General features: G+C 40.4%; 44 protein-coding genes and 1 pseudogene (2 of these 45 cut by a window edge). 28 read left to right on the forward strand and 17 right to left on the reverse strand.

What is annotated here, in order from left to right; genetic code table 11:
- Positions 1-1,547, reverse strand: partial view of a phenylalanine--tRNA ligase subunit beta gene (pheT, locus tag V7L01_RS08330; RefSeq protein ID WP_335033637.1) — the 5' portion only. The gene continues 904 nt to the left of window position 1, outside the view; the window shows 1,547 of its 2,451 coding nt (coding positions 1-1,547); it begins with the start codon at positions 1,545-1,547; its stop codon lies beyond the left edge, outside the window.
- Between the two features lie 61 nt (positions 1,548-1,608).
- Between pheT and V7L01_RS08335 the strand changes: the two genes are divergently transcribed.
- Together V7L01_RS08335 and V7L01_RS08340 are read left to right on the forward strand one after the other, a co-directional pair.
- On the forward strand, positions 1,609-1,758 hold the full coding sequence (locus tag V7L01_RS08335) for a hypothetical protein (RefSeq protein ID WP_335033639.1): 150 nt from the start codon (positions 1,609-1,611) through the stop codon (positions 1,756-1,758).
- A 49-nt stretch (positions 1,759-1,807) separates the two neighbouring features.
- The gene (locus V7L01_RS08340; protein WP_335033640.1) at positions 1,808-2,476 is read left to right on the forward strand and encodes a leucine-rich repeat domain-containing protein; all 669 of its coding nucleotides are present in this window, start codon (positions 1,808-1,810) and stop codon (positions 2,474-2,476) included.
- A 212-nt stretch (positions 2,477-2,688) separates the two neighbouring features.
- On the opposite strand, the gene V7L01_RS08345 is transcribed toward V7L01_RS08340, so the two are convergent.
- Genes V7L01_RS08345 through V7L01_RS08355 form a run of 3 tightly spaced genes read right to left on the reverse strand, consistent with a single transcriptional unit; the run spans position 2,689 to position 4,717 of the window.
- Complete coding sequence (locus V7L01_RS08345) at positions 2,689-2,889, reverse strand: type II toxin-antitoxin system VapB family antitoxin (protein ID WP_322645460.1); 201 nt, start codon at positions 2,887-2,889, stop codon at positions 2,689-2,691.
- Positions 2,890-2,921: 32 nt separating this feature from the next.
- Positions 2,922-3,284, reverse strand: coding sequence for a response regulator transcription factor (locus V7L01_RS08350; RefSeq protein WP_335033644.1), 363 nt, complete (start codon positions 3,282-3,284; stop codon positions 2,922-2,924).
- A 47-nt stretch (positions 3,285-3,331) separates the two neighbouring features.
- Positions 3,332-4,717: a response regulator gene (locus V7L01_RS08355; RefSeq protein WP_335033646.1), complete on the reverse strand. Its 1,386-nt coding sequence runs from the start codon at positions 4,715-4,717 to the stop codon at positions 3,332-3,334.
- Positions 4,718-5,468: 751 nt separating this feature from the next.
- Here V7L01_RS08355 and V7L01_RS08360 point away from each other — a divergent pair.
- From V7L01_RS08360 to V7L01_RS08470, 23 genes are all read left to right on the forward strand, one after another.
- Positions 5,469-6,143, forward strand: a complete 675-nt coding sequence (locus V7L01_RS08360; RefSeq protein ID WP_322719917.1) for a vWA domain-containing protein — start codon at positions 5,469-5,471, stop codon at positions 6,141-6,143.
- A 52-nt stretch (positions 6,144-6,195) separates the two neighbouring features.
- A complete protein-coding gene (locus V7L01_RS08365) occupies positions 6,196-6,978 on the forward strand; it encodes a PP2C family serine/threonine-protein phosphatase (protein WP_335033648.1) in 783 nt (260 codons plus the stop codon).
- Positions 6,979-7,033: 55 nt separating this feature from the next.
- Complete coding sequence (locus V7L01_RS08370; RefSeq protein ID WP_335033650.1) at positions 7,034-9,202, forward strand: tetratricopeptide repeat protein; 2,169 nt, start codon at positions 7,034-7,036, stop codon at positions 9,200-9,202.
- Positions 9,203-9,889: 687 nt separating this feature from the next.
- Entirely contained in the window at positions 9,890-10,663 is a 774-nt protein-coding gene (gene rfbF / locus V7L01_RS08375) for a glucose-1-phosphate cytidylyltransferase (protein WP_335033651.1), read from the forward strand.
- Positions 10,664-10,760: 97 nt separating this feature from the next.
- A complete protein-coding gene (gene lhgO / locus V7L01_RS08380; RefSeq protein WP_335033653.1) occupies positions 10,761-11,975 on the forward strand; it encodes an L-2-hydroxyglutarate oxidase in 1,215 nt (404 codons plus the stop codon).
- A gap of 433 nt (positions 11,976-12,408) precedes the next feature.
- Positions 12,409-13,437 carry an NAD-dependent epimerase/dehydratase family protein gene (locus V7L01_RS08385; RefSeq protein WP_335033655.1) on the forward strand — a complete coding sequence of 343 codons (1,029 nt, stop codon included), beginning with the start codon at positions 12,409-12,411 and terminating at the stop codon, positions 13,435-13,437.
- Between the two features lie 207 nt (positions 13,438-13,644).
- Entirely contained in the window at positions 13,645-14,913 is a 1,269-nt protein-coding gene (locus V7L01_RS08390) for a class I SAM-dependent methyltransferase (RefSeq protein ID WP_335033657.1), read from the forward strand.
- Positions 14,914-15,087: 174 nt separating this feature from the next.
- A complete protein-coding gene (locus V7L01_RS08395) occupies positions 15,088-16,032 on the forward strand; it encodes a glycosyltransferase family 2 protein (RefSeq protein ID WP_335033658.1) in 945 nt (314 codons plus the stop codon).
- A gap of 92 nt (positions 16,033-16,124) precedes the next feature.
- A complete protein-coding gene (locus V7L01_RS08400) occupies positions 16,125-17,132 on the forward strand; it encodes a glycosyltransferase family 2 protein (RefSeq protein WP_335033660.1) in 1,008 nt (335 codons plus the stop codon).
- Positions 17,133-17,182: 50 nt separating this feature from the next.
- A complete protein-coding gene (locus tag V7L01_RS08405) occupies positions 17,183-18,034 on the forward strand; it encodes a phytanoyl-CoA dioxygenase (RefSeq protein WP_335033662.1) in 852 nt (283 codons plus the stop codon).
- A gap of 107 nt (positions 18,035-18,141) precedes the next feature.
- Positions 18,142-18,699 (forward strand): dTDP-4-dehydrorhamnose 3,5-epimerase, encoded by a 558-nt coding sequence (gene rfbC / locus V7L01_RS08410; protein WP_335033664.1) that lies wholly within the window; start codon positions 18,142-18,144, stop codon positions 18,697-18,699.
- A 53-nt stretch (positions 18,700-18,752) separates the two neighbouring features.
- Positions 18,753-19,997 (forward strand): glycosyltransferase, encoded by a 1,245-nt coding sequence (locus V7L01_RS08415; RefSeq protein ID WP_335033666.1) that lies wholly within the window; start codon positions 18,753-18,755, stop codon positions 19,995-19,997.
- A gap of 108 nt (positions 19,998-20,105) precedes the next feature.
- On the forward strand, positions 20,106-21,419 hold the full coding sequence (locus tag V7L01_RS08420; protein WP_335033668.1) for an NAD(P)H-dependent oxidoreductase: 1,314 nt from the start codon (positions 20,106-20,108) through the stop codon (positions 21,417-21,419).
- Between the two features lie 301 nt (positions 21,420-21,720).
- Entirely contained in the window at positions 21,721-22,821 is a 1,101-nt protein-coding gene (locus V7L01_RS08425; RefSeq protein ID WP_335033670.1) for a glycosyltransferase, read from the forward strand.
- Between the two features lie 159 nt (positions 22,822-22,980).
- Positions 22,981-25,212: a GumC family protein gene (locus V7L01_RS08430; RefSeq protein WP_335033671.1), complete on the forward strand. Its 2,232-nt coding sequence runs from the start codon at positions 22,981-22,983 to the stop codon at positions 25,210-25,212.
- A gap of 726 nt (positions 25,213-25,938) precedes the next feature.
- Positions 25,939-26,667 carry a heterocyst development glycosyltransferase HepC gene (hepC, locus tag V7L01_RS08435; protein WP_335033673.1) on the forward strand — a complete coding sequence of 243 codons (729 nt, stop codon included), beginning with the start codon at positions 25,939-25,941 and terminating at the stop codon, positions 26,665-26,667.
- Between the two features lie 114 nt (positions 26,668-26,781).
- The gene (hepA, locus tag V7L01_RS08440) at positions 26,782-28,632 is read left to right on the forward strand and encodes a heterocyst formation ABC transporter subunit HepA (RefSeq protein WP_335033675.1); all 1,851 of its coding nucleotides are present in this window, start codon (positions 26,782-26,784) and stop codon (positions 28,630-28,632) included.
- 152 nt (positions 28,633-28,784) lie between these two features.
- The gene (locus V7L01_RS08445) at positions 28,785-29,945 is read left to right on the forward strand and encodes a glycosyltransferase family 4 protein (RefSeq protein WP_335033677.1); all 1,161 of its coding nucleotides are present in this window, start codon (positions 28,785-28,787) and stop codon (positions 29,943-29,945) included.
- Between the two features lie 62 nt (positions 29,946-30,007).
- Entirely contained in the window at positions 30,008-31,000 is a 993-nt protein-coding gene (locus tag V7L01_RS08450; RefSeq protein WP_335033679.1) for a glycosyltransferase family 2 protein, read from the forward strand.
- Positions 31,001-31,205: 205 nt separating this feature from the next.
- Positions 31,206-32,408, forward strand: coding sequence for a glycosyltransferase family 4 protein (locus V7L01_RS08455; RefSeq protein WP_335033681.1), 1,203 nt, complete (start codon positions 31,206-31,208; stop codon positions 32,406-32,408).
- Complete coding sequence (locus V7L01_RS08460; RefSeq protein ID WP_335033684.1) at positions 32,326-33,276, forward strand: glycosyltransferase family 2 protein; 951 nt, start codon at positions 32,326-32,328, stop codon at positions 33,274-33,276. The genes V7L01_RS08455 and V7L01_RS08460 overlap by 83 nt, the downstream gene beginning before the upstream one ends.
- 174 nt (positions 33,277-33,450) lie before the next feature.
- Positions 33,451-34,884 (forward strand): O-antigen ligase domain-containing protein, encoded by a 1,434-nt coding sequence (locus V7L01_RS08465; RefSeq protein WP_335033686.1) that lies wholly within the window; start codon positions 33,451-33,453, stop codon positions 34,882-34,884.
- Positions 34,885-34,970: 86 nt separating this feature from the next.
- Positions 34,971-36,083, forward strand: a complete 1,113-nt coding sequence (locus tag V7L01_RS08470; RefSeq protein WP_335033687.1) for a glycosyltransferase family 4 protein — start codon at positions 34,971-34,973, stop codon at positions 36,081-36,083.
- Positions 36,084-36,199: 116 nt separating this feature from the next.
- Here V7L01_RS08470 and V7L01_RS08475 read toward each other — a convergent pair whose 3' ends face one another.
- From V7L01_RS08475 to V7L01_RS08500, 6 genes and pseudogenes are all read right to left on the reverse strand, one after another.
- Positions 36,200-37,210 carry an SDR family oxidoreductase gene (locus V7L01_RS08475; RefSeq protein WP_335033688.1) on the reverse strand — a complete coding sequence of 337 codons (1,011 nt, stop codon included), beginning with the start codon at positions 37,208-37,210 and terminating at the stop codon, positions 36,200-36,202.
- Positions 37,211-37,215: 5 nt separating this feature from the next.
- On the reverse strand, positions 37,216-37,407 hold the full coding sequence (locus V7L01_RS08480) for a hypothetical protein (RefSeq protein WP_335033690.1): 192 nt from the start codon (positions 37,405-37,407) through the stop codon (positions 37,216-37,218).
- A 1,114-nt stretch (positions 37,408-38,521) separates the two neighbouring features.
- Complete coding sequence (locus V7L01_RS08485; protein WP_335033692.1) at positions 38,522-39,091, reverse strand: hypothetical protein; 570 nt, start codon at positions 39,089-39,091, stop codon at positions 38,522-38,524.
- 146 nt (positions 39,092-39,237) lie between these two features.
- Entirely contained in the window at positions 39,238-39,444 is a 207-nt protein-coding gene (locus V7L01_RS08490; RefSeq protein ID WP_335033693.1) for a high light inducible protein, read from the reverse strand.
- A gap of 163 nt (positions 39,445-39,607) precedes the next feature.
- Positions 39,608-39,718, reverse strand: a pseudogene (locus V7L01_RS08495) (FAD-dependent oxidoreductase); the annotation flags it as partial.
- Positions 39,719-39,915: 197 nt separating this feature from the next.
- Positions 39,916-41,691 (reverse strand): KAP family NTPase, encoded by a 1,776-nt coding sequence (locus V7L01_RS08500; RefSeq protein ID WP_335033694.1) that lies wholly within the window; start codon positions 41,689-41,691, stop codon positions 39,916-39,918.
- Positions 41,692-42,655: 964 nt separating this feature from the next.
- Here V7L01_RS08500 and V7L01_RS08505 point away from each other — a divergent pair.
- On the forward strand, positions 42,656-44,122 hold the full coding sequence (locus tag V7L01_RS08505; RefSeq protein ID WP_335033696.1) for an MFS transporter: 1,467 nt from the start codon (positions 42,656-42,658) through the stop codon (positions 44,120-44,122).
- Between the two features lie 73 nt (positions 44,123-44,195).
- On the opposite strand, the gene V7L01_RS08510 is transcribed toward V7L01_RS08505, so the two are convergent.
- From V7L01_RS08510 to V7L01_RS08540, 7 genes are all read right to left on the reverse strand, one after another.
- A complete protein-coding gene (locus V7L01_RS08510) occupies positions 44,196-44,924 on the reverse strand; it encodes a DUF72 domain-containing protein (protein WP_335033698.1) in 729 nt (242 codons plus the stop codon).
- Positions 44,925-45,584: 660 nt separating this feature from the next.
- Positions 45,585-46,148: a DOMON-like domain-containing protein gene (locus V7L01_RS08515; protein ID WP_335033699.1), complete on the reverse strand. Its 564-nt coding sequence runs from the start codon at positions 46,146-46,148 to the stop codon at positions 45,585-45,587.
- Positions 46,145-47,263 (reverse strand): phosphotransferase enzyme family protein, encoded by a 1,119-nt coding sequence (locus tag V7L01_RS08520; RefSeq protein ID WP_335033701.1) that lies wholly within the window; start codon positions 47,261-47,263, stop codon positions 46,145-46,147. Before V7L01_RS08520 ends, V7L01_RS08515 begins: the two co-directional genes overlap by 4 nt.
- 489 nt (positions 47,264-47,752) lie before the next feature.
- Positions 47,753-49,057: a Tudor-knot domain-containing protein gene (locus V7L01_RS08525; protein ID WP_335033702.1), complete on the reverse strand. Its 1,305-nt coding sequence runs from the start codon at positions 49,055-49,057 to the stop codon at positions 47,753-47,755.
- A gap of 663 nt (positions 49,058-49,720) precedes the next feature.
- Positions 49,721-50,869: a response regulator gene (locus V7L01_RS08530; RefSeq protein WP_335033704.1), complete on the reverse strand. Its 1,149-nt coding sequence runs from the start codon at positions 50,867-50,869 to the stop codon at positions 49,721-49,723.
- Positions 50,870-52,263: 1,394 nt separating this feature from the next.
- Positions 52,264-52,755 (reverse strand): hypothetical protein, encoded by a 492-nt coding sequence (locus tag V7L01_RS08535; protein ID WP_335033706.1) that lies wholly within the window; start codon positions 52,753-52,755, stop codon positions 52,264-52,266.
- Positions 52,756-53,294: 539 nt separating this feature from the next.
- Complete coding sequence (locus V7L01_RS08540) at positions 53,295-55,880, reverse strand: GAF domain-containing protein (protein ID WP_335033708.1); 2,586 nt, start codon at positions 55,878-55,880, stop codon at positions 53,295-53,297.
- Positions 55,881-56,653: 773 nt separating this feature from the next.
- On the opposite strand from V7L01_RS08540, the gene V7L01_RS08545 reads away from it, so the two are divergent.
- Together V7L01_RS08545 and V7L01_RS08550 are read left to right on the forward strand one after the other, a co-directional pair.
- Entirely contained in the window at positions 56,654-57,394 is a 741-nt protein-coding gene (locus tag V7L01_RS08545) for a cytochrome c biogenesis protein CcdA (RefSeq protein WP_335033710.1), read from the forward strand.
- 55 nt (positions 57,395-57,449) lie between these two features.
- Positions 57,450-57,671, forward strand: the 5' end (the start) of a protein-coding gene (locus V7L01_RS08550) for a cytochrome c biogenesis protein (RefSeq protein ID WP_335033712.1). It continues 1,176 nt past the right edge of the window; 222 of the gene's 1,398 nt are visible here — the first part of the coding sequence; the start codon lies at positions 57,450-57,452; its stop codon lies beyond the right edge, outside the window.

Here is a 57,671-nt window from a genome sequence, read left to right on the forward strand (position 1 = left end):
TCATCTAAAGGCAGATAACCAGCTTCTGCTTTTTCTGGTAAGGTATCGCAGAATTTGTTGTAGCCATAGAGTCGGGCGATTTCTTCAATTAAATCAATTTCTCGCTCTAAGTCGCGGTAACGATAGGGTGGAACAGAAACTGACCACGTAGGTTGATGGTTCGTATCTTCTCCTGAAGGAGTCAATTGACATCCCAATGCAGTCAGGATGCGCTCAACATCTTGTCCTTGGAGTTCGCCTGTGTCCTCTTCTAAATCGATTGGCCCCAATATCTGATTAACTCGTTCTAAACGCAGGGCGATAGAACGACTCCAAGTAGAAGGATCGGGGCGAGTGTCGGCAATTTCCTGCTGGACAAGAATTCCGCTAGCTAATTCGCTAATTAAGGATAAGGCGCGGCGATTAGCTATTTCCAACTCAGCCCGGTTAACTCCCCGTTCGTATCTGCCAGAAGCTTCACTTCTTAACCCAACACTCCGGGAAGAACGGCGAATTGCTACGGAATCAAATAACGCCGCTTCTAAAACTAGGCTTTGAGTCCCTTGATGGACTTCCGTTTCTTCCCCACCCATGACTCCCGCCAGTGCAACGGGTTTCTCGTTGGCGGTAATTAACAAATTTTGGGATGCTAAGGTGCGAGTTTGTCCATCCAGGGTTTTGAGGGATTCTCCAGCAGTGGCGAAGCGGACGCCGATGGTTAAATTTTCGCTACTTGCAACTGATTTTAGGCGATCGCAATCAAAGGCGTGTAGTGGCTGTCCCCATTCCAACAAAACGTAGTTAGTAATATCCACAACATTACTAATGGGACGGACTCCAGCAGCCCGCAAACGCTGTTGCAACCATTCGGGAGATGGAGCGATTTTAACCTGTTCAATTACCGTACCGATGTATGCAGGACAAGCTTGGGTATCGGCAATTTTTAAAGCTAAATTTCCGGCACTTTTGGTAATTGATACTTCACCAGGTTCAGGAATGCTCAACTTTCCACCAGTCAATGCTGCTACTTCTCGTGCTACGCCTACCATACTCAGAGCATCAGCGCGATTAGCAGTTGCCGTGAGGTCTAAAATTACATCATCTAAACCCAACAACGGCCGCACATCACTACCCAATGGTAAATTTTCCTGGGTAAAAATATGAATTCCATCGACATCGGTGGGCAAACCGAGTTCCTTTAAAGAACAAATCATGCCCTGAGAAGGGACACCACGCAGTTTTGCAGGTTTAATTTTTAAATCGATGTTGGGTAAGTAAGTTCCCGTAGTTGCCACTGGCACATAGATATCTGCCTTCACATTGGCAGCGCCACAGACAATATTTAAAGTCTCACCTGCACCGATATCGACTTGGCAAACACTCAATTTATCGGCGTTGGGATGGGGTTGACGCTCAAGCACTTTGCCGATAACCACGCCATTTGCCCAAGTGCGGCGGTCTTCAATCTCTTCTACCTCAAACCCCGCCATTGTCAGGGTTTCGGCTAATTCTTCTGGAGTAAGTTTTATCTCTACTAGTTCGCGCAGCCAATTTAGAGAAATACGCATGGAATGTGCTTGTTTTAGGAATCGTCTTTTGCTCTCATTTTAGGGTGCCTGCTAGCGATCGATGGCTACTCGTTCCGCAAGGCTTACCCTTTCACTTGAACAATCCTACTACGTTAGGCTGGCAGAACAATATCGCTTTTTTACTTTATCTTTACATTTTGTGCGATCGCCCCTAGTAAACCGCGACACTTCTAGATTAAAAATTATGTAGCTTGTGAATGCAGGTCACTTTGTTCCACCTAAATCTACGGAGAATTTTTATGAGTTCTTTGCACACTCTAGAAGAACTTGAGCAAATTATTGAAAACGATAGAAAGTACGGTAGTTTGACAGAACTTCAGATTTATGATTATCGTCAACTTGAGTATCTACCTGAAACTATCGGCAATCTTATAAGTTTAAGCGATCTAGATATTTGTGATTGTTGGAGACTTAAAGAAGTACCAGAAACTATCGGCAACTTGAAATATCTTAAGAAACTACAAATTAGGGGTTGTATGGGTAGTCTTGATTGTTTTGATAAACTTCCCGATACTATTGGAGAACTTAAATCTTTGACCTACCTTAACATTCACGAAACTGCGCTACAGTTATTGCCTGATACAATTGGGAATCTCGATAACCTGGAATACTTAGAGATTAGTAGCAATTGGCAGTTGCACCAATTACCCGATACCATTGGTAAGTTGAAAAAATTAAAAAAATTTAATCTTAAAGGAAATGATAAATTAACGTCTTTGCCAGAAAGTATTGGTGAATTGGAAAGTCTTCACTACCTAAATATAAGTAGCAACGCTTTAGAATATTTACCAAAAACCATTGGTAGGTTACAAAATATTCGATACATAAATGCTGATGAAAATTTTTTCCGATCCTTGCCAGAAAGCATTTGCAATTTAAAACTGCTCAAGGATAATATATATAAATAATAATCCCAAATATTGAAATTTTCTACGATTTATGTATGCGAGTAAGTAACCTACTACAAACAATTGAGCATGAAAAATCAGCGGTTTTTAACCCACGGAGGTGGGTTTTGTCTGTGTAGCCGCGACTTCTAGTCGCCAAGGCTAGTAATAAATTAGACTTTTAAAACATCCTCTGAGAGCTAAAGACCAGACTCAAGTATCAACAATGACTTTCATCGACTCCGACGCTGTTGCTTGTAGTCATAATCATCGTCATATTCAATCATGCCAAATAGCTCCAGAATTTTCAGTTGCTTTCGACGTTGCACATACTCTCGTAATGCCTCTTCAACAACCGCGTCCTTAGTTGGATGACCACCAAGTTCGAGAGCTTCCTTAATTAAGTTTTCGTCAATTTCTAGATTAGTAGCCATGTACTGACTCTTTTAATTACGAATTACCTCTCTCACTCTACAAGAGATTTGAGCGCATTTAGTAATTGCTGTTTAGTAAAAGGCTTAGTTAAATAAACCTTTGCACCTTGTCGCATTCCCCAAATCCTATCAATCGGCTGATTTTTAGAACTACAAATAATAATTGGGACTTTTTGAGTTACTGGATTTTTTTTCAGTTGGCGACAGAATTCAAATCCGCTAATTTCTGGCATTACCACATCAGTAATAATCGCATCCAGACGATGATTTATTGCTTTGCTCATCCCATCTTTGGCATCACTAGCTTTAATTACTGTGTGTCCACTGTCTCTTAAAAAACTATTGATTAATTCCAACTGAGAAGGAGCATCTTCAACAACTAAAACTGTAGCCATATTTATTTATCCTCACTAGCTCAAAGTCGTTAGATTTTGTGGTTAATTCAAGCCAAATGCATGAAGACTATCTTTAGCAACTCGGTACGGGTAAACGGTTTAGTCAGATATCCAGATGCCCCTACCAATTTCGCTTTTACTTTGTCTATAATTCCTTTACTCCCTGTGACAAAAATGATGGGGGTATGCTTAAAAATGGAATTATTTCGTATAATCCGACACAACTCATAACCATCGATTCCTAGCATGTTTAAATCCAGCAAAATTAAGTCCGGTTTGTGCCTTATAATTGATAAAACTGCTTTTAGTGGGTCGTTGATAGTCACTACAGAAAAATTTTCATTTTCTAAGAAATAGCTAATTTCTTTGAGAATTGTGGGGCTATCATCTACAGAAACAATTTTCTGGACTTTTTGTGCCGTTACAGTAGCAGCCGTTACTCTTTGGGAAGCAGGATTTATGTTATTTGATATTGTTGGTTCCTGAAAGCTTTCTTTGGGAGGATCGGAAATCTGAGGTAATGGTTGAACAGGAGCTATATTCTCTTCAGAAATCTCTGGATAAAAGTTGACGGTGTTATTTAGTTTTTCTTTGGAATCAACTAACTCTGTAATTAATTTTGAGAAAAGCGAGCGCTCTTGAAATATTTTTGGTAATTTATCAAATGGCGGATCGGGTTCATGCAAGATAATCCCACCCTTAAGTATGTAAGGGTATAAACTGCGAGCCAGTTGGATTTCATCTTGATTCAAAATTGCAGCCAGATGACACAGGCTGAAACCCTTCATCCAATTAGTTAAATCTGGCTGAAGATTTGGTAAATCTTTTTCCTCAAGTTTGCTGTTAATCAATAGGTATGGACGTTGATATGGAGATGAAATTTGGGGAACAAAAGCCTGCCAATTTTGTAATCTTAGTTGGCAGCGTTCGAGAATTTTGTCTACATCTAGCCTACAAATTTTTGGCATTTTACTAAGTGGTTCTGTTAATTCATAATTACCTTCTTTGATTAGCAAAAATGATTCTATCACCTCTTTAACTAATTCTTGAATCAATACTGCTGCTTGTGTAGAATGTAGATGTTGTTGACTAACAAGCCAAGATATAGCCTGATACTCAGGAGGGTGGCTTCTGGAATTGCTCTCATCTTCGATTAACTGACTGTGTGAGTCAGATTCAAACATCAGGCGTACTTGAACGCGAATCTCACTGGTAAGCAGAGGAATTTGATGGCTGAGACGACGTAAATGACGTTCTAACCGATCGAATGGTTCCACTGAATGGGTAGCGTAGGTTATTTTTCCCTGTTCTAGGTAAATCGACCAAGAAACTGAGTTACTCAATGCTTGTAAACAAGTGCTGTCGGAGCAATTGGATAACTGTCTTAACAAACTTAGAGGACGTAGTTTGGCGAACGTACCTGAATTATTCATATTTTTTAAGTTTTTTTGCGGAATCAACAACCGAATATTTGTAAAGTGAAATTATGAGCTATGAAGTATTCTCTTCTTTGTAATATTTCTCTACGCACAAATTATTTTTTTTAAAATATGTATATATATTAAAATTTATAATTTTTTTACTTGCCTGTTACATTTAGCACGTTCTACTTAAACTATCTCAAAAAACAAGTAAGTGGGTATGAATAAAGGTAAACACTTATCATCGCTACACTATCAGTAGATGTTGGTTATTTCTAGATTTTACTCACTACTGACAACTATTGGTTGAAGAACCTAATAATGACGTTTATTTATGCCCACTCATTTAAACAGGCAAATTTGATTCAAAGTTCGCGCAGTTACACTGGTATACTTCTAAAGCTAACGATCTTAATTATGGTTAATCACTTTTCTATAAAGGAACGATTTTCCTACATAAAATCTTTAAAAACTTATATAGGAAAGTTTACGTATTTATTGTACTGTAGGTTTAAGGGATATAAGTTTTTGGTAGATACATTACAACAGGTAATGCTGAGTTTTGATAAACTCTTTTTTGCTAAACTAAGCTGTATTCAAGTTCTTCTTAAATATATAGTGAACTTCATGAAAATAATTTGTTTAATAAAGATTAGAGCATCTACCACTAGATACTATATTCTGTAATCGCCTCGGCGACTGGAATTATATACTCTGAGAAAAGGGAAATAAAGCTTTGAACTTTAACATAACACAAAAAGTTATGCATGATACATTAAGACTTGATGAAGTAGTAGAATTTGCTGAGAACCCAGAACCTCGTTGTCCTTGCGTACTCTTGCTAGACACATCTGGCTCGATGCAAGGAGATCCGATTGAGGCTTTAAATCAGGGTTTACTAAGTTTAAAGGATGAATTAGTTAAAAATTCTTTAGCTGCAAGACGGGTGGAAGTGGCGATCGTAACTTTTGATAGTAATATCAATGTAGTACAAGACTTTGTGACTGCCGATCAATTCAATCCCCCTATTTTGACAGCGCAGGGCTTGACTACGATGGGTGCAGGAATTCATAAAGCTTTAGACATAATTCAAGAGCGTAAATCTCAGTATCGTGCCAATGGTATTGCTTACTATCGTCCTTGGGTATTCATGATTACCGATGGAGAACCACAAGGCGAGTTAGAGCATGTGGTAGAGCAAGCAGCCCAGCGCTTACAGGGAGATGAAGCCAACAAGCGTGTAGCATTTTTTACAGTTGGTGTAGAAAATGCGAACATGACGCGTTTAAATCAAATAACTGTACGTACCCCCCTGAAGCTGAAAGGATTAAATTTTATCGAAATGTTTGTCTGGCTGTCAACTAGTATGTCAGCTGTTTCCCATTCGCAGGTGGACGAACAGGTAGCACTACCGCCGATTGGTTGGGGGACTGTTTAATTAAAGATCGCAGCTTGATGTTTACACAGCTAGCTGTTGGAAAAAAAAATCTATGAACATATCAAAACAGATTGCTCAATGGCGGATTGTGGCTGCGTCTGTATGTGGTACAAGTCACTTAAAAAACAAGCAGTTATGTCAGGATGCTCATCACTGGCAGATATTGTCAGATAATGTTTTAGTGGCGGCCGCAGCAGATGGCGCGGGTTCTGCTAGTCTTGGGAAAGTGGGAGCGATGGTTGCTGTGGAGACAGCAATAGAAAACATATCCACCAAAGGACTTACCCAAAAAACTTTGACTGATGATGCCTATGTGCGATCGCTTTTAAATGATGCCATGCTAGCTGCCAAAAAAGCTGTGGAAGATGAGGCGGCCAGTTGTGACAAACAGCCTCAAGATTTAGCAACTACCTTAATCATGACGATCGCCACACCAGAAGTTGTGGCTGTGGCACAGATAGGTGATGGTTTGGCAGTGGCAAAAGATGGCATGGGCAACCTTCTGGCACTGACTATGCCTGACAGCGGCGAATACATTAACGTCACCACTTTTTTAACTTCGCCTAATGCCTTAGATACAGCGCAGATGAGAGTCTGGCGTACAGACATAGTAAATGTTGGTATCATCACCGACGGACTACAAATGCTGGCTTTGAATATGGTTGTTGGAGAACCTCACAAACCCTTCTTTTTTCCACTGTTTGAATTCGTAGCCAATGCCGAGGATAAGACAGAAGCGAAGGATCAGTTGGTAAAATTTTTACGCTCAGAGCGGATTACGCAACGCACTGATGATGATTTGACACTCATTATAGCTGCATTCAACAACTCATAAGCAAAAAATTTACAGGTTTCACATCTTAAATAACTCCGTTAGCGGTAATTTCATTATGCAGGTACTACGTTGTTCCCCTAGAAAAGAAATCCTCAGCCTCAATGTCAGTTTGGGGCGTGGCGGCGAAGCTTGTGTTTATGCAGTGCCATCCGATGACAACTTGGTGGCGAAGATTTATCATAAACCCACGACTGCCCATGCTGATAAACTCCAAGCGATGCTTGCCAACCCGCCAGAAAACCCTACGGCGAGTTTGGGGCATATCTCTATCGCTTGGCCAGAGGATTTATTACGGGCGGCAGATGGCAAAAATAGCATCCTGGGCTTTTTGATGCCACGTATTCAGGGGATGCGCCCAATCATCGACTTTTACAACCCCAGAACCCGTCGCCAACACTGCCCCCTATTCAACTATCAGTACCTGCTCCGCACGGCTCGAAACCTGGCGGCAGCTTTTGCAGCTTTGCACGCTAGTGGATATTGCATTGGTGATGTGAACGAGTCAAATATCCTCGTCAGTGACACAGCACTGGTGACTTTGATAGACACAGACTCTTTCCAAGTCCTCGACCCAAACAACAATGTTGTTTATCGCTGCCCAGTAGGTAAACCAGAGTTTACCCCACCGGAACTACAGAATAAAACTTTTGCCCAACACGATCGCGAAATTTCTCACGATTTATTTGGGTTAGCGGTGCTGGTATTTCAACTCTTAATGGAAGGCACCCACCCATTTTCGGGGATTTTTCAAGGCGCTATTGAGCCACCACCCTACGAAGCCCGCATTGCATCGGGTCACTTCACCTACAGTCAAAAGCGGCACGTACCCTACCTGCCTACACCCATTGCCCCCCCTTGGGAAATTCTCCATCCCAGCTTACAAGAACTATTTGTCCGTTGTTTTGAAGAGGGTCACAACAACCCACAGTTGCGCCCCAATGCCCAGACTTGGCTCTCAGCAATAGCTGAAGCTGAAGATTCCCTGATTACCTGCACGACAAATCCCCAGCATCGCTACAACAACCACATGCGTAGCTGTCCGTGGTGCGAACGGACTGTACGATTAGGCGGACGCGACCCCTTCCCATCACATCGGGCTATAGAAGCTAGAGAACATCTCCAACCGCGAATCAAACCGAAAAAGCACTACACCCAGACACCGCGTTATCCACAGCGAACCATGTCATCGCACCTAGCTAATTATTGGCAGCCAGTAATTACCCCAAGCGGTGCATCTTATAAACCTGCTAAGAAGTCAAAATTGTACCCGATTCTTTTTTGCTTATTGGGTTTTGGTTTATTGGGATATGCGGATGTAATGATTAAATTTACTCAGCCGTTGGTTTCCCAAAATGCTTACACTCAACAAGCGTTGAAGTCACGCCAGACAAGTAACAAACTTAGCTTCGCTGATTACTATCAGCAAGGTTATACAGCTTACAAACAGCGAGACTATGAAAAAGCAATTGCCAACTTTACCGGAGCAATTGAACAAGAACCTGCACATGCCAGAGCGATTGTAAATCGTGGCAATGCCCGCTATAACCTGAAAGACTACGAAGGAGCAGTTGCAGATTATAGCCAAGCTCTCCAAATCAACCCCAATCAAACCAAAGCTCTTGTAAATCGGGGCAATGCCCGCTATATGCTCGCTGAATATAGCAACGATCCTGATACAGAGTATAATCTAGCGATCGCTGATTATAATCGCGCCATTGGTCTGGATAATAATGAAATCGAAGCTTATATCAGACGGGGGATTGTCCTCGGTCAAATGGCTAAATACAGCGGTGAATCTCAACAAGCTTACAAAAAAGCGATCGCAGATTTTACTCAAGCGATAAAACTTAATGTATCCAAAGCAGAAGCTTACTTTCAGCGGGGTGTTATCTATTATCAAATTGCTCAATATAGCAGCAATTACGAGCAAGAATATAATCAAGCGATCGCTGATTTTAACCAAGCATTAACTATTAGCCCCAAACTAGCAAAAGTGTACCTCAAACGAGGCATGGTTCGCTATGAACTTGCACAATATGGCGGTAGTCAATCTAACAAAAACCAGACGAAAGCTGTCGAAGATATACAGGCATCTGCCAAAATCTTCCTTGAGCAAGATGATATGGATAACTATCAGCAAGCACTCAGTAACATGTGTGTAGTCGTAGAAAACAAATGCGATCCTTTATTCAACAGTTCAAGTAATGTGGAAAAAACTAACTAAGAGGATGTTTGTAAAGTCTAATTTCTTACTTGCGTGAGCGAATATAATTCGTAACTACACGAGACTTAACCGGGAGCATCTCACTTTCGTAAAAATATATCTAGCCCTGGCGAATAGAATTCACGGCTATACAGACAAAACCCACCTCCGTGGGTTTCCAATTTCTTGAGTCCGCGCAGGCGGACTTGGTTTGTGTAGCCGCGATTTCTAATCGCCAAGTATATTTGCAAAGGTGAGATGCTCCCACTTAACCTGCTTCCGCAGGTTAAGAAAGTTTTGAATTAGCATGATTTCCACCGAGGTGGATTTGCTTGCGTAGTAGCGAATTATATTCACCCAATACTTTTCAAACATCCTCTAAAAAGTAAGTAAGTTTTGTTACTGGCGTGTATTTTTTTTAATTAAAAAATCAAGCATGACTAGGGTTAGCTGACGCTAATCCTAGTTCTTTTATCGGTAAAATTTTTATTGAGTTGAGTAATATATTTTCCTATTTATAGATATTCATAGAGCTTTTATATAGAAAAGATTTTAATTTATATTTCCTTCATAATTTTGCCAGAAATTATAGTTAGATTATGGACGGAGAAAAACAAAACAGAAATCAATTTTTCTCTATCCAAGTGCATCCTCTTCATCTCGAAAAAGTCAAATAAGAATATCCCTACAAATCTCCGAGGTAATTGCATGAAAGCGGTGATTTTGGCTGGAGGGCTTGGTACACGCCTCAGTGAAGAAACCAGTATCAGACCCAAGCCGATGGTTGAGATTGGTGGTAAGCCAATTCTTTGGCACATAATGAAAACTTACTCTGCTCACGGCATTAATGACTTCATTATTTGTTGTGGTTACAAAGGTTACATAATTAAAGAGTATTTTGCTAACTACTTCTTACACATGTCAGATGTTACTTTTGACATGCGCTTTAACCAGATGAACGTGCATTCTGGTTATGCTGAACCCTGGCGTGTCACTTTAGTGAATACGGGTGATAGTACAATGACAGGCGGACGCTTAAAGCGAATCAGCGAACATCTTGGTAATGAAACTTTTTGCTTTACTTATGGTGATGGTGTAAGTGATATTAATATCACCGAGCTAGTTAAATTCCATAAACAACAAAATACCTTAGGAACACTCACAGCCGTTCAACCAGCCGGACGTTTTGGAGCCATTTCCTTAGGATATGAGCAAACTAAAATCACCAGCTTTCGAGAAAAACCGGAAGGTGATGGAGCTTGGATTAATGGTGGTTATTTTGTGCTAGAACCAGAAGTAATCAATTTGATTGCTGATGATTCTACGGTGTGGGAGCAAGAGCCATTAGAAAAGCTAGCTGATATGGAACAGCTGTCTGCTTTCAAACATCAGGGTTTTTGGCAACCGATGGATACTTTACGCGATAAAAACTATCTAGAGGGGCTATGGAATAACGCTCAGGCTCCTTGGAAAGTTTGGTAAGAGAAGAGTTATAAGTCATGAGTCAGGAGTTAAATGACAAATGACGCATGACAAATGACTTTATAGATTTACAGTAATTTCAACTAGAATAATACTAATGTATGATTTTGCGATTATCGGTGGGGGAATAGTTGGACTCTCAACGGCGTTGGCTTTAGGAAAACGCTATCCCAATGCCCGTATTTTAGTACTAGAAAAAGAGAGCCAATGGGCATTTCACCAAACCGGCAATAATAGCGGGGTGATTCATTCTGGTATTTACTACAAGCCAGGGAGTTTCAAAGCTAAATTTTGTAGTGATGGTTCTCGCTCAATGGTAGAATTCTGTCAAGAGTATGGAATTGACCATGAAGTTTGTGGTAAGGTAATTGTTGCAACTGAAGAACAAGAGCTACCACGCTTAGAAAATCTCTACAAACGCGGCTTAGACAATGGGATAAAAGTCCAGAGAATTAGCCCCGAAGAAGTTAAAGAAATTGAACCTCATGTAAGATGTGTAGGTGGAATTCGCGTATTTTCAACTGGTATTGTTAATTACAAGCAAGTTTGTCTCAAATATGCCCAGCTAATTCAAGAGCAGGGTGGGGACTTACACCTCAATACAAAAGTTCTGAAAATTTCCCCAAGCGGTAAAAATCAGGTACTGCAAACAAACAAAGGTAGCTTTGAAACACGCTTTGTAATTAATTGTACTGGATTGCATAGCGATCGCACTGCCAAATTAGGTCAAGTTGAACCCCAAGCAAAAATAGTCCCATTCCGGGGAGAATACTACGAACTCACCCCAGAAAAACGCTATCTGGTCAAGACTCTAATCTACCCAGTTCCCAATCCAGATTTTCCGTTCTTGGGTGTCCACTTTACCCGGATGATTGATGGTAGCGTCCATGCAGGGCCAAACGCGGTTCTGTCGCTCAAACGTGAAGGTTACAAAAAAACTGACTTTGACTTACGGGATTTTCTTGAAGTCATTACCTATCCCGGTTTTTGGAAATTAGCAGCCAAACACGCTGACGAAGGCATCCAAGAAATCATTCGTTCCTTTAGCAAAGCAGCCTTCACCAGAAGTTTGCAAAAACTAATTCCCGAAGTGCAAGCAGAAGACTTAGTTCCCACCCATGCAGGAGTCCGCGCTCAAGCCTTAATGAACGATGGCAAGCTTGTAGACGACTTTTTGATTGTTTCCGGTCAAAACTCCATTCATGTTTGCAATGCTCCTTCTCCTGCGGCCACATCTTCTCTCGAAATTGGCAAAGCGCTTGTGGCAGAAATTCCCCAGTTCTCGCATCTAAACAGTGCAGTAATTGCATAGATAGCATAGTTATTACTTCCGGGCTGCTGAATTTAAGGATGAATCTTGTATGGTGGGCATCTTTGCCTGCCTGAAAATATAAGGGACGGGTTAGATACCCATCCCACAATAAAAAAGTGTAGTGCATCAATTAAGAACCGCTATAGAGTGCTGCTACCCAATGGGTTAGTCGGCAAACTATGTAATGACTGTTAGCCGAGTTATATATAGCGCTTCTAGCTTGAACCTAACCCCCAACCCCTTCCCTACAAGGGAATGGGAGTAAGATTCAAAGCCTCTCTCCTCTTAAGAGAGAGGAATGAAAGTGAGGACTATCTATTGCATACAAACGAAAAAGCGGTTCCCTGTTGGATGCAACACCATTTAGGGCGAACATCTGTGCGCCCCTACTAAACGAAGAATTTAACTCATCAATACAAAGGCATTAACCAAAATGAAAATATTAGTAACTGGAACAGAAGGCTATCTTGGTTCGTTATTACCCCCTCTGTTAATTGAACGGGGACATGAAGTTATCGGTCTAGATACTGGTTTTTATAAAGTTGGTTGGCTGTACAACGCTAATGGGGTGACACCGAAAACCCTCAATAAAGATATCCGCAACATCACCCCTGAAGATTTGGAAGGTGTTGAAGCAATAGTTCACATGGCGGAACTCTCCAACGACCCAGCCGGACAATTAGCACCCAATATTACCTACGAAATTAATCATGTAGGTTCAGTTCGTCTAGCTAGCCTAGCTAAAGCTATGGGTGTGCGTCGTTTTGTATATATGTCTTCGTGCAGTGTCTACGGTGTTGCTACCGCAGGTGATGTCACAGAAGAATCCCCAATTAATCCCCAAACAGCCTACGCAGAATGCAAAACTCTCGTAGAAAGAGATGTCACACCACTCGCTGATGATGACTTCTCTCCCACCTTTATGCGGAATGCTACAGCCTTTGGTGCTTCTCCCAGGATGCGCTTTGATATTGTTTTAAACAACTTAGCAGGCTTGGCATGGACTAGTAAACAAATCAAAATGACCAGTGATGGTACACCTTGGCGTCCATTAGTCCACGCACTGGATATTTGCAAAGCAATAGTCTGCACCTTGGAAGCACCACGGGACATTGTACATAACCAAATCTTCAACGTGGGAGATACAGCAAACAACTATCGCGTTAAAGAAATCGCGGAAATTATTGCTGATATTTTCCCAGATTGTAAATTGTCCTTTGGTGACAACGGCTCAGATAACCGTAGCTATCGGGTATCGTTCGAGAAAATCAACACAATCCTACCTGGATTTAAGTGTGATTGGAATGCCCGACTTGGTGCCCAGCAGTTATTTGATTTATTCAGCCAAATACACATGGCTGAAGATACTTTCTTGTTTAGAGGATTTACCCGCTTAAAACAACTAGAGTATCTAATTCGCACCGAGCAAATTGACAAAGATTTCTTTTGGAATAAAAAGTAACTAGAGTTTGCTAGTAGTGCGTAAATAATTTAATTATCTAAATTATTCGTAGTTTATGCTTTAAGTCTAAAGTGCAAACTACGAATACATTAAATCAAAAATTACACACTATTAGCACCACAAAAATATCAATTATTCCGAAAACAATAATATTTGTTTCGGACTTATCCCATCTATCAAATTATTTGTAATTAGTGAGTTAAGTTTATGGCGATCGCAAAATGTCGTTTCAGTGGTCAACCTCTGCACCAAACCTTTATCGATCTAGGAATGTCACCTTTAGCCAATGCTTATCTGAGGGCAGAACAGCTAAATAATGCAGAAAAATTTTATCCTCTCCACGCTTATGTCTCTGAAGACACACTCTTAGTTCAATTAGAACAATTTGAAACTCCAGATCATATTTTTAGCGACTATGCTTATTTCTCTTCATACTCAGTAAGTTGGCTAAAACATGCCAAAGCTTACACCGATATGATGGTAGAAAAGTTTGGCTTTAATCATCATAACCAAGTTATTGAAATTGCCAGTAATGACGGCTACTTGCTACAATATTTTTTAGAGAAAGGAATCCCTGTTTTAGGAATAGAACCAGCAGCAAATATCGCCAAGGTTGCTGAAGCCAGAGGCATTCCTAGTATCAACAAGTTTTTTGGAGTTGAAACTGCGAAGGAACTCGTGATACAAGGAAAACAAGCTGACCTTTTGATAGGTAATAATGTTTTAGCTCATGTACCGGATCTAAACGATTTCATCGCTGGAATGAAACTCATCCTCAAACCTAATGGTATTTTGACGATGGAGTTTCCTCATATTTTACAACTTATTCAGCAAAATCAGTTTGATACCATTTATCACGAGCATTTTTCTTACTTCTCATTCCTCACTATCGAAAAAATTTTTACAGCGCATAAATTGCAACTTTTTGATGTAGAAGAATTATCGACTCATGGCGGTTCACTAAGAATTTATGCCAAACATAACCACGTTGTTAATCACAGTATCAGCGACCGAGTTAACTATCTAAAAGCAAAAGAAATTGCTGCTGGACTGCATCGGATAGAGACTTATATTACATTTGCCGAAAAGGTCAAAGAAACGAAGCGCAAGCTATTAAATTTTCTCTTGAGGGCTAAAGCAGAAGGTAAATCAATTGCTGGTTATGGTGCACCAGCTAAAGGTAATACATTGCTCAATTACTGTGGGATTGGTAAAGATTTTATCGATTACACAGTAGATTGCAATCCCTACAAGCAAGGTTTATTTTTACCTGGAACTCATATTCCTATTTTTGAACCAGACAAAATCCGCGAAACTAAACCAGATTATGTCCTAATTTTACCTTGGAATCTCAAAGAAGAAATTATGGAACAAATGGCATTTATTGGCGATTGGGGCGGACAGTTTTTAGTACCAATTCCTGAAGTAAAAATTTATCCAACTCCTGTTCCGGATAGGCTTTTAATTGCGTCGTAATTACTAGATATAAGCACCTTAACGCCTTTTATTACTAATTTTATGATTGTGCTGATAACAAAAATGAAAAGTAATTAAAAGGCGCACACCCTATAAATATTTTGATGCCGAAGCACAAAATTTTATTAAACCAGCTTGTTAATAGTGATTATTAAGTATGAATTTGAGTTTAATATGAATAAATTGCTAACCATTTCTATTCCTACATTTAATCGTGCCCAGCTTCTAGATAAACAACTTACTTGGTTAGCTAAAGCTATTAAAGGCTTTGAGTTTGACTGCGAAATATTTATTTCTGATAATGCTTCTACGGATAATACCCAAGAAATAATTAAAAAGTGGCAGCTAATTCTCAATGATGTTACATTCACGTCTAATAAAAATAGCGAAAATATCGGGGTAATGGGTAATATTGCTTGTTGCTTAAAAGCCCCAACTAGTAAATATATTTGGACAATTGGCGATGATGACCCAATTCAGGACAGAACCCTAGATTATGTGTTAACAACACTAAAAAAGCATTCAGATTTAGCGCTATTATTTTTAAACTTTTCTGGTCGCCAAAAACGAACAGGTCAACTTGTTGTAGAACGCTGGTTAAATAGCGATAATGACGAACCGAGAGTTGATGGTAAAGCTGTATTCCAAGGTTATCTGAACGAAAATTTTGGTGGTGTACTGTTTATATCAGCAGCAATTTATCGCACAGATATAGTACAACAAGCTTTACAAAAGTGGCCATCTGCTACTAGTAATTGGGCATCTCAAGCATATTGGACTGGCTTTTGTGCAGCTCATGGAAGTGTCATGGTTACTAAAGATACTTATTTAGAGTGTACTATGGGTGCTAGCCTTTTGGATCTCGATCCAACATGGAACTTTAGAATGCGATATGCTTACATACCTGAAGTTTATATAAAACTACTAGGGGTAGGATATCCTCAGAAATTTTGTCAGGAAATGATTTGGCAGAATTTCCAACAAAAAACTGACTTGAAAATCTTATTAGGTGCTTTAAAACGTTGGCCTTTCTTGACAATAAAGATATTTATTCCTTACTTACGTTTATTAAGTCTATCAGCTTGGGCAATTTTTTCCACACAACAAGCTAGAGAATAGCCTATATTTTAGTGTGTTAATTACCCAGCTATTCTTAACACCAAATATTACCAGTAACTTCTCATATACCAATTTAATTACTCTTTCTTGCCATGTATAAATTACTGACCATTGCTATACCGACTTATAATCGTGCTGAGTTACTTGATAAACAGTTAGCATGGCTGACTCAAGCTATTAAAGGTTTTGAAGATGACTGTGAAATTTTAGTTTCTGATAATTGTTCGACAGATAATACTCAGGAGACGATCCAAAAATGGCAATTAGCACTTAGCAATATCACATTTAAATCAAATAAAAACCCTAAAAATTTAGGCGTTGTCAAAAATATTATGTATTGCCTAAATTCTACAACAACAAAATATGTTTGGACAATTGGTGATGATGACCCAATTCAAGATAGAGCCATTGCTTATGTGATTAGCAAACTCAAGCAGCATGAAAATTTATCATTATTATTCCTCAACTTTTCCGGTCGTAACCAAATTACTGGCGAACCAGTTCATCCACCCACAATTATTGGTAATCGTTGGTTTGATATAGATAGTGAAGATGGCGATGGTGATGGTAAAGCTATATTTGAACATTGTTTCTCAAAAAGTGTCGGCGCAGTTATTTTTCTGACTGCTACAGTCTACCGTACTGACCTAGTAAAACGCGCTCTACAAAATTGGCAAGATGCTGAGAATAACTGGATATCTTTAGCATATTTAGCCGGGTATTGTGCTGCTAATGGCAGTGTAATTGTCACTAAAGAAACTTATTTAGAATGTGTTGTTGGCGTGAGTTATTGGCAGAAAGAACCCAAATCTGCACTGTTAATGCAATACAAACACATACCCGAAGTGATTTTGAAATTGGAGAAGAGTGGATATTCTAAGCAGTTTTGCAGACGGATGCTTTTGCAGAATGGTAAAGAAGTCAACTTGAAAGTTTTCTTAGGTGCTTTAAGAAGATGGCCTATGTCCGCCATCAAGACAGTAATTCCATTTTTGGCTTTAGTCAGTTTGTGTGCTTTTGATGTGATGGTTTCTAAAGAGTTCGGGTTACCAGAATCAAGTGAAATCCCTACTCAAGAAATGCAGAGCTATAAGCCATAAACTACTAAATTACTGATAAATATACATCAAAAATAGAAAGGATGTACGACATGTTTAGTGCAATTAAACGCAAAATATCTACACTGTCTTCTGACTTTGAATACTACGCGGCCCGTTTGAAGCATAGCAGGAATTTGCCAGCATTGGAAGGGCGCGATCGCAACATCCTGAATGCTCTCAAAAAAGATGGCGTTTGCCTCACAACATTGGCAGATTTAGAGTTAAATTCTAGCTCAGAACTGCTAAAAGCTGCTTATCATCAATTGTCTGAGATGGAAAATCCCAACAACGACCATCTAGATGAAAAGTTACCACAAATTTCTACAGTTACAGGTTTACCAGAATTTTATGCCTGGGGAATTGAGAAAAGACTGGTCAACATCATCGAAAATTATATAGGTCTTCCTATTGCTTTTCATGGTGTACATCTACGTAAAGATTTTCCTAGTAGACATCAGTTTGGGACGCTGTTATGGCATAGCGATGCAGAAGACCGTCGCATTATCAAAATCTTTATTTACTTGAATGATGTAGAAGAAAAAACTGGGCCTTTTGAATACATTCCCCGCTCTCTAACTTCCTTATTTAGTTGGAATTATTTTCGACTTTATTACAAACTTTGGAAGTCTGGCTATATGGGTATCGATGATGAAGAAGTAAAACCAGTTATCCCCAAATCAGCTTGGAAATCCTGCCCAGGCCCAGCAGGTACAGTCATTATTGTAGATACGAAAAACGCTTTGCATCACGGCACAGTCCGCACAGAAGAACGGTCAGCACTATTCTTTTGTTACACCGCCAACCCCCCCGAACGACCAGACCTCTGCACCCAATACTGGGATGATACTTATCCCAGAGCAGAGTTACGTTCTTCATCAGATGCAATTAAAGTTCCAACCTAATAACCTTTCGTAGGGTTGGTTACACGCACTCTACGAAATTGTAGGTTATTAAATTCACGTTTATTACTGTTATTTTCTCTACTCAACATTCATCTCAAAGGAATCATATGATTTTCACCGAAACTGCACTCAAAGACGCATACATTATTGACTTAGAAGAAAAACCAGACCATCGTGGTTTTTTTGCTCGGACTTTCTGCGCTCAAGAATTTGAAGCACGCGGCTTAAAGCCAACAGTCGCCCAATGTAACCTGTCTTTTAATTACAAAAAAGGCACTATCCGGGGAATGCACTATCAAAGTGCCCCAGCAGCAGAAACGAAATTAATTCGCTGTACTAAAGGCGCTATCTATGACGTAATTATTGATATGCGTCCTGAATCTCCTAGCTTTTTATCACACATCGGTGTAGAGCTAACCCCAGAAAACCGTCGCGCTTTGTATGTTCCAGAAATGTTTGCTCACGGTTATCAAGCACTCACAGATGATACTGAAGTTGTGTATCAAGTAGGTGAATTTTATACGCCTGGATATGAGCAGGGTTTACGTTACGATGACTCATTTTTTAACATTGATTGGCCTCTAGATGTGACTGAAATATCTGAGAAAGATTTAAATTGGCCTTTGTTGAGAATGATGACAGTTGGCGGTACAGTTTCCAGATAAATATAGGCTCTATCTCTATGTGAGTGAAAAATAATAAATTTAGGTAGAAATAAATGCCAAATAAAATTCTATCTCGTGTCGGTAACAGTTTCTCTTTTGTCTCCAAAAAAGTCCAAGCTCGCATCAATTACGCTAAGACCTTACAAGTTGTTTCCCTAAAGCCAAAACAGCCTTCCAAAGGAAATGTACTTCTTTCTTATCGGATTGAACCATTTCTCATCAAACCAGGTCAGCCTATCCCCAATGACCAGAGTTGGAACTGGGAATGTCTACTAATCGCCCAAACTTTTTTAGACATGGGCTATAACGTTGATGTCATCCAGTTCCATAATGATAAATTCGTTCCTCAAAAAGATTACGCATTTTTCATTGATATCCGCCATCGTCTAGAAGCGCTTGCACCAAAACTGAATAAAGATTGCATCAAGATTTTCCACGTTGACATTGCCAACATGGTGTTTCGCAATGCAGCTGAATGCAACAGACTTCTAGAACTCCAACATCGCAGAGGAATTACCCTACGTCCACAGCGATTTGAAACGCCCAACTTGGGGATTGAATATGCCGATTACGCTACCGTATTGGGCAACAATTTCACAGTTGATACGTTCAAATATGCCAACAAACCAATGTATCGTATTCCTATTTCTTCGTCATACGTTTATCCCTCTCCTGAGGAGAAAGACTTTGAAGCGGTAAGAAAGAATTTTCTCTGGTTTGGTGGTAGCGCTCTAGTTCTTAAAGGATTAGACTTGGTTTTAGATGCCTTTGCCCAAATGCCGGAATACCATTTAACAGTTTGTGGCCCGGTAAGCAATGACAAAGAATTTGAGCAGGCTTTCTATAAAGAACTGTATAAAACACCCAACATCCACACCTATGGGTGGATTGATGTTAGCAGTCCTGACTTTTTAAAGATTACAAATAACTGTTTGGGGCTTGTTTATCCTTCCGTTTCTGAGGGACAAGCAGGAGCAGTAATAACTAGCTTGCAAGCCGGATTAATCCCGATTTTAAGTTACGAATCTGGTGTTGATGTTCATGATTTTGGTGTGATTTTCGATAATCTTTCCCTTGAAGAAATTAAGGCGAAAGTTAGAAGTATTTCCAATTTGCCTGTTGAAGACCTAAAGTTGATGTCTCAGAAGGCATGGGAATATGCAAGAGCAAATCATACCAAAGAAAAGTTTGCCCAAGCCTACAGAAATGCTGTGGAGCAAATTATCGAAAATCACAGCCAGAAAAAACAGACTGCTTCTATAGCATCTAGCAAAGAACCAGTTATTAGCCATAGTTAATCCTAATTCCCATGAAAATGTACTTAATATTTAGTTGTAAAAATTATTAAGTGCAAGTTTATAGAGAATTTGTATCACAACCAACAGTTCCAAAAAGGAGTTTAGTTCATGATTATTATCGATCGCGCCTTACAAGCCCGTGCAGCAGCAGGAAATCCTATCAAGGTGGGAATGATTGGTGCTGGTTTTATGGGTCGAGGAATTGCCAACCAAATTGTCAATTCAGTGCCAGGAATGGAGTTAGTTGCTATCTCCAATCGTCAGATTGATGCAGCTAAACAAGCTTATTCGGAAGCAGGAATTGAAGATATTCAAGTTGTTGCAACTGTCAGCGAATTAGAAGATGCGATCGCTAACGGTAAATATGCAGTCACAGAAGATGCTAAGTTACTGTGTCGGGCCGAAGGGATCGATGCATTAATCGAAGTCACAGGTGCAGTGGAATTTGGCGCTCATATCGTTATGGAAGCGATCGCCCATTGCAAACATGTGATCATGATGAATGCCGAACTCGATGGCACCATTGGCCCCATCCTGAAAGTGTATGCCGACAAAGCAGGCGTCATTCTCAGCGCTTGTGATGGCGATCAGCCAGGGGTACAAATGAACCTTTACCGCTTTGTAAAAAGCATTGGTTTAACTCCCTTATTGTGCGGTAATATTAAAGGACTCCAAGACCCCTATCGCAATCCCACCACCCAGGAAGGATTTGCTAAACGTTGGGGTCAAAAGCCCCACATGGTGGCTAGCTTTGCCGACGGAACCAAAATTTCCTTCGAGCAAGCGATCGTTGCCAATGCCACAGGCATGAAAGTCGCCAAACGGGGAATGCTGGGATATGACTTCAACGGTTATGTCGATGAAATGGCCCATATATATGATGTTGAACAACTCAAAGAACTGGGCGGCATTGTCGATTATGTAGTTGGAGCAAAACCAGGCCCAGGCGTATATGTATTTGCCACTCACGACGACCCCAAGCAACAGCACTATCTCAACTTATATAAATTAGGCGAAGGCCCACTTTACAGCTTCTATACTCCTTATCACCTCTGTCATTTTGAAGTTCCCTTGTCCGTAGCGCGTGCTGTCTTATTCGGTGATGCCGTTATGTCTCCACTCGCAGGCCCGCTAGTAGATGTTATCACCACCGCCAAAATCGACCTGAAAGCAGGAGAAACCTTAGATGGCATCGGCTACTACATGACCTACGGACAGTGTGAAAATTCTGATATTGTCCAACAGCAAAATCTTCTACCAATCGGTCTAGCTGAAGGGTGCCGCCTCAAACGAGATATTTCTAAGGATCGAGTCCTCACCTACGAGGATGTAGAATTACCCGAAGGCAGACTCTGCGATCGACTACGATCTGAGCAAAACACTTATTTCGCTCCAGAAAAAATCTTAGTAGCAGTTGGATAATATCGGTTCCAAAAATATTCGCAACAAATCAATTGGCTGTAGGGGCGTACAGCTGTACGCCCCTAATACGTTTCGGATAAGATCCCCCCGCCTGCGGCGACCCCCTTAAAAAGGGGGTAAAAAGAAGAAGAAGCCCCCCTTTTTAAGGGGGGTTGGGGGGATCTCCGAGGCCCCTACCAACGTATTTGTCACAAGAATTTCGTCAAGAGGATAGGAAGCTATACTGCTGAACACTAAAGTTGTTGATAGTAACTTGCTGGGGAGGTTCAAACAAACCCGATCGAAACTTTAGGTCAAATTCATGAAAATTGCTCTAGTCCATGATTATTTAACCCAGCGAGGTGGGGCAGAGCGTGTGTTTGAACTGCTTTGTAAGCGCTATCCCGAAGCAGATATTTTCACATCTTTGTACGATCCCCAAAAAACTATCGATCTAGGCGATCGCATAGTCAACACAACCTTCTTACAAAAGATTCCTGGTGCAGCAAAATATTTCCGGTCGATGGCTCCTCTATATTTTCCTGCCTTTCGTGCCTTGGATCTGCAAGACTACGATTTAATTATTAGCAGTAGCACCAGCTTCGCCAAAGCAGTGCGAAAAAATCCCAATGCCCGCCACATTTGCTTTTGCCATAACGTTACCCGTTTCTTATGGGATACAGCAACTTATTTAAGAGAGTATGGAGATTATAGATATTTTGCTCCATTAATCGAACAAATATTCCAAATTATGAGAAAGGTAGACCTGAAATATGCACAGGAACCTGACCTTTACATTGCTAATTCCAGCGTTGTTGCCCGCCGTATTGAAAATATTTATGGCAAAAAGGCAATGATGGTAAACTATCCAATTGATACTAGTAAATTTCTTTTTTCAAATATAAAAGATGAATATTATCTGGCCTCCGCCCGGATGATCAGTTATAAGCGACTTGATATAATAGTCGAAGCTTTTAATTGGTTAGGGTGGCGGTTATTAATATCAGGTGACGGGCCAGAACTAGCACGGTTAAAATCAAAAGCATTACAAAATATTGTGTTCTTGGGACACGTAAGTGATAGAACCCGCAAAGACTTGTTTTCCAAAGCCAAGTCTATTATTGTCGCAGCCCTAGAAGACTACGGTTTAGTTCCAGTAGAGGCTAACGCCAGTGGCACACCAGTCATCGCCTATGGAGCAGGTGGAGTATTAGATACTCAAATTCCAGGTGAAACAGGAGTCTTCTTCAAAAGACAAACACCCGAATCTTTACAAGTTGCATTACTAGAAGCCAATGGCATTTCTTGGGATTACGATCGCATCCGTAATCATGCAGTAGCAAACTTTTCAGAGAATGCATTCTTTGGTAAGGTTGAGCAAATTATTAACCAGGCTTGTGGCGTGCATCAATTATTCATTTGATTTCGGAATCTCTTCTCACTATAAGATTACCTATTTATTTACACTCTCCTCCTTGGCATCCTTCTCTAACGGGACGCTGTGCGTTGGTAGTTCGTTAAAAAAATAGGTATTTATTCGGGGAATCTCTTAGCGTAAGTCTCGAAGACAAGGATAATAAAAGTGGTTCAAACTAGTCTAAATCCTCATATAACTCCAGCTTCTGAAAGTGAGCCAAGTTACGGACAAATGTTTGCCGTATTTGTGCGGAGATTTCCTTGGTTTTTAGCAGTATTGATTAGTTCTCTTGCTATTGCAAGCATGGTAACTTTGAAGACAAAGCCTACTTATAAAAGTTCCATGCAACTGCTAGTAGAACCTAACTATCAAGGTAAAACAGAAGGTGCTGCGGGGGTAGACAATCAGTATACTGACTCTAACGTGGTCATAGATACTGCTACCCAGCTTAACTTGATGCAAAGTTCGGGACTCATCCAAAAAGCAGTTGATAAACTTCAGTCTAATTATCCAGATATCAGTGCAGCTGAAATTAAAGCTTCTTTAGTCTTAACTCAATTAAGGAGCAAAGAAGATAATGTCGCTACTAAAATATTTCAAGTTGAATACACTGCTGGAGATCCAGAAAAAACCCAAAAAGTTCTGGATGCAATTCGACAAGTTTATGTGGAATATAACAAACAACAACAGAGTTCGCGTTTACAGAAAGGTCTGCAAATTATCAGGGAACAGTTAAGTAAAGCCAGCGAAGAAGTAAACGCTGCTGAGACAAATTTACAGAGGTTCCGCAGAAATCAGAACTTAATCGATCCAGAGTCACAGGCCAAAGCGATTGAGACAGCTTTGAACAATATTGCCCAAGAACGACAGACAACTCGTGCTCAGTATGGTGAGGCTTTGGCACGCCAAAAATCTTTGGAAGAACAACTTAACCGTTCTCCTCAAAATGCTCTAGTTGCTTCTCGTCTGAGTCAGTCTACTCGCTATCAAGGCTTACTAAACGAAATCCAAAAAAGCGAACTGGCACTAGCACAAGAACGCTTACGCTTTACAGATCAAACTCCGAGCGTGCAAAAGCTCAAAGAACAACTTCAGAGCCAGAAGGAATTATTGCAACAAGAGGTAGGAAGAACTTTAGGCGGAAAGTCTGCTGGTGCATTCACGAATGGAGACTCTCTTCTCGAAAAAGGACAGCTTGGGCAAATCGATCTTAGCCTTGCCGGTCAGTTAGTAGAAACGCAGACAACCATAGTTGCTTTAACTGCTCGCGATCAAACTTTGGCTCAGAAAGAAAACGAGCTACGTTTTGAAATCAAACGCTTCCCGCCTCTCTTAGCTTATTACAATCGGATGCTACCGCAGTTGCAATTTAGCCGTGAAAGGTTAGAGCAGCTTTTAAGAGCAGAGCAGCAATTGCGGCAAGAACTTTCCAAGGGTGGATTTAATTGGGAAGTTGTAGAAGAACCTCAAAAAGGCGGACAATTAGGCCCCAATCTCCAGCAGAACTTGCTGTTAGGTGCTGTGGTTGGGTTAATGTTAGGAGGTATTGCTGCCTTTATTCGGGAATCGGCTGATGATGCAGTTCACACCACTGCTGAATTAGAGAAGCAAATGGCGATGCCGTTGTTGGGAACAACTCCCAAGTTACCGCCAGCCAAACCCAGAGAATCAACGATCAAATTGCCTTTTGGCAAGCCAGAAGTTCTCGCTCCCTGGACAATTCAGGTATTGCAATCTCCACCGCGTTGGGAATCGCTGGATCTGATTTACAAAAACATTGAACTTTTAAATACTGTTACTAATTTAAAATCTTTGATGATCACCTCGGCTTTAGCCGATGAGGGTAAATCAGCTTTGGCTTTGGGTTTGGCAATGAGTGCTGCCCGTTTACACAAAAGGGTACTGCTGATTGATGCCAATTTACGCGATCCCAGTTTGCACCACCAACTGAATCTTCCTAATGAGCAGGGGCTTTCAACTCTATTGGCGAGTGATGCAAGTCTACCCAACCAGATTAGTCTTCAATACGCAGGTTCCGCTTACATCGATATTTTGACTGCTGGCCCCAAACCTGCTGACCCAGCCAATCTGTTGAGTTCCCCTCGGATGATGCAATTAATGGCAGCATTTGAAGAAAACTATGATTTGGTACTGATAGATGCTCCGCCAGTTCTCGGCTTGGTGGATGCCATGCTTACCGCATCATCTTGTCGTAGCGTGGTCATGGTGGCAAGCATTGGGATTGTAACGCGAAGTCAGCTTAATCAAGCGACAGCCATGCTGAGTAAGTTAAATCTGATTGGGGTTGTAGCTAATGGGGTATCAAACTCTAGCAGTAATTACGTACCTTATGTCAAACAACAGCAATTAGCTCTGCGACAAGCTGTAGAAAAGTAGCTAGTACAGCTAGATGATAAATCCTCGGCTTCTTAGAGAAGTCGGGGATTTTGCCTTTTGGATTTATAATCAAAATTTAATTTTAGGGACTTCTAAGAAATAAATTATCCAATCTTGTGGGGTGGGCATCTTGCCCGCCTTTGACTATGGGCGGGCGAGACGCCCACCCCACAATAAATAGTTGTATATTTTTTTATTTGGGAGTCCCTTATTGGGATCGGGAAAATTTCAGTAGATTTATGCTATCTTCACAGATTTTCAGAGAAATCACTGACTCTTTAAAGAATAAATAAAGAAGTTATTTGAGCGATCGCTATTTCTACAGAGTCTTATATTCTAGAAATTAAAGCACCTTCATAAAGGCTAGAAGACAAGAGCAGACTGGTTTTTCAAATCTATCGAGACAATGAACACCTCAGCGTAATTAAACGTAGATATAGATTCATGGGTAATTTCTCTCTACACTTCTCTACTGTCAGTAGTTTCCGGAAAATCAAGATTTGCCCATGAATGTTAATAGTAGCGGTGATTGCTACCTATGTAATTAGTATCTGTCTAATTTGTAAATCTCTACACCAGCAGAATTCTACGCAATACGTGCTTGGCTGAGTGGCAAATACTATAGCATATTTTTGGACTTACAACAAGATTCGGATTTGGGTCTTTGGCATTAATAGCCTTTGATAACGCCTCAGTAATTCACTCCTGTATCAACCCAAAGACATTATGACAACTTCAATAATTCCAACTCTAGATAATTTATATGATGTAACCCAGGAACAGCAAGATAATCGTGGGAACTGCACACTCTATTGGCGACGAGGCAAGCTGTTGGTGAAGCCGCTTGGACGAGTGAAACAACCATATCTGCCTTCATTAGATAGTAAGCGATCGCTAGTAGAATGCTTACAACATTCTCCTGTAAGTTTGGTAAGTATAGATCCAAAGCTGGGCGAAGCTTTACTCAGGTTTTGGGCAGATGCATGTGAAGAAGCTCAAAAACCAATATTCCTAAGCATACCCGCTGGTAATAAATTACCTAACCAGCCCTTGAGACAATTGCAGCGACTAATTGATTGGATTGCTGCTTTCGTGTTGCTGCTATTAGTAAGTCCAGTCATGTTGGGATTGATTGTATTAATGCAGGTTTACTCGCCAGGGTCACTTTTTTGCCCTGAGTGGCGTGTTGGAGAACGGGGTAAACTCTTTCGGGTGATGAGGTTTTGCCCAACTGCAAAGCACAACATCACACCGCTAGGGCGTTGGATGCGTAAATCCGGTCTTAACAATCTGCCCCAGTTATTAAATGTTCTACGAGGTGACATGAGTTTGACCGGATCTCGTTGTTGGACTTTAGAAGATGCAGTACAGCTAAATAAATTACCAGAAACTACAGCTTCATGGGAAGTAGAGGCACAGTCTCACCTGTTACAACTGGATAGCCAAACACTGTAATTTATCTGTGCGGTAATTGATGATTTCATCTACCGCACTTGGGCTAAAACAAAAATTGCTGACGTAGCATCTATAGCGGTCTATCTACCTTGCCAAATTATTATTATAGAATCCATGCATTTGAAACTTCCTCAACCACTCGGCAATCTGCTCAAAGCTAGCAGCTTTTGGCAGGACAACTATTTAATCTTGCGAGAATTTAAACACTTTCGCAAAATTGCAATTTTAGCTTTGATATTTTCGGTTCTGGCGGCAACTTTTGAAGGTGTCAGTATTGGTTTTCTACTTTCATTTTTGCAAAGCTTAACTAGTCCCAATGCTCAACCTGTCCAAACAGGAATAGGCTGGTTTGATATTTGGGTATTGGGAGCTAAAACATCAGCAATTAATCGTCTATACCGCATATCTTTGCTGATTTTATTGAGTACTTGGTTACGTGCAACTTTTAACTATTTTTCTCAAGTCTATACTGAATTATCACAATTACATCTTGCCGATCGCTTACGGAAGCAAATTTTTGAACAGTTGCAATCTTTATCGCTAAGTTACTTTGCCAAAACTCGTTCTGGCGAACTAATTAACACAATTACCACAGAAATTGAAAGAATAAGACAAGGTTTCAGTGGCGGAGCTTTTTTAGTAACTAGAGGATTGACAACTGTTGTCTACTTAATATCAATGTTTTTGATATCATGGCAACTAACGCTGATTTCAGCATTACTATTTACACTTTTAGGTGTAGGGTTGTCTAATCTGAACGCTAGAGTCAGAGAATCAAGTTTTGGGATGACAACTGCTAATGCCAATTTTACATCAACAGCCATAGAATTTATTAATGGCATTCGCACTGTTCACTCCTGTGGTACTCAAGAATTTGAGCGTCAGCGTTACTACAAAGCTAGCGACAAGGTAATAAGTACTACGACGAAAGTTGTGTTTACTTGGACACTTGTCAAGCCAATTGCCGAAGGGGTAGCGACTACGGTGTTGGTAGGAATGATTATTTTAGCGTTCACTAGCCTTGTTACCAATGGAACGCTACAAGTTGCTTCTTTGCTAACCTTTTTCTTTGTGTTATTTCGCTTCATACCATTTGTTCAAGATATTAACGGGACAAGAGCATATCTCAGCACTTTACATGGTTCAGCAGACAATATTAAAAATCTCTTGAAAAGTGATGATAAATATTACTTTCAAAATGGGGAAATTGAGTTTAAAAGTTTAAAAAGGTCAATAGATTTAGTATCTGTAGATTTTGGTTACGATGATGATAATCTAGTGCTACATAATATTACCCTGACTATTGAGAAGGGAAAAATGACAGCATTAGTCGGGGCATCTGGTGCTGGTAAAACAACTCTTGCTGATTTAATCCCCAGATTTTATAATGCTACAGATGGATATCTTTTTATTGATGAAGTTGATGTACGGCAGTTTGAAATTAACTCCCTACGTCGCAAAATAGCTGTTGTCAGTCAGGATACTTTTATCTTCAATACTAATGTTTGGCAAAACATTTCTTACGGGACTCCAGAAGCGACTAACGATGAAATTCAAGAAGCTGCTAAACTAGCGAATGCATTGGAATTTATTTTGGAAATGCCCGAAGGTTTTGATACCCAATTAGGAGATCGGGGTGTCAGGTTATCTGGAGGACAAAGGCAGCGAATTGCGATTGCGCGTGCTTTACTACGGAACCCAGAAATTTTGATTTTGGATGAGGCAACTAGCGCCTTAGATTCTCTATCTGAGCGCTTAATTCAAGACTCCTTAGAAAAGCTATCTGTTGGTAAAACAGTAATTGCGATCGCTCACCGTCTTTCTACTATTTCTAAAGCAGATAAAGTCGTGGTATTAGAACAGGGACGGATAGTAGAGCAAGGTAACTATAAAGAATTACTTGACCTTAAAGGTAAGCTTTGGAAATATCATCAAATGCAGTATGAAGTAAGACAGTCAGATTAGAAACAATATCACAATTTCGTTAAAATTAAATCATTTTCCAAAAATATTTGCAACAGATGAATCAGCTGTAGGGGCATACACATGTACGCCCATACCTATGTATCTAGATCGGGTATTTGGTGAAATGGTATCGCTGAACAAGAACGGAAAACATGTACCAGAAAATATTTGATCGAGACCTGATTTACCAATGCTCCAATTTTGAGGTAGGTGAAGGCGGAGGTGTTGAAACTTATTTAGCTTCTCTATTTGAACATCAACCGCCTAATGTTAGCGATCGCGTAATAAAATCGCTCAATAATGTGGATCAAAGTCAGTTCAAATTGCTGCACATTCACAGCCCAGAATTACTATTGCAGCTTACAGGGGAATGTCCTGCTATCTTTAGCGTTCATAATCACTCATTCTACTGTCCTAGTGGCACAAAGTATTTAGCAGGGCAGCGGACAATCTGCGATCGCAACTTCTCTTACTTAGGATGTACTTGGGGTAAATTAGTAGATAAATGTGGTAGCCGTAGACCATTAAGAAGCCTTAAAGAACTTCAAACTACTCAGGAGTTTTTAGATGTTTTAAAAAAGGTAAAAATTACTTTCATTGCTAATAGCGAGTACGTGCGACAAGAGTTGATTCAAAACGGTGTACCCCCTGAGCAAACTGTAACGCTACACTGTGGAATCTCGATACCACAAACAGCAGCTGTACCCTTAAGTTTAGAAGTCCACCAAAATCATAGAATTTTGTTTGCAGGACGGATTGTTTCTGATAAAGGTCTGGAATGGCTGCTCAAAACTTTAATACATACAGACCCGCAAATTCAACTTGATATTGCAGGTGAAGGCTGGGAACGACCCCGCTTAGAAAAGTTAGCAAACACCCTCAAATTGAGTAACCGGATCGTTTGGCATGGTTGGTGCGATCGCGATAAATTAGATAAACTTTATCAACAGTGTTTTGCAGTCATCTTTCCTAGCGTTTGGCCCGAACCTGCCGGTCTTGTAACTTTGGAAGCTTATGCTCGTTATCGACCTGTAATTGGTAGCGCAGTCGGAGGGATTCCAGAACATTTACGAGATGGAGAAACGGGTATTCTTGTTCCAGCTAATAATATCAAAAAGCTAGCTGATGCCATTAATGAGTTGTATGTAGATCGTCAAAAAAGCCGATACATGGGCGAACAAGGTCATGCTTTATTGATGAAGGAATTTACAATGGATGCTCATGTAAAAAACCTGCAAACAATTTATGCAAAAACAATAGCAGAATTTCCTTCTAGAGCTAAAAAATTATATAGTATCCCTCAAGTTAAATAAGCTTACTTTGGTCAAAACATAAATGGTACATCTTTTACATATAAAATATCAAGGGAAAAAATATGTCATTGCCTCAAGAATACCAGCAACCTTTAGTTAGCATTATTATTCCCACCTATAATCGACCAGAGTATCTCAAGCAAGCGATCGCTAGTGCTATTAAACAGACTTATCAAAATATTGAAATAATTGTTTGTGATAATTGTAGTTTAGAAAATCCCCAAACACTTGTCGCATCTTTTGGTGATTCACGCATTAGATTTTGGCGACATCAGCAAAATGTGGGGATGATTGCTAATCAGCAGCATGGCTTTAAGATGGCGCGAGGTAAATATGTTGCTAGTCTACATGACGATGATATGTGGAATGAAGACTTTTTAGCAAAGCTTGTACCACCGCTAGAAGCAAATTCTGAGTTAATTCTCGCTTTTTGTGACCAATATATTATAGATGCTAATGGCATAATTAATGATGTTGGAACTGAAGAAAATACACGCGGTTACAAGCGAGATAAATTAACACAAGGAATTCATCAACCTTTCTACAAAATTGGATTGGTAGATAAAAGCATACCTACTGCTGCATCTTGTGTGATTCGCAATAATTTTGTGAATTGGGATAGTATTCCCCCAGAAGTTGGCGGCATGTGGGATTTATATTTAACCTACCTTTGCTGTATATCTGGTTGTGGTGCTTACTATTATCCAGAAAGATTGACGCGATATCGTGCCCACGAGCAAACTGATACTATGCTCAGTGGTAGTCGAGATATACAGGCAAAAATCCGCAAAGCTAAAAGCGAAATGTTTTGTTATCAAGTCTTTATGGAAGACACTCGTCTACAGCAATTTAAGACGTACTTTGAACAAAAATGGTTAGAAGCTAATACCACTTTGGGAATTGGTTTACTACGAAGTGAACAGATAGACGCAGCACGTCCTTATTTTTGGCAGGTGCTGAATAAACAAAAATTTGATGCCCGAACTCTGGCAGCACTTACTCTTAGTTTTACTCCACGATTTTTAGCAAGTAAGTTAATGAAAATATCGAAATAATATATCAATCATATCTGAGTTGTGTAAGTTATTTTTTAAATTAACCGCGCAGATAATTAGCAACGGCGGCTTCCGTCTATCTGAACTTTTAATGCTGCGCGTAGCTTGGTGGATGCAGAGGAGACAGAGAGAATAAAAACAAGAATATTTTTTAACTCTTAGTTTGCGCTTTTGCGTGAGTTTATATTCATAATAAAGGTAGTGTATGAAACTTTGTATTGTTACTCATAAAATCAAAAAAGGTGATGGTCAGGGACGGGTAAATTACGAAGTTGCTCAAGAAGCAATTCGTCGCGGTCATCACTTAACATTATTGGCTAGTGAAGTCGCACCAGAACTAGAACAAAATAGCCAAGTTAATTGGATTTCAATTCCAGTCAAAGACTATCCCACAGAATTTGTGCGTAATTTCATATTTGCCCAAAAAAGCGCAGATTGGTTACGGCAACATCGCTCTGAGATTGATTTAGTTAAAGTCAATGGAGCAATTAATTTGGCTGCGGCTGATGTGAATGCTGTACATTTTGTCCACAGTTCATGGTTGCGATCGCCTGTTCATATTTCCCGCAACCGCCGAGACTTGTATGGTTTCTATCAATGGCTGTTTACGGCTTTTAATGCCCGTTGGGAAAAACAGGCTTTCCAAAAAGCGCAGGTTGTCGTAGCTGTATCCGAAAAGGTAGCGCAGGAATTAGTTAACATTGGTGTGCCGCGTTCTCGCATTCGCGTAATTGTCAATGGCGTAGACTTAGAAGAGTTTGCCCCTGGTGAAAGCGACCGCCAAAAGTTAGGTTTACCGGAGAATGTCACCTTAGCACTGTTCGCTGGAGATATCCGCACACCTAGAAAGAACTTAGATACAGTGCTGCACGCCTTAGCGAAAGTTCCCGATTTACATTTGGTGGTGGTGGGACACACTCAAGGTAGCCCTTTCCCAGAATTAGCAGCATCTTTAGGGTTAAGCGATCGCGTGCATTTTGTGGGATTTCGCCGTGATATCCCCCAAATTATGCAAGCAGTAGATTTATTTGTTTTTCCTTCCCGATACGAAGCTTGTAGCCTCGTATTGTTAGAAGCACTTTCTTCAGGACTGCCAGTAATTACTGCCACAGCCACTGGGGGCGGAGAGTTGGTGACACCAGAATGTGGCATCGTCTTATCCGACTCAGATAATATTGATGCTTTGGCTGTGGCGCTGATGTCCTTGGTGAGCAACATCCCGTTGATGCAGCAAATGGGCAAAGCAGCTCGCTTTGTAGCAGAACAACATAGCTGGACTACTATGGCACAAACTTATGTGGATCTATTCGAGGAGTTAAGCAAGAATGCGGAACACCGTTCTGATACCGACTTATCGCCGTCCACAAGACCTATCACGCTGCCTTTTGGCGCTACAGGAGCAAACTAAACCCGTCGATCAGGTGATAGTGGTTGTCCGCGATACGGATGCAGAAACTTGGGAATTCTTGGCGCAATTAAACGCCCACAACTTGCCACTGCATACCGTGAAAGTGATACAACCAGGGGTAGTAGCAGCCCTTAACGCCGGACTAGCAGCAGTAGAGGGCGATATTGTTTCCATTACTGATGATGATGCTGCACCCCACCCAGATTGGTTAGAGCGCATCGCCGCTTACTTTACCTGTGATAGTCGCCTCGGCGGACTTGGCGGGCGTGATTGGATATATCACGGCTCCAAATTAGAAAACGAATCCCGCCCAGTAGTGGGACAGTTGCAGTGGTTTGGGCGAGTGATTGGCAACCATCACCTGGGAGTGGGAGAACCTCGTGAAGTTGATATTCTCAAGGGCGTAAACATGAGTTTTCGTACCCAAGCGTTGGCGAAGCCCGCCGAAGGCATCGGACAACTGCGCTTTGACGAGCGGATGCGCGGTACAGGAGCGCAGGTACATTTTGAAATGGCATTCACTCTGACATTAAAACGGGCTGGTTGGAAGATAATTTACGATCCTAATGTTGCTGTAGATCACTATCCAGCACAACGTTTTGATGAAGATCAGCGAAATAACTTTAATGAAATTGCCTTTATTAATTTAGTCCATAACGAAACCTTAGTTTTACTAGAGCATTTGCCATTTATCCGCCGGATTATATTTTTATTCTGGGCAGTATTCGTGGGTACATGCGATAGTTTGGGTTTCGTCCAATGGCTGAGATTTTTACCTAGTCAAAGGCAGTTGGCAGGGAAAAAATTACTTGCTTCTTGGCGTGGGCGTTGGCAGGGATATAAACAATTCGTAATTCGTAATTCGTAATGAATTTAATTTCTTCTTAGCTCTAGTAGTCTGTAAAGCTAAAAGTTATGGGTAAAAAAGTTCGTAGTAAGGACTTTAGTCCTTATTTAAGCACTAAAGTGCTTACTACAAACCTTAAAAATTAGCTTAGACATTGTACTAGTTAGCATTGGTAAATCCAAAATCTAAAATTGAATGAATTCTAAGCAGATACTTTTCAATAGTTTTTTACAAGAAAGCTATTCTCCCGAAGAGCGATCGCTACAGGGTTGGATGGCGATCGCAGGCTTTATATTACTGACTGTAGTTTGCTATTTTGCTGGTGCTACTGCCGCATTGCGCCTAATTTATCCGGTGATGGCTTTAGTGGTAGCCATATTTTTATACTTGCGGCATCCCATTCTCTACATCAGCTTTACCTGGTGGATCTGGTTTCTCACGCCCTTAGCTACTCGCTTAGTTGACTATCGGGTGGGCTGGGACCCTACCCGTCAAATGCTCATAGCACCCTATTTAGTGGTGTTTGTAACCATAGCAACTTTCTTACGGCACTTTCCCCGCGCCTCACGTCAAGGGGGCTTGCCGTTTGTTTTGGCTTTTATCGGAGTGTTCTATGGCTTTCTAATCGGTCTGATTTATAATGCACCGATCCCTGTAGCACGCGGATTGATGGATTGGCTCAGTCCGGTCATTTTCGCTTTTCATTTATTTATAAACTGGCGAGATTATCCCAGCTATCGCCAGAATATTCAGCGAACATTCCTTTGGTGTGTGTTAATTTTAGGAGCTTATGGCGTATATCAATTCGTCGTGGCTCCTGAGTGGGACAGATATTGGCTCATAGAATCAAAACTATTCATGAGTTCTGGAAACCCTGTACCTTTCGGGATGCGCGTCTGGAGTACATTGCACTCAGTCGGCCCCTTTGGTTCAGTCATGCAAGCTGGATTGCTGTTGTTATTTACTAGTTCAGGAAGCCTAATTTTTCCTGCCTCAGTTGTTGGTTACTTGTCCTTCCTATTGACACAAGCACGTACTAATTGGGGAGGCTGGTTATTAGGAATAATTATGATCGTGGGTTCAGTCAAAACCCGGATTCAAATGCGCTTAATCATCATAATTGTGGTGATGGCAATTTGTGTTGTGCCATTGACAACCATTGAGCCAATTGCCGGAGTTGTAGCAGCCCGGTTACAAACTTTTTCTAATCTTGAAGAAGATAACAGTTTTAAAGATAGATCGGGAAGTTATGACAAAAACCTTGGTTTAGCTCTTTCTAATGGTCTAGGTAACGGGTTAGGGAATATTTGGAAAGTTAACGAAAAAACTGGTCAAATTGAAGTAGTGGTGATTGATAGTGGCATTTTAGATATGTTTTTCACCCTTGGTTGGTTTGGAGCCATCTTTTATATGGGTGGATTAATTTTTTTAATTATTACTGTCAGCAGTTATGGTGAAGGTCGTTTCGATAGTTTTATTAGTGCTGCCCGCGCCATTGGTATCAGTTCTTCTGCACAGCTAATTATCGGTAGCGGCATGTTAAGCGTGGCAGGGATGATTCTTTGGGGATTTTTAGCTATGGCGATGGCTGGACATAAATATTATCAACATCAAAAGAATTATGAATAAATATGAAAATATTTGACTGGATGCAAAATATTTTTTGTAGTTAGTTAAAAAACAAAATCTTACAACTTAAATAGGACTGATATATTATGAAAGCAATTATTGTAATGCCACTGGCCGAGCAACGAGGTGGCGGTGAAATGATGCTTTGGGATTTAGTGCAGCAGGGACGTAACGCTGGTGTCGAGTGGCTGGTGATATTTTTAGAAGACGGCCCGATGGTTGAGCAAGTAAAGTCCCTTGGTATTGATGCGCGAGTTGTGGAAAGTGGACGTTTGCGCCAAATCCACCGTTTTATTGCTGCCGTTTTTCGGATAGCTGCGATCGCCCGCCGCGAACGTGCAGATATAATTGTCAATTGGATGTGGATTACGCATATATCTGGAGGTTTGGCGGCGATGCTGGCGGGCTTACCTGCTGTGTGGTATCAGTTAGAAGTGCCTAGTGATAAGACTTGGTTGGTACGAATTGCAACTTTAATCCCAGCCCGTGCAATTATCACTCTCTCCCAAGATGGCAAGCAAGCACAGGCAGAAATTTGGCCCCACAGACCAACACCTTTGGTTTATCCTGGTGTCGCATTAGACCGATTTGAGCCTAATGCTTTGCCCTCTCCACAAGAAGCACGGCGAAAACTGGGCTTACCTTTACACGGGCCATTGATTGGAATTGTTGGGCGATTGCAACGATGGAAGGGAATGCACGTATTGGTGCAAGCAATGCCCAAAATCTTACAGAAGTATCCTGATGCTCATTGTGTGGTGGTTGGCGGTAAGCACGATTTAGAACCGGATTATGAGGACTTCTTGAAAGCGGAAATTGCCGCCTTGGGCTTGAAAGAGCAAGTAATTATGGCTGGGCTACAGCGCAATATCCCGGAGTGGGTGCAGGCGATGGATGTATTCGTTCATGCATCAGATAAAGAGCCGTTTGGGATTGTGATTATTGAGGCAATGGCGCTGGGTAAACCTGTGATTGCTGGTGATGCCGGCGGCCCGACGGAGATTATTACCGATGGGATGAATGGATTATTAACACCTTACGGTGATGCAGAGAAATTAGCGATCGCAATTCTCCGCTATCTTGACGAACAAGAATTTGCCCAAAGTGCCGGAGTAGCTGCCAGACAACGCGCCCTCGATTTCTCAACGCAGAATTATGCTCAAAATTTTATTAGTGTACTTCGTTCTGCTAAGGCTTAATCCTCAATACCGTTCGGTTAAAAAATTTTTTGGTTGAGGCAGGTAGGGGGAGAGAAGAATTACTGAACAATAACCCTCTTGCTTCCCCTGCTTATCTTTAAGAGGAGCTACTGCATTTATCCTTGCTCTTTAATTACTTGAGCTGCTAGCAAAGCTAATGCTGCTGTAGCAGCGATCGCACCCCACTGGAGAAGCGGATTTTTTTCTAGCCAGTCGGAAACACTAGGTATAACTAAGTGACCATAATCACCGTTAACTCTGTCGTCTTCAGCAACAGGTTGATAAAAATTATTTGGTGCATCTTCAGATTTCGGCTCGGAACTATGCTGGAACTTGAAGCCGACGAGCAGTAACAGTGAATCTACTAATGATGGTGAAACGCGCTGTACCAAATCTAATATTTTAGCTACATCCCCAACTAAGTAGTCACGAGTTGGATGTTCGGCTGTATAGAGGATAGCATCAGCGACAAGTTTAGGCTCGTAGTAAGGTGGTATCCCAGAAGGCTTTACGCCTAACTTCGTCCGGCCATTATTCCAGAAGGGAGTGTTGATCACTGCTGGCTTTACACTTGTGACACTGATAGGCCATTTTTCATGTTGCAACTCAACGCGCATCGATTCGATAAAGCCCTCCACCCCGTGCTTGGCTGCCGAGTAAGCACTTTGGTAGGGGAGCGATCGCCTACCTTCCATTGAAGAGACATGGATCAATGCCCCCCGTCCCTCACGCTTCAGATGGGGCAGGGCCGCCATTGCTCCATACACCTGTCCCATGAGATCGACATCAATAACATGCTTAAACTCTTCTGGTGTTGTATTGTCGAAAGTGGCAAAGATGCCGATAGCGGGGACATGTACCCACGTATCGAGTCGCCCGTAGACTTCCACAGTTTTATCTGCGATCGCCTTAACTTGGTCAAAGACTTCCACATCAGCTACGCAATAAGTTGCCTCGCCGCCAAAGCTACGAATCTCTTCTACTAAAGACTTTAGCTTCGACTCACCGCGAGCGGAGACTACCACTTTTGCCCCGCGTCTAGCAAACTCAAGAGCTGCGATCCGTCCAATACCGCTGGAGGCTCCAACGACGGAAACAACCTGCTGATTGATTGGCTTTAATTGCATAAGTGTTACTCCTTAAAAAAATAGGGATTCGGGATTAAAACAATCGTTTCCCAATCCCCAGTCACAGGTGACAAGTAAGAAACTGGTTCAACGCATCGGTCAATAACTACTGAAGACAAATCTGCTAAGACACCTCCAAATCTACCAAGTGGCGTGGGTACTGCTGAGACAATATAAGCTTCTTGCATACTTCTCATTACTTTAGTAAATTTGAAATTTAAAATAATAAAACCACTTCAAATTTTCAATCAATTATTTCTAGCTTCTGTAATAAATTACTTTTACTTGAATAATTAATTTTGCAATCTTAAGCGTAGTTTTAATTAAATTAAAAGCAAATTTAATCCATGTAATATTACTTTACAATAAATTCCATAGCAATAAATCTTTCTTTAGAAGGAAACAAAGTTTTCTGTAAAAATATAAGGTTTAATATAAAACAGATAGCATAAACGCAATTTAACAGAATTAAATATAATTAATAATGAATATCTAATTTGCATAATCGAATTAAATATAACTCTTTTGAGGTGGGCATCTTGCCCGTCCAGCTTATGCAATTTAAATGTTGAACAGCTTATCTATTAACTAGCTTTTCGATTAGCGCGATAGGCTATTGCACCGTTTCCTGATAACATTTGGGATGAGAAAAAACAAGGTTCAATTTTTAGAAAAATATGGCAGTGCTTTCGCCCAATTAGGGCTTTTTAGAAACTAAAAGCACTACCATACATTTTGCTAAGGAGCGTATTATACCTAAGATTATTCAATGTCATCAAAAAACAAAAATTTTCTGCTTAAAAAATAGGCTTAAAACCGAATAAGCCCGTAATAAGCACTTGCCGCAGCTAGGATAATTGTTAAAACTCCCAGTGTTGTGCTAAGTAAAAATTGCACAGAGGTTTTTTTATTGAGAGCTTCTTTACTTCCACCTTCGAGTGTCGTTCATTCGGTATTGTTAGGATTGGTTATGTTGTCAGTTTTCATGGTTTTTATCTTGTTTGATTATTTATTACAATTTTGCCTCTAATCTCAAAAATTACATCTAACTTTAGGATTAGCAAAAAAGGTATAAAAAAGTAGATGTAGTTAAATCCGAATTTCATCCATTTGATTACAAATTAGTACCTCAAAGAATACGGTTTGGAGAAGCAGGAAAGCTCTTGAGAAAACAAGGTTTTTCTTCAGGAATTCTTCTAGCTTTCTTAAGAGAAGCCCCACAATAACCGCATAAGAATTCGTTAAAAATTCTGGATTCAATGCACAGATATAGCAACACCTGTGAAAAACATTTTTGTTATGAGCAAAGCGCTAATTTACCTCACCATTTGAAGCCTGCGGGGAATCATAAACGCCCCAATATTCAATACCGCGATCGCGTAATATCGGTTCGACGCGATGAATTTCTTCTTCTGAGCCTTCTAAGATGAGCAAATAATAACTTTGCTGGAGGCGATCGCTATAAACTCTGGCTCTGTCTTCGGGTATGCCTAAATCACCTAATGCCTTTAGTAAATTCTGATTTGCTGCGGCTCCCACAGCAACACCTGCAACGCTGCTGACTAATGCTACACCTACGGAACCTGCTGCGAGCACTGCTCCTAAACCGGGAAGCGCCAAACTACTCAAACCAACTAATACGCTACCCCAAGTACTTGCTGCCAGCGCCTCTCTTACTGCTCCGGTTGTATTGACATCTCGATCGCCAATGCGATCGCTAATCTGCGTCTCACCTAAATTCTCACCCTGCTCTACATCTTTAGCTATGACAGAAACTTTATCTATATGAAAGTTTGCAGTCTTCAATTCATTAATTGCCTGCTCTATTCCTTGAGAATTAGCAAATACTCCTAATGCATGTATTGTGTTTTTAGTTATCATATTTTCTCCTTCGCAATTATTGTATTAGTGCGTCCATATATAACCTCGGTATTAGACTCTAATTCACGAGTACGTTTATTCCAACACTCCTAAATTATTATTTATTGAATTGTTCCCCCAAGGGGGGATAAATCATCAGTGAAGAATTAGCGAACCAAGTGGAGTACGTCACGCACTAAACTATAGCCAGCCAAATCCCAAAGTAGGTAAGAAATAAAACCAATCATCGCTAAACGCCCATTCCACAGTTCTTGTTGGGGATTCCACCCAAGAATCCAAGCATTGCGATCGACACCGTTATAGACTTTAGCTTCAGTAGATAATTCAATCGTTTTATTAGTTTCAGTTGCCATTGTAAATATTCCTTAATAACTCTCCTACACCCACATCTTAATTACTATTACGGTTGCAGTTCTCTGTCTATCGGGGAATATAAAAGCGCCACAGGAAGTATCTGTAAGCATTTTATAGACTTTTGATCCTTTCGGCGAAGAAGCATCAGGAACTTGCTCAAGAGAGCGATCGCCCTTCCAATAATAGGACGCTGTAACCAGCTTTCAGCAGGTAGCCAGCACAAACTAAGCCATTATGACCAGCGCCAATAATTACAACGTCATACGATTCCATGACTATAACGTGGAGAGTAAAGTATATTCCCTGATATTAGAAAGTGCTGAAGATATCTAAATCTTTCGTGGGTTATAGAATATTTATATATCTAGTAGTAGTGTTTTGATCGCCAAGAAGTAATTTTATTTTTAACCCACTTTTGTTACTATATTGTACGCAACCAAGAAACACTATAAATAAATCCAGATTTTGTATTATTTATAGCTAGTATCAGTTTTTACCTCTATTCTGGTAGTCATTTCTTCTAGTTCTTTGAGGTGCTGTGCGTTCACAAGCCATTTCTCTTCATAGTTGGATTTATCTGTATCATATTGACTTTGTTGCTCTTTTAGTATTGCAATTTCATGATTAATTATTGGTAATGCTTTCCCTTGGGTAATTACTTTTTTTAGCAACTCAAACCGTGATGTTTCATTAATTTGACGTAAGAGTTGCGAGATACAACGACTAATAATAACTTCATTGCTAAAAGCAAGAATGCTATTAGATTCATCATCTTGAGATAATAATTGCTCGCTGACATCAAATAAAGCTTCTACAACTGAAGGGATGTAATTCACAGGAATTTCTTCAGTATAATTTTCTAGCTGTTCTATAAACACCCTAGCTTGCGTTGTACCCTTTGGAAGTTTTTGTTTAGTAAGTTCTATCAAATAATTTCTAAACTTCTCTGTATTTTCAACCAAACCAAGGATGATTTTTATCTGAATATTAGATAATTCACCTGCTGATAATGACAGACGAAAGTAAATAGGAAATATTTCTAAACTACATACACATAGCTGTTTGCGCCATTCTAACTCTTGCTTTTCATCTAGAGAAGTATTACCCGAAATTAGTTTTAATTTCGGAAAAAGTTGCATAAGCAAATTTTTAACAGGCTGCTTATCCTCATCTCGTAGTTGGGCAATCCAGGTATTCAGAAGACTGTTTCGTTCGTCTACTGAAAGCTTTACATCTCCTACAAAAACATAAGGATTTTGATGGATTATGCTATATATATTTGGGCAAAAGACACGCAAAGACTCAATGGCAAGGAAATCAACAGGGTTTACTTCATCTTTTACTGCTGGATACGTCACTGTTAAAGTGTTAATAAAACGAGTAATATCGCGGATGTTAGTAATAAAGTGTTCTATTCCTTGAAAGTAAATATCACCCCAGCGAGTTTGGTTGATTTGTTGTTTTGCTGTTGGAGAAAATATACGATCTAGCTTTTCAAAAAGCAGCCGACGAAGTGAAGTTTTATCAGGATTAGGTAACTCAAAACTAACTTGAATAATCTGTTCCAAGTATGCTTCTTCAGATATTTCTTTAGGATCTGCAATCGTTCTCATTACAACTTCTTTATTAAAAACCAGAAGATAGACAAGATTAGTAAAATTTCGCATTGCTTTAAAAATACGAAATAACTGCTTGATATCTTCCGCAGCCAACCGATCGATATCGTCAATTGTTACAACTATTCGCCGTTGTTGCTGTGCTAACGTGTCTTCTACTTCTTCTTTTAATTCGCCAGCTTCCTTGTCCTTATCATCCAATAATGCTGCTAATGCCTTGCCAGTTTGAGCATAAGGTAGAGGAATGTCTGAAATAACGGTGGCAAAATCAGCTACTCTCTCTCTCAAACCTTTTGGCACAGATGACTCTTGGCTTAAAACGTTTTTTAATTGGTCAAAAAAGCGCCTTGTGATATTTTGGTGCCCAGAGAATAACCAAGGATTAAAAGGAATGATGATTGGTTTCTCTTCCTCTGGCTTTTGCTGAAGATAGTGAACTACAAAGTTTAATAGTGTAGATTTGCCAGAGTTCCAAGAACCGTAAACTGCAATAACGAAACCTTCAGGATAGGTCATTCTGCAAATACTTTCCGCTAGATACTTGGCAAAGTTCGCATGTCCTAGCAGGTCTTTTTCTGGATCGACTAAGGAGCTATCTGCCGATATATCGTTAATTTCCGCCTGTGCCATAAAAAATTTTGATTACTCGTACTGCGATCGTGGCACATTCTGTAAGATGGGCAATGATACCTCACGATAGAAATTTCCAGTGAATAATTTCCTCAAGGCTTATGCAATTGGTTACATATTAGTTATTTAGTATAGCTGTGTATTAGCAGGTTAAATAAACAAACAGCGTATCTTGGAAATTCTATCTCCATGTCATCTAGTAAAATTACTCAAAGTAGTTCAACTTAAACCCCAATTCTGATTATTGGTTATAATCCAGCATTATTTATGTCTATGTGTACTAGTGCCAGCTAAATTTTAAGATTCCTCTACAAAGGTATTAATTCTTAAGAGTGAATTTGGGAAATATCAATTATTTTCTCTCCACAAAATATTCATTACCTGCTAAAAATATTTATATAAGCAAGTTTCTAGCGCAATCTCCATACATAGAATTAAATTTATGTCAATTAATTGGCTTTTTTGATTAGAAGCTCAAGCGCAGCTATATGCCTGTCTTCTGTGCGAAAGCAATCTATAGTCAATACTTACTATCAACTAGGGCGTGTTTTTAAAGTCTCGGATTCCCCCAACCTTCCTTAAAAAGGGGCGCTTTAAGAGACTCTGAATCAAGTCTTTTTAAGGGAATGCGGTCTTGCGGTCTTCTCCCTACAGCCCTTCTCCTAAAGATAAATTCGCGTTCGGGCATCCTACGGCAGGCGCTAGCCTCTCCCAAAGGGAGAAGAGGAGACGCCAAGGGCGAACGAGCGTCTAGTGTCTCCCCAAGTAGAGCAAGTGGCTTGGATTTAGAGGCATCTAAAAATTTAGAAGGCTAAACGAGTAGTTTGAGAACACACCCTAGCCTTCAGGACAAGTAAGGAATTGCAATGCGTTAAAGCTTATTGATGAAATATTATATAAGTTTTACTAATTGCGGCTAATAGTAGTTATAACAATTTAACTCTTTAAATATTGATTAGATAATATGGTTCAGTCCCAAGAAGATGACATTTCAGTAGAGGCTAGTTCTCTTCCCCCTGTGCCCATTCAAGAAGTCTCTGAGGATAGGGCATTAACGGAGACGGTACTTTTTCCAACTCCGAAACTGTTTTTGAAAATTTCTAAGCTAGAAATTCGCAAAAGCCTTAAAGCGCTAACTTATGAGAGTGTCTTTGCTACGATTTTTTATAGTGTCATCGGCGGCGCGTTGCTCAGTAATTTCTTGCTAGAGTTGGGTGCTGGGCCAGTACAAATTGGTCTGCTGGCGGCTATACCTCAGATGGTGAATCTTCTGCAACCACTGGGAGCGTATTTGGTAAACCGAAGTACCAGTTTTCGCTGGTATTTCCTGTGTATTTTTATCCCATCGCGGTTGGTGTGGTTGATTCTCTTGCCAGCGATTGTGTTGCTTACTTCATCTCATCTGGCTGGATACCAAGTAGTGCAGTTGACTTTAGCAATTCTCTTGGTAGGTAATATCATTGAAGCTTTCGGTCGTGCGCCTTGGCTTGGGTGGTCAGCTGTGTTAGTACCTCAACGGTTGCGGGGGCGATATTTTGGTTTTCGCAATAGCATTCTCGGCTTGACTAACCTCATTGGTGTGCCGTTGCTAGGTTTAGCAGTATCGGTTTGGCCTGGTGGAACAGTTCAAGGCTATGGTGCAATGTTGGTTCTAGGAATTTTGCTAGGGCTAATCAGTCAAATCTGTCAGTTCTGGATGACTGATGTAAACCCGCAGCTTTTAACAGCCACGGGTTCAGACACATCCCAACCCCGGTCTCAGGGTATAGATTTTAGCTTTCTCAAAGATGCTAATTTTTGCAAGTTTGTACTTTACCTGAGTATTTGGTGCTTTGCTGTTAACATCAGCGCTCCCTTCTTTAACCTCTATATGCTAGATAACCTGGATATAGATATTAGTGTGGTAACGATTTATCACGGTTTAGGAACTGGTGCGAACATGTTAATGCTGCTTTTGTGGGGCAAACTGGCCGACCGAATTGGGAATCGTCCGCTACTGCTATTGGTGGGAGTCTTGGTGGCGGTGACACCTCTGCTGTGGCTAGGAGTTGGAAGCGATCAAATTTCTTTTTGGATCTGGTTACCTTTATTGCATATACTAGCTGGCGCGACGTGGGCGGCAATTGATTTGTGTACCAATAATATGATGATGGGAATATCACCGGTGCGTTATCAGTCGAGTTATTTTGCGATCGCAGGTGCAGTTGCTGGTATAACTGGAGCAATGGGTATCACTCTTGGTAGCTTTCTAACGACTCTACCTTTTATCGAAGGTTTGCTAGGGCTGTTTGTTCTCTCCGGCTTATTAAGAATGGCTGCACTTGTGTTTTTGGCTTTTGTTCAAGAGCAGCGCTCAGTACCACTGAGTCAGCTAATGCGAGTCCTGTTTCCCATCAGGCAGTCAACCGATCTGATTGAACTAAAGGAATAAGTTGTTAACTATTAATAGGGGCAGGGGTTGCCTTTCCTTTGCCTCTAATATCAAGTTCAGACTAACACTTATTTCAACAACATCCCAGCAAAATATACAATTTTTGAGCATCACGAATAGCATGTCCATTGGGGTCGTTATTGAAATACACATAAACGTTAATCCCCTGTGTAAGAAATGAACGGATACGCTCGGCCCATGTAGATAACTCTTCATCGCTGTAGCCAATATCCCATTGCCCACTGTGCATACGGATATATGTCCAAGGAGTAGTCAAACAGACATCAAGAGGAACTGTTGGGCTTACAGGTAAGCAAAGGGCTACACCTGCACTTTCTAGTAGTTTGTAAACTTGAGGGATCAGCCAGCTTGTGTGACGGAATTCAACCGTAAACCGTTGTTTTGGGTAAGTTTGAAGTAATTCCAAAAATGGCTGAAGACGCTCAAGATTAATGTGCCAGGTATGAGGAAATTGAAATAAAATAGGGCCGAGCTTTTCTTGCAATCCAGATGCACGTTCCATAAGACGAGATAGCGGTTCTATCGGGTCTTTTAACTTCTTCATGTGGGTGAGATAGCGGCTACCTTTGACGGCAAAAACAAAATTAGATGGTGTTTGTTCGCGCCAATTTTCAAACACAGACCGTTCTGGCAAACGATAAAAGGAAAAATTAATTTCAACAGTGGCAAAATGTTGGGCGTAAAATGATAATTGCTGGTCGCTAGGTAAATGTGGTGGATAGAAAATGTCCATCCAATGCTTATAAACCCAACCACTAGTACCGATTTGCAGCTTACTCATTCAGTTAGCTCAATTATATTATTCTCGTGGAAACCACCAAGCCCAAGCGAGTAACAGAATCTGAAAAGAGAGTCGCAACCAAATCAGTGGGGCAGTATATGGCGATACTAAGCTAATCGGCATTTAAGTTGCATGAAGGTAGGGCTGAAGCCCTTACTACAAGCGAATCATTTTGGAAAAATGAATGACGATTAGCTTACAACTTCTATCTTATTTAAATGAAGCGATAAAATAATATTAGGATTTACGCAAAACCATGATAAAACGAACCACAAAGGACGCAAAGGACATAAAGGAATAAGAGTTTCAGAGAGTTCTTGCGTAAGTCCTGAATATATAACTTATTATCTTTAATTTACATAAAATTTATATCTATAAAATGAAGTGTATCTTATTAAGTTTAAATGTAATTTCAAACACAATTTAATCGCTATAATAATCTTTTTTAGCTTGTTTAAAGTAAAAAATCCAATGCAAGATATAATAATCTCAAAAACCAAGCAGCCCAACTGGCAGTTCCAGGGTAATTTAGGATAAACCCATAAAATACATCTGTCATATCTTCAGCAAACAGATCGAAAAGAGAACTCCCTTGAAAATATTGAAAGTTATATATAGAGCGTAATATTTGCCAATTCGCAAGCTATATAAAAACGTATCTCACAACTTAACAATAAAACTGTTTCGCAGATGAAAGTCAGCCTCCGCGCCTTGATGAGTTAACGCCCAGTAAGTCACCTCATCAGCTCTATCTTTGATGACAGTAGTAATGCCAATTTCAATAGCTTGTTCTGCCGAGACAATTTTATTCAAATCGACATATAAGACAAGTGCTAAACCGTCGGCTTGATTCTGAACATTAAATGGAAGTATTGTAAAAGCTGTTTCCTCTTGCATACCTTGACGGTAGGCATCAAAGCGATAGACATTCCAGTGTCCGGCGGGGGAAAGGTTGAATTCCCAATACCGTGGAGAATCTTTGATGCCAAGGAAGAACTCAAAGCATGTGTCTTTCCATAATTCGTGCTTGCGTGATGGTGTGTTTGATGGTGGGGCGATACCTCCATGCTGCGCTAATGCCAACGAAATTTCTTTTAAATCGCCTTCAAGGGTGTAGCTGATGGCAAGCTGATTAGAATTTCGAGCGATATTACCTGCAATTTTCAAATTAAGCAGGGATTTTGTAGAAGGAAAGGGTTGCAAGGAAAATGTCTGGTGATTCATTTCATATCTTTGATAATATTGCAAATCTGCGTTTCTTGAGATTCAATACTTTCGGTAAGTTTAAACTGGACGATCGCTCTTGCCAAGTTATGTTCTGAGTGCTTGACTTTAAAGTAGACATTCCCTGCTAAATAATCAGCAAAAAATCTCAGTCCTAGTTCAAAGGCGATGAGACGAATTGCATCGTAAATATAGGCATAGTCATTCTCAGTAAGAAATGCCTTTGCTACCGAGAGATAACCTTTTAGGATTCCCTGGCACAAGTCGGTATCGAAATAAATACTTTCCCAATTTTCGGTTTCTTCTCCGGCAGGATTGCAACCCGATCGCAGGCAATCACCAATATCGTAATGTACCAGACCAGGTTTAACAGTGTCGAGGTCTATAACGCTGACGGCTTGCTGAGTAGCAGTGTCAAACATGACGTTGTTGATTTTGGGATCGCCGTGCATCAGACGCAGAGGTAGCTTGCCTTTAGCTTTGGCATTTTCTAGGATATGTGCAAAAGTTTGGCGATCGCTAACAAACTGCAAGCAATAATTAACTTCCGAAGATTGAGGCGCACTACTTTTCGTCAACACTTCCTGATAATGCTGGAGATAAAGCGGTGTAATATGGAACCCTTCTAGGGTGTCAGCGAGTTTTTCTGGTGGCAAGTCGCTAATTAGATTGTGGAACATCCCCAAGGCATAACCGATTTCTTTCGCGTGCAAGCGATCGCGCATAGTATCAAAGGATTGGGAGCCTTCAATAAAGCTAATCGCCCGCCAAAAGGAGCCATCTGCATCCCGCCAGCAATCTCGATTGTCCTTGGTTAATAGTACGCGTGGTATTTCCCAGCGACGATTTAAGGGTGTGTGCTGTAATCGTTTGCGAACATGGTCAGTGAAGGTACGCATATTCTGCATAATCAGTTGTGGCTGACGAAACACCTGCGTGTTGATGCGTTGCAGGACAAAATGTTGTTCTTCTGAGGAATCTAAAGTTACTAAAAATGTGTCATTGATATTACCACTTCCAAAAGCTTTAACGCCTGTAACCTTTCCCCATTGGGCAAATTGCTCGGCGATCGCAACCAGATTCTGGGCCCCCTGTGTATTGAATTCTTCTGTCATGTTCGTGTTTAACCTTTACTACTCCTCACGTATATTGCACGAAGGCAATAGGGGATATCGTAGCGCAAGTGTCAAGATAATTCGTAACTCTTAATTAATCAAAAGGTGTTTGATCCCCGTGGTTGTACAAGCAGTCTTGCTTAAGGTGGGGTGAAAATATCTAGATGAAATATAATTATGAATTATCAATTACAGTGTCTATTATGAATTTTTAAAAGTACTATATCCTACCACAGGGCGCGTCAAATAAATTAAAAATTAAAGACAATTAGTGGGAGCTTGAACTCACCACTAATTGTTCGCGTAGCGTCCCGTAGGGAAGACCGCCATAATCAAAGATTATGGCGGGGGCTTGTACCCAGAATTAATTAATTCAAAATTATTTCCATTCTTCATTTTGAATTTTGAATTTTGCATTTAGAATTCAAAAAAGGTCACGAACAGCCCATCAGAGATATCGCTCTCGCCAACCCCGTGCTAATTTAATATTTAGGAAATCTCATCGCTATCAACCCACTCGTCATAGGATGAGTCATAACCAATGTAGTGAAGAAAGTATTGCTGACCTTGGATTTGCTCAATCGTTGCGGAATACCAAGCCTCTTGGTCATTATCCCAACATTTTACCTTTTGACCCACTGCATATCCATTGTCATCAGAGGAGCGAAGTTCGCGAGTCCGAATGTCATCTTCGCCTACCCACTGGTCATAAGATGAACCGTAACCAAGATAATGAATAAAGAATTGGTCATCTTGAATCTTCTCAATTGTTCCCTGATACCAATCCTCATCATCATTGTCCCAGACTTCTACTGTTTTGCTGATTTCATACTGATTTTTATCCGACTTGACAGCAGATGAAACATCTTGAATAGGTTTTTGCTCCTCTTGTTTAATTTCCTCTTTTACTAAAGTATAAGCTTGCAAAATCAAGCTGCGAGCGACAGTTTGAATCCCCGTATGTTCGTAGTAATTGGTAGTTTGATCTAGGAATGCGGCGACAAAATCTAAATTATCATCAGCAATCTGGATAAAATTGCCTAAATGACTAGAAATTGATTGCGGGGTGATGCCTGTTTTGGATACTAAGTTATTCATCCAGCCTTGTACAGCGTTAAAACCCTGAGCGATAAAACCAACTTTATCAGAGGGATTATTGCCGGGAAGAAAGTTACTGATTGCTGAGAAAACAGGATTTTGAGCGATGACGCCAGTATCAGTGCCACTAATAACTCCCTGAATTTTGCTGAGAAAGTCGGGGCCTAAGGGCAGAATTCCGTCTACACAAACTAGAGCTACCATCCGCATTAGGGATGCATCTTGATAGTTGTTAGCAAGGGAATTAGCAAACTCTTGGGGATTAGGTTGAGGAATGCCATTTAGTTTGCAAAAGGCAATGATTTCGACAGCGATTTTCAATACTAAGTCGATAGATTGAGTTACATCAGCTTTCGGAGTAATTTTGCCTAAAAAAGACAGAAATCCGATTTTCTCACTAACTTTATTTGCTAAAGCTGCCGCTCCCATAGCTGTGTCTGCTTTATCAATTGTTTGATAAAGTTTGATTGCAAATTGGTAGCCTTTTTGAGGATCTGCGTATAAGGTAGCTGCGCGATCGCGGATTTTCTGAATTACCTTCGCATCGGTAACTCCAGTAATGCTGCGAATATTATTCTCAAACCCCGTCAAATTGCTCCACTCACCTGGTGCTACAAAATCAAGAGCTTTTAAAACTTTGACAGTGATATTGTCAGTCGGTAATTCGTCAACCAACTGAATAATTGATTTATCCATCAGCGGCTCCTCAAAACTCAAAATATTTTTACAGCAGAGTTCAAATAAACTTACAACAACCAATAACAGTTGCTACCTTACGGAAAGCCCTTCTCTGGTCAAGGCTGCGCGAATTACTGAACCGTATTAATAGAGTTCCCCGACCTGACCGAAAAATAACAACTGGCGATCGCCAATCAAAAGATCGCCTCTCAATACTGCTCGATTAAGAAATTTATCTGTCGAGGCGAGCAGGGGAGGAAAAAACGCTTATCTGAGTAGTAAGCTAAAAAACATCTAAATTGCATAATCAGATTAAATCAAACTCTTTTGGGGTGGGCATCTTGCCCGCCCTAGCTATGCAATTTAAATGTGGAACAGCTTATTGCATTACCTATCATCTGCTGACTTTTCAAGCTACTGAGCCTACATCTGAGCGCAACTCGGTACCAACATATTTGTTTTTTAACATTATTGGGATAGCTTGAGGTTGCTGTATACGAATTAATACTAATAAAAAATGTAGCTTTTTTATGAGAAATACCTAAGCTTTTCCGTACTGATATGGCGAACGCTCAAACTGTAAAGTAAGTCTTTACATGCATTCTTTTTTAGGTAATACTCAAGATTAAATCTCCAAAAAAGTTATGTTAGTTAAGCATAGTTATTGATTATATAAGTAAATTAAACAATATGCTGAAAGATTACTTTTAGTAGATCCCCTTGTGTAAAAGGCTTGGTTAAATAGCCTGATGCTCTAACCATCTTAGCTTTAGCTCTATCTATAAATCCTGATTTTCCTGACACCATAATCACTGGTGTATTTTTAAAATATGAGTGTTTACGCAGCAAAGTACAAAGTTCATATCCGTCCAAGTTAGGCATCGAAATATCCAACAAAATTAAGTCTGGTTTTATGCGGACAATCTGCATTAAAGCTTTTAAAGAATCGGTGACTCCGACAACAGAAAAGGTTTGCTCATCTAAATAACTTTTAATAGTACTCAATACCGTAGGACTGTCATCAATACAAAAAATTGTGTAGAGTTTTTTGTCGGCAGGCGGTTGGCTGCTTTGCTGACCCCTATGTTCATTACTATTAATAGAATAGGCTGCTGGTTTATAACCGTTTGTTCTAGGTAACTTTGGTGTAGTTCTGGCTTTAGGTTGTAGCTGATTTATTTGGAACAATTGTGAGGGGTGCGGTTGAGAAATTGGCGATGTCTGGCGATAAGCCCCTTCTCTACGTTCGCGCAGCGTGTCGCAGACAGAGGCTTCTCTTTCAGAGACGCTAACGCGAACGCCAACACTTCGGGGTGCTTGACATCGTTCAACTAGTAAGCGGACATTTAGATGACAAAACTTTGGCATGTCATCCAGAAAGCTTTCAGGTATAAACTCATAACTCCCCTCTTCTAAGTTCAGAAATGACTCCAGAACTTCTAGTGCCAATTGTTCTATCAGTATCGCTGCTTGAGAGGGATTGATATATTTCTGATTGACTAACCAGCAAATAGCCAGGTAATCTGGGTTTGGTATTGCCTGATTTTCAATACCAGTTTCAAATATCGCCCGCAACTGTTCTTTGATTCCCTGAGGGAGAGTAGAAACTTGCTGACTCAAGCGTTGCAAATTTCTGTAAAGTGGCTCAAACATTTTCTCTGAGTAGCAGGCATAAATTAGTTTACCCTCGTCTACATATATTGACCAAGAGCCTGACGTGCTAAACACCTGTAAACAACCAGTAACCGACTTACTAGTGATTTTTTTCAACAGAGATAAAGGCTGGAGCTTTTGGAAAAATCTGTATCTACTAATCGGAAATGTCTTCATTAGGATGGCTCTGGAATAAAATTAACATTTGCAGGCAAAATTAGTGAATTACCTTTTCGGAATTCACCGCGACTTTGTTGGGAGCACTGTCAGATAAATATAACGGTCACATTTGAGTTAGTACAGAGATTCCACACCCCCCAACTCTTAATTAACCAATCTCTGTTAAGCTATAAAGCACGAGTTACAAATAAACCAATCCATGTTATTGCCCAATGGCAAAATGGCCCGACTGGTTGCCAGGATATAGTATTTCAAAAATTAGATTGGTTTTCTGTATCTTTCGCTAATCTAGCCAATCTAACAGTAACTCAAGTGTGGCGCACAGACCATTGGCTCTCGCCCATCAGTCACAAAAGCATCATTGTTATCCGTATTTAGTAGTCTAAAATTGCAGAGAAAAGGGTATACTTTGCACATACTTTAGTTATCTAGAAAAAGTTTCTTTGCCCCTGATGCTAAGGTCTGGAGCGACCAAAACTTACTATAATGTAGACGCAAATGCCACTATTCCAATACTTTTAGGCATTATCTCCGGTATGTTTTTGTAGCCGTGACTAAAGCGCTGGGTACTTTTCTAAGAAGTTTATTCTTGAGGAGAACTTCTTCCAGAAAGAAAGTATTATTAAAAACTAAGCATTCTAAAAGTCCAATGTCTTACTTAGGTTTGTGATTGTAGAGCAACTCTTAGTGTTGGTATTCAGCAAAATTATCACTTGCACAACAAAAATGGTAACCTCCGACCAAGGATGAGTTAGCTGATAGTTGCCGCCATGATGGTGTGTGGTGAGATGCACAGGCGACCAGTTCAGCAGAAGGGACTCTCTTCATAAATACTGGAAACGGGTTCTAATATTATGTGGGGCTAAATACTCACCCTGCACAATTTGGAGTGACAAATTCAAGAACTTACAGCGAAATTCTTGATTGGTAGTACATACCTGCAAAATAGCTATTTTCAGCTAGATGGTAGATAACAGGCAACGTGCTCACTAAAATTCAGGTTACTATAATTTTCAAAAAAATTAGCAGAAATATATAAACTTCATGAGAAATCAGTAAAGTAAACATGAAAACTAATTAATATTATCTTTCAGTATTTATTTGCTCTAATATCCGGTAAGGCTGAAAATGTACAGTAAAAGATAATTTTATATGCTTATTTAATTACACTTATAAATCAGTGAATCATTTTATGGTAGCAATTTACCCGAAAATTCCCAAGTTTTAAAAATCACAAATATAAATACAAAATTAGACGCGTAGGCGTAGCCCGTTGTAACCATCGCATTAACCCATAACGTATACATAGCAAAAAGACGCAAAGATTTTCTTTGCGTCTTGGGCGTGAGATTTAGAAGTGGACATTCTCACCGTTATAGTTCTCCATCTACTTAAAATTGCTCCCGCCAGCTCCAGCTTAAAAGTGTGCCACCAGCCACCAGCTTAACTACTTCCAGCAGCCAATAACTACCGTGTAGTAAATTCATTGTGGATGGAATAGCAGCAGCAGCTTCAAATAGGTTGAGTTGAACTCCGATGGCGCACATTTGCGGAGTTAAGAAATAGGTGTCAAGCACAGCTATAGTTAGCAGCAGCACAGATAAAACAATACTGCCGATACTCCAGTGATATCGAGTTTTGCTCAAAGCTAGTGCCCCAGTCAGGACTACAGCAGCAGATAATAATTCCATCCGATTGAAGTTCCAAAAAATCGTATAGCCTGCTGTTGTAAAACCAGCTTGACTCATCATCCCAGAAAGATATAGGCTAGGCATAATTACCCAGTCTAAAACTAGACTAGCACTGAGCCAAAAGCCCAAAGTCAATATGATGCCGGTTTGCCAAATTGGTCGCTTGAATTCAAAGTTAGAAATAGCAGTCATAAAATAATTGCGTGTGTCGTATTCCTTAGTTTCTAACTTAACCAGCAGTTTGACAAGGAATATCAATTAACCTTTACAAAGCCATTTCTCTTAATTCATTCTTAATCCAATCCCAAGATTTTTTAAACTTTTTTAAGAAATATTAAGATATTTTAAAAATTAATTTACATGGATTTTGTGTGTTAGAAATACTCAATTTTTTCATATCGAAAGTAACTGGTCAAGGAATATTGGATGTTTTAGCAGACACTTCAGTAATTGCGATAATCAGACAAAATAGACCTTTCCCAAGTCAATCAGAAGATTGAGTGAATACAAATTACCAGCAAAAAACAAAGAGATATGAAAATCTTTATTCGAGCCAATCAGAGCCTTTGAAGAATTCCCTAAGTTTTATCCTCTCAAAAATAATAATTAAAGGTTTGTAGTGAGGGCTGAAACCCTCTGGTGCGATCGCTACATTTAAGTTATGTTTGGTAATAGAACTCAGTGTTGTTCAGTACGATTCTTCCACAGGAATGGAGCGTCAGAAATGGCACTTATTTTTCCTGAAATGTCCAGACTCCTTCATCCCAATCTGATTCTGTTGGGGGTGATTGTAACCAATGCTGACAACGTAGAAGGTGCAACATAGCAGCTTTATCCTGGTTGTCAGCTGCTAAAACTAGGGCAAATTCAGCTCTGGCACGGTTAAAATCGCGCCTGAGGTAATACTCACGCCCTTTATGATAGTGCTCAATCACTTGCAATTTTTCGCTTTCAATAGGATTGGAACGCAAACCCAGTAATTCATATATAGCTACTGGCTCATTTCTGCCTTTGACACGAATATAATCTAGTTCCCTAGCCCAAATATAATCTTGGCATGGTTTAAAAGTGTTATGGCTAATAATAATGTCGCAACCATACTGTTTACTAACACTTTCTAATCGGGAACCAAGATTAACGCCATCGCCAATGGCGGTAAATTCCATCCGCTTACTAGAGCCAATATTCCCACTAATCACGGTATCAGAATTGATGCCAATGCCGATCTTGATTCTGGGCTTATTCACTGCGTAGCGACGTAGATTAAATTCGTGCAAGCGATGACGCATTTCTAAGGATGTTTGCACTGCCATCCAAGCGTGTTCTTCTAAGGGTAAGGGAGAACCAAACACAGCCATGATGGCGTCGCCGATGTATTTGTCAAGAGTGCCTTTATGTTTAAAGACTGCCTCTACCATTGATTCAAAATATTCATTGAGCATACTCACCACTTCTTCTGCTTCCAAGTTTTCCGTCAAAGTGGTGTAGCCGCGAATATCCGAAAATAAAATCGAAACTTCTTTGCGATCGCCTCCTAGTTTAGCATCATCCAATTTCAGCAGTTCTTCGGCTAATTCCTGGGTCATGTAGCGGTACATCGTACTCTTGAGCCGCTTCTCATCACTGATGTCTTCCATCACCACCAGTGCTCCACGGACTTGCTCTTGGTCGCTAGCATCAGCAATTGTGTTAATCGATAAATTAATACTGTGCTGTTTTATGCTAGTACTTATGAGTGTGCGATCGGGGTAATATTGCTGGCGGCCTTTTAAGTCAACTGCATGTAAAGCATCCTGATACCACTTGCTAAAGTCACCTTCTTTGATGCCGATCGCATCAGTAACTAATTTACCTTCTAAACGATCTTCTGGCTCCAGTCCTAGCAAACGTTTGGCACTTTCATTGGCGGCGATAATTAACCCGGCTTTATCAGTGGAAACTACTCCATTGGAAAGACTACGCAGAATATCCCGTTGCATTTGTTCTTGTTGCTTAACTGTGGCAAACAACTGAGCATTTTGCAGCGCTACTCCGGCTTGAATATTAAAAGCTTCCATGAACTCTTCATCGTTGCGGTCAAAGCTAGCTTGGAAGCAGTCGGGAGCTTTGGGCCAATCAGCTGGATTATAAGGTGGAAAATCACCAGATTTCTTTTTATTTACGAGTTGGGTAACGCCAATTAGTTGTTGATCGGCGTTAAATACTGGCATACAAAGCAAGCTACAGGTGCGATAGCCATTTTGCTGGTCTAGCCGTTGGGCTGTCTCTGAGTCGGGATCGTAGTACAAGTCAAAGGCAATATTAAGTTTCTTGCCAGAAACCGCCACTAGACCAGCAAAGCCTTTACCTACAGGGACTCGCAACTCCTTTGTTGAACCATCGTCTTGGGTGATTTTCGTCCATAATTCATCGCGATCGCGATCTATCAACCATAGTGTACTGCGATCGGCATTCATCAGTTCCTTAGCTTCATCCATTACCCGCTTCAGGGTGTCTTCTAAGTCGAGACTGCTTTGAGAGAGGGACTTGATCGCCTTCATCAACGCCGCCACTGCTCTTTGTTTTTGGGTGGCTACATAAAAAGAGCGCGAAGATTCTAAAATCAGGCGAATCGAAGGGGCAAATTCTTGAAATAATTGTTCGTCAGCACAAGTAAAACCTTTGGTATCAATGCGCTCTCCAAGTGGAGCATCGTGATTATTCCCAGATTTTAATTTATTCAGTAATTGCACTACCGCAACTAATTGCCCGTGTTCGTTCAACAATGGCAAAGCCAGCATGGTGTAGGTGCGATAGCCAGTTCTTTTTTCTTGTTCTTGGGCAAAATGCGATCGCGGATCGCTATAAAAATCAAAGGGAATATTGATAACTTCCTTAAAGGTGGCGGCTTCCCCAGCAATGCCTTTATCAGCGGGGATGCGAATTTCTAAAGAGCGATCGCCCTCGCCCTCAGCCAGAATTGACCAGAGTTCTTGTTTTTCTTCATCCAACAAAAATATCGTCGTCCGATCTGCCCCCAACAATTCCCCAGTTTTTAAGGTAATTGAGTGCAACATTTCTTGCAGAATCGTTTCAAACCCGTGAGAATCCAACATTGATAGGGTTTGATGAACAATCTGTAATTTTTGCTCGACATCCTGAACGACCTGTTTAAAAGTATCCTGAGTCAAGGGAGCAAGAAACGTAGAAAAAGTTCCTTGTCTTGTCGCAAGAGCACCCACAGGAGCAGAATTTGCTTTTAATTCGAGGTTTTCTTGGTTGTGGACACCAATAATCAAATCGGTAGTCTCCCCAGAACTTCCTTGATACACTGACATAGCCGGTTTTTTATATAGCAGGATGAGGTTTTAGATTTAACAATGAAATTAAATTTATGTAAGTGGTGCTAAAAGCAACAATTGCTTGATATTATCCATAGTTTAATCGCTTGTCTAGCTAGCGTCATCCTGTGGAGGAAGGTGGAAGCCAAAGAAGAGGAAAGGGGCAGGGAGAAGGGTGGAGGGGTAGGCGGCAGAGAGCAGGAAATAAAAATGCTGGAATTTCCCAGTAATCAAGGGTTTCAGAGCTAATACATTTATTTATGCTCAACGTTTTATATTTATTTCGACCATCAAGTGCCACAAGAAATAATGGGTTCAAGCTTTCAGCAGCCCTAAATTTATTTATGGCATTCTCCCCCGTGCCGCTCTGGTCAATTACCACCAAGCCTGGTATGACCAGAGTACAAATGTAATAATACCCAGAATCCCTGCTAAAGTTTACACATAAATTTTATAGAGTAGCCCCAAAGACTTTTGATCCCCTCTTTTTCAATCTAATCAGGCGATCGCCTTTACCAATTCCTTTGGATCTACAGGTTGGGAAATATGCTAATGATTGAGCCAGCAATGGGCCATTATCCGGATGCAGGTGAGCTAAATTCTTCGGATGTGCCAGCCAAGGTTTCAGGTGTTAACCCAAATAATTGATAATTCCTTGGACAGATGAAATTTAGATGATATTAGGTTCGGATAACTAGTTCTGCTGACTCTACATCCAAAAATAAGCTAAAATTCAAGCAGAGTAAGCATTTCCCGCTCATAAACTCCCCATGTTTGATAACCTGCAAACCCAAATTTACCAACTAGAACAATTTGCCAACAGCCTTGTTTCTAACCAACTGACACACCTTAGCGTGGTGAGTATTGGTATCATCTTTGCAGCTGGTTTGCTCACCAGTCTCACACCCTGTATGCTTTCTATGCTGCCAATTACTATTGGTTACATTGGCGGTTATGAAGCTAAAAGCCGCCTGCAAGCAGCTGCCCAATCAACTTGGTTTGCTTTAGGATTAGCAACTACATTGGCAGGGTTAGGTATAATAGCAGGTTTAGTAGGAAAAGTCTACGGTCAAGTGGGAATTGGTTTGCCGATTATCGTCAGCATTATCGCCATTCTCATGGGGCTGAACTTATTGGAAGCACTACCTCTGCAATTTCCATCCTTGAATGAAACGAATTGGATTTCGCAAGATTTACCAGCAGGATTGCGTTCCTATTTACTGGGGCTGACTTTCGGCTTAGTCGCATCCCCTTGTAGCACACCTGTTTTAGCGAGCTTACTGAGTTGGATTGCCAATACACAAGACTTAATTTTAGGCGCTGTTTTGCTAATTTCTTACACCGCCGGTTATGTAGCACCATTAATTTTGGCGGGTACTTTTACAGCTTCAATTAAAAAGTTACTAGAATTGCGCCGCTGGTCTGGTTGGATTAACCCAGTCAGCGGGGCACTATTGGTAGGATTCGGTGTATTTTCCTTAATTTCTCGGATTCCCCTTGGCAGTTTTTAAGATAGTGCCCAATCGGAATTTATATTAACAGTACACTTATAAGTTTTTACACCTAATGACTTTAGAAGATTCAGCGTCCAAAGAATTAAAATGGTGGGCAATACCTGGGCAGTTCTTACGGCAAGAGCTTTTGCCTGTACTGACTAACTTACGATTAGCGATCGCACTACTACTATTGATTGCAATCTTTAGCTCCACCGGTACTGTAATTGAGCAAGGTCAGTCACCTGCATTCTACCAAGCCAACTATCCAGAACATCCAGCTTTATTTGGTTTC

Source organism: Nostoc sp. (genome assembly GCF_036917095.1).
In the GTDB taxonomy this organism is placed as follows: domain Bacteria; phylum Cyanobacteriota; class Cyanobacteriia; order Cyanobacteriales; family Nostocaceae; genus Nostoc.

What these genes read in the sequence shown, in the direction of transcription:
- V7L01_RS08335 (WP_335033639.1), top strand. Translation starts at nt 1,609, where the DNA reads ATGGCTACTCGTTCCGCAAGGCTTACCCTTTCACTTGAACAATCCTAC.
- V7L01_RS08340 (WP_335033640.1), top strand. Translation starts at nt 1,808, where the DNA reads ATGAGTTCTTTGCACACTCTAGAAGAACTTGAGCAAATTATTGAAAAC.
- V7L01_RS08345 (WP_322645460.1), bottom strand. Translation starts at nt 2,889, where the DNA reads ATGGCTACTAATCTAGAAATTGACGAAAACTTAATTAAGGAAGCTCTC.
- V7L01_RS08350 (WP_335033644.1), bottom strand. Translation starts at nt 3,284, where the DNA reads ATGGCTACAGTTTTAGTTGTTGAAGATGCTCCTTCTCAGTTGGAATTA.
- V7L01_RS08355 (WP_335033646.1), bottom strand. Translation starts at nt 4,717, where the DNA reads ATGAATAATTCAGGTACGTTCGCCAAACTACGTCCTCTAAGTTTGTTA.
- V7L01_RS08360 (WP_322719917.1), top strand. Translation starts at nt 5,469, where the DNA reads ATGCATGATACATTAAGACTTGATGAAGTAGTAGAATTTGCTGAGAAC.
- V7L01_RS08365 (WP_335033648.1), top strand. Translation starts at nt 6,196, where the DNA reads ATGAACATATCAAAACAGATTGCTCAATGGCGGATTGTGGCTGCGTCT.
- V7L01_RS08370 (WP_335033650.1), top strand. Translation starts at nt 7,034, where the DNA reads ATGCAGGTACTACGTTGTTCCCCTAGAAAAGAAATCCTCAGCCTCAAT.
- rfbF (WP_335033651.1), top strand. Translation starts at nt 9,890, where the DNA reads ATGAAAGCGGTGATTTTGGCTGGAGGGCTTGGTACACGCCTCAGTGAA.
- lhgO (WP_335033653.1), top strand. Translation starts at nt 10,761, where the DNA reads ATGTATGATTTTGCGATTATCGGTGGGGGAATAGTTGGACTCTCAACG.
- V7L01_RS08385 (WP_335033655.1), top strand. Translation starts at nt 12,409, where the DNA reads ATGAAAATATTAGTAACTGGAACAGAAGGCTATCTTGGTTCGTTATTA.
- V7L01_RS08390 (WP_335033657.1), top strand. Translation starts at nt 13,645, where the DNA reads ATGGCGATCGCAAAATGTCGTTTCAGTGGTCAACCTCTGCACCAAACC.
- V7L01_RS08395 (WP_335033658.1), top strand. Translation starts at nt 15,088, where the DNA reads ATGAATAAATTGCTAACCATTTCTATTCCTACATTTAATCGTGCCCAG.
- V7L01_RS08400 (WP_335033660.1), top strand. Translation starts at nt 16,125, where the DNA reads ATGTATAAATTACTGACCATTGCTATACCGACTTATAATCGTGCTGAG.
- V7L01_RS08405 (WP_335033662.1), top strand. Translation starts at nt 17,183, where the DNA reads ATGTTTAGTGCAATTAAACGCAAAATATCTACACTGTCTTCTGACTTT.
- rfbC (WP_335033664.1), top strand. Translation starts at nt 18,142, where the DNA reads ATGATTTTCACCGAAACTGCACTCAAAGACGCATACATTATTGACTTA.
- V7L01_RS08415 (WP_335033666.1), top strand. Translation starts at nt 18,753, where the DNA reads ATGCCAAATAAAATTCTATCTCGTGTCGGTAACAGTTTCTCTTTTGTC.
- V7L01_RS08420 (WP_335033668.1), top strand. Translation starts at nt 20,106, where the DNA reads ATGATTATTATCGATCGCGCCTTACAAGCCCGTGCAGCAGCAGGAAAT.
- V7L01_RS08425 (WP_335033670.1), top strand. Translation starts at nt 21,721, where the DNA reads ATGAAAATTGCTCTAGTCCATGATTATTTAACCCAGCGAGGTGGGGCA.
- hepC (WP_335033673.1), top strand. Translation starts at nt 25,939, where the DNA reads ATGACAACTTCAATAATTCCAACTCTAGATAATTTATATGATGTAACC.
- hepA (WP_335033675.1), top strand. Translation starts at nt 26,782, where the DNA reads ATGCATTTGAAACTTCCTCAACCACTCGGCAATCTGCTCAAAGCTAGC.
- V7L01_RS08445 (WP_335033677.1), top strand. Translation starts at nt 28,785, where the DNA reads ATGTACCAGAAAATATTTGATCGAGACCTGATTTACCAATGCTCCAAT.
- V7L01_RS08450 (WP_335033679.1), top strand. Translation starts at nt 30,008, where the DNA reads ATGTCATTGCCTCAAGAATACCAGCAACCTTTAGTTAGCATTATTATT.
- V7L01_RS08455 (WP_335033681.1), top strand. Translation starts at nt 31,206, where the DNA reads ATGAAACTTTGTATTGTTACTCATAAAATCAAAAAAGGTGATGGTCAG.
- V7L01_RS08460 (WP_335033684.1), top strand. Translation starts at nt 32,326, where the DNA reads ATGCGGAACACCGTTCTGATACCGACTTATCGCCGTCCACAAGACCTA.
- V7L01_RS08465 (WP_335033686.1), top strand. Translation starts at nt 33,451, where the DNA reads ATGAATTCTAAGCAGATACTTTTCAATAGTTTTTTACAAGAAAGCTAT.
- V7L01_RS08470 (WP_335033687.1), top strand. Translation starts at nt 34,971, where the DNA reads ATGAAAGCAATTATTGTAATGCCACTGGCCGAGCAACGAGGTGGCGGT.
- V7L01_RS08475 (WP_335033688.1), bottom strand. Translation starts at nt 37,210, where the DNA reads ATGCAATTAAAGCCAATCAATCAGCAGGTTGTTTCCGTCGTTGGAGCC.
- V7L01_RS08480 (WP_335033690.1), bottom strand. Translation starts at nt 37,407, where the DNA reads ATGAGAAGTATGCAAGAAGCTTATATTGTCTCAGCAGTACCCACGCCA.
- V7L01_RS08485 (WP_335033692.1), bottom strand. Translation starts at nt 39,091, where the DNA reads ATGATAACTAAAAACACAATACATGCATTAGGAGTATTTGCTAATTCT.
- V7L01_RS08490 (WP_335033693.1), bottom strand. Translation starts at nt 39,444, where the DNA reads ATGGCAACTGAAACTAATAAAACGATTGAATTATCTACTGAAGCTAAA.
- V7L01_RS08500 (WP_335033694.1), bottom strand. Translation starts at nt 41,691, where the DNA reads ATGGCACAGGCGGAAATTAACGATATATCGGCAGATAGCTCCTTAGTC.
- V7L01_RS08505 (WP_335033696.1), top strand. Translation starts at nt 42,656, where the DNA reads ATGGTTCAGTCCCAAGAAGATGACATTTCAGTAGAGGCTAGTTCTCTT.
- V7L01_RS08510 (WP_335033698.1), bottom strand. Translation starts at nt 44,924, where the DNA reads ATGAGTAAGCTGCAAATCGGTACTAGTGGTTGGGTTTATAAGCATTGG.
- V7L01_RS08515 (WP_335033699.1), bottom strand. Translation starts at nt 46,148, where the DNA reads ATGAATCACCAGACATTTTCCTTGCAACCCTTTCCTTCTACAAAATCC.
- V7L01_RS08520 (WP_335033701.1), bottom strand. Translation starts at nt 47,263, where the DNA reads ATGACAGAAGAATTCAATACACAGGGGGCCCAGAATCTGGTTGCGATC.
- V7L01_RS08525 (WP_335033702.1), bottom strand. Translation starts at nt 49,057, where the DNA reads ATGGATAAATCAATTATTCAGTTGGTTGACGAATTACCGACTGACAAT.
- V7L01_RS08530 (WP_335033704.1), bottom strand. Translation starts at nt 50,869, where the DNA reads ATGAAGACATTTCCGATTAGTAGATACAGATTTTTCCAAAAGCTCCAG.
- V7L01_RS08535 (WP_335033706.1), bottom strand. Translation starts at nt 52,755, where the DNA reads ATGACTGCTATTTCTAACTTTGAATTCAAGCGACCAATTTGGCAAACC.
- V7L01_RS08540 (WP_335033708.1), bottom strand. Translation starts at nt 55,880, where the DNA reads ATGTCAGTGTATCAAGGAAGTTCTGGGGAGACTACCGATTTGATTATT.
- V7L01_RS08545 (WP_335033710.1), top strand. Translation starts at nt 56,654, where the DNA reads ATGTTTGATAACCTGCAAACCCAAATTTACCAACTAGAACAATTTGCC.